The organism is Nocardioides kongjuensis, from assembly GCF_013409625.1.
Lineage (GTDB): Bacteria > Actinomycetota > Actinomycetes > Propionibacteriales > Nocardioidaceae > Nocardioides > Nocardioides kongjuensis.
Genome location: NZ_JACCBF010000001.1, coordinates 964936 through 1022606 on the forward strand (window position 1 = coordinate 964936; position 57671 = coordinate 1022606).

General features: G+C 66.8%; 47 protein-coding genes (1 of these 47 running past the window's edge). 7 read left to right on the forward strand and 40 right to left on the reverse strand.

The window, feature by feature from the left end; translation table 11 throughout:
* Positions 1 to 378 precede the first annotated feature (378 nt).
* From BJ958_RS04580 to BJ958_RS04650, 15 genes are all read right to left on the reverse strand, one after another.
* Positions 379 to 2034, reverse strand: coding sequence for a response regulator receiver domain (locus tag BJ958_RS04580; protein ID WP_179725751.1), 1656 nt, complete (start codon positions 2032 to 2034; stop codon positions 379 to 381).
* On the reverse strand, positions 2027 to 4966 hold the full coding sequence (locus BJ958_RS04585) for an ATP-binding protein (RefSeq protein ID WP_179725752.1): 2940 nt from the start codon (positions 4964 to 4966) through the stop codon (positions 2027 to 2029). Before BJ958_RS04585 ends, BJ958_RS04580 begins: the two co-directional genes overlap by 8 nt.
* Positions 4959 to 6134 (reverse strand): DNA cytosine methyltransferase, encoded by a 1176-nt coding sequence (locus tag BJ958_RS04590; protein WP_425489745.1) that lies wholly within the window; start codon positions 6132 to 6134, stop codon positions 4959 to 4961. Before BJ958_RS04590 ends, BJ958_RS04585 begins: the two co-directional genes overlap by 8 nt.
* Positions 6053 to 6286 carry a helix-turn-helix domain-containing protein gene (locus tag BJ958_RS29290; protein WP_425489746.1) on the reverse strand — a complete coding sequence of 78 codons (234 nt, stop codon included), beginning with the start codon at positions 6284 to 6286 and terminating at the stop codon, positions 6053 to 6055. Before BJ958_RS29290 ends, BJ958_RS04590 begins: the two co-directional genes overlap by 82 nt.
* A 212-nt stretch (positions 6287 to 6498) precedes the next feature.
* A complete protein-coding gene (locus tag BJ958_RS04600) occupies positions 6499 to 8214 on the reverse strand; it encodes a type IV secretory system conjugative DNA transfer family protein (protein WP_179725754.1) in 1716 nt (571 codons plus the stop codon).
* Entirely contained in the window at positions 8211 to 8672 is a 462-nt protein-coding gene (locus BJ958_RS04605; RefSeq protein WP_179725755.1) for a hypothetical protein, read from the reverse strand. Before BJ958_RS04605 ends, BJ958_RS04600 begins: the two co-directional genes overlap by 4 nt.
* A complete protein-coding gene (locus BJ958_RS04610; protein WP_179725756.1) occupies positions 8669 to 9748 on the reverse strand; it encodes an ArdC-like ssDNA-binding domain-containing protein in 1080 nt (359 codons plus the stop codon). The genes BJ958_RS04605 and BJ958_RS04610 overlap by 4 nt, the downstream gene beginning before the upstream one ends.
* Positions 9745 to 10992 carry an ATP-binding protein gene (locus BJ958_RS04615; RefSeq protein ID WP_425489747.1) on the reverse strand — a complete coding sequence of 416 codons (1248 nt, stop codon included), beginning with the start codon at positions 10990 to 10992 and terminating at the stop codon, positions 9745 to 9747. Before BJ958_RS04615 ends, BJ958_RS04610 begins: the two co-directional genes overlap by 4 nt.
* Positions 10993 to 11234: 242 nt before the next feature.
* Positions 11235 to 11642: a hypothetical protein gene (locus BJ958_RS04620; protein WP_179725757.1), complete on the reverse strand. Its 408-nt coding sequence runs from the start codon at positions 11640 to 11642 to the stop codon at positions 11235 to 11237.
* A gap of 642 nt (positions 11643 to 12284) precedes the next feature.
* Positions 12285 to 14099, reverse strand: coding sequence for a hypothetical protein (locus BJ958_RS04625; protein ID WP_179725758.1), 1815 nt, complete (start codon positions 14097 to 14099; stop codon positions 12285 to 12287).
* Positions 14100 to 14539: 440 nt separating this feature from the next.
* The gene (locus tag BJ958_RS04630) at positions 14540 to 15733 is read right to left on the reverse strand and encodes a TRAFAC clade GTPase domain-containing protein (protein WP_179725759.1); all 1194 of its coding nucleotides are present in this window, start codon (positions 15731 to 15733) and stop codon (positions 14540 to 14542) included.
* 134 nt (positions 15734 to 15867) lie between these two features.
* A complete protein-coding gene (locus BJ958_RS04635; protein ID WP_179725760.1) occupies positions 15868 to 17316 on the reverse strand; it encodes an SCO6880 family protein in 1449 nt (482 codons plus the stop codon).
* A gap of 6 nt (positions 17317 to 17322) precedes the next feature.
* The gene (locus tag BJ958_RS04640) at positions 17323 to 18615 is read right to left on the reverse strand and encodes a TrbL/VirB6 family protein (RefSeq protein WP_179725761.1); all 1293 of its coding nucleotides are present in this window, start codon (positions 18613 to 18615) and stop codon (positions 17323 to 17325) included.
* A gap of 10 nt (positions 18616 to 18625) precedes the next feature.
* The gene (locus tag BJ958_RS04645) at positions 18626 to 18931 is read right to left on the reverse strand and encodes a DUF6112 family protein (RefSeq protein ID WP_139624216.1); all 306 of its coding nucleotides are present in this window, start codon (positions 18929 to 18931) and stop codon (positions 18626 to 18628) included.
* Positions 18932 to 18965: 34 nt separating this feature from the next.
* Positions 18966 to 19259 carry a DUF6112 family protein gene (locus BJ958_RS04650; RefSeq protein WP_179725762.1) on the reverse strand — a complete coding sequence of 98 codons (294 nt, stop codon included), beginning with the start codon at positions 19257 to 19259 and terminating at the stop codon, positions 18966 to 18968.
* Between the two features lie 112 nt (positions 19260 to 19371).
* On the opposite strand from BJ958_RS04650, the gene BJ958_RS04655 reads away from it, so the two are divergent.
* Positions 19372 to 19626 (forward strand): hypothetical protein, encoded by a 255-nt coding sequence (locus BJ958_RS04655; RefSeq protein WP_179725763.1) that lies wholly within the window; start codon positions 19372 to 19374, stop codon positions 19624 to 19626.
* Between the two features lie 48 nt (positions 19627 to 19674).
* Here the strand turns inward: BJ958_RS04655 and BJ958_RS04660 are convergent, their stop codons facing one another.
* From BJ958_RS04660 to BJ958_RS04685, 6 genes are all read right to left on the reverse strand, one after another.
* Positions 19675 to 20793, reverse strand: a complete 1119-nt coding sequence (locus BJ958_RS04660) for a C40 family peptidase (RefSeq protein WP_179725764.1) — start codon at positions 20791 to 20793, stop codon at positions 19675 to 19677.
* A 7-nt stretch (positions 20794 to 20800) separates the two neighbouring features.
* Positions 20801 to 21466: a hypothetical protein gene (locus tag BJ958_RS04665; protein WP_179725765.1), complete on the reverse strand. Its 666-nt coding sequence runs from the start codon at positions 21464 to 21466 to the stop codon at positions 20801 to 20803.
* Positions 21467 to 21511: 45 nt separating this feature from the next.
* Complete coding sequence (locus BJ958_RS04670) at positions 21512 to 22489, reverse strand: ParB N-terminal domain-containing protein (RefSeq protein WP_179725766.1); 978 nt, start codon at positions 22487 to 22489, stop codon at positions 21512 to 21514.
* Positions 22482 to 23330: a serine/arginine repetitive matrix protein 2 gene (locus BJ958_RS04675; RefSeq protein WP_179725767.1), complete on the reverse strand. Its 849-nt coding sequence runs from the start codon at positions 23328 to 23330 to the stop codon at positions 22482 to 22484. Before BJ958_RS04675 ends, BJ958_RS04670 begins: the two co-directional genes overlap by 8 nt.
* A gap of 337 nt (positions 23331 to 23667) precedes the next feature.
* A complete protein-coding gene (locus BJ958_RS04680) occupies positions 23668 to 24576 on the reverse strand; it encodes a bifunctional DNA primase/polymerase (RefSeq protein ID WP_179725768.1) in 909 nt (302 codons plus the stop codon).
* A gap of 136 nt (positions 24577 to 24712) precedes the next feature.
* A complete protein-coding gene (locus tag BJ958_RS04685) occupies positions 24713 to 24901 on the reverse strand; it encodes a hypothetical protein (protein ID WP_179725769.1) in 189 nt (62 codons plus the stop codon).
* Between the two features lie 435 nt (positions 24902 to 25336).
* On the opposite strand from BJ958_RS04685, the gene BJ958_RS04690 reads away from it, so the two are divergent.
* Complete coding sequence (locus BJ958_RS04690; protein WP_179725770.1) at positions 25337 to 25693, forward strand: hypothetical protein; 357 nt, start codon at positions 25337 to 25339, stop codon at positions 25691 to 25693.
* Positions 25694 to 25737: 44 nt separating this feature from the next.
* Here the strand turns inward: BJ958_RS04690 and BJ958_RS04695 are convergent, their stop codons facing one another.
* From BJ958_RS04695 to BJ958_RS04755, 13 genes are read right to left on the reverse strand one after another with little or no spacing between them, the layout of a single operon-like run.
* Positions 25738 to 26376: a hypothetical protein gene (locus tag BJ958_RS04695; protein WP_179725771.1), complete on the reverse strand. Its 639-nt coding sequence runs from the start codon at positions 26374 to 26376 to the stop codon at positions 25738 to 25740.
* Between the two features lie 39 nt (positions 26377 to 26415).
* The gene (locus BJ958_RS04700) at positions 26416 to 29430 is read right to left on the reverse strand and encodes a LysM peptidoglycan-binding domain-containing protein (RefSeq protein WP_179725772.1); all 3015 of its coding nucleotides are present in this window, start codon (positions 29428 to 29430) and stop codon (positions 26416 to 26418) included.
* On the reverse strand, positions 29427 to 29846 hold the full coding sequence (locus tag BJ958_RS04705) for a TadE/TadG family type IV pilus assembly protein (protein WP_179725773.1): 420 nt from the start codon (positions 29844 to 29846) through the stop codon (positions 29427 to 29429). The genes BJ958_RS04700 and BJ958_RS04705 overlap by 4 nt, the downstream gene beginning before the upstream one ends.
* Positions 29843 to 30265, reverse strand: a complete 423-nt coding sequence (locus tag BJ958_RS04710; RefSeq protein ID WP_179725774.1) for a TadE/TadG family type IV pilus assembly protein — start codon at positions 30263 to 30265, stop codon at positions 29843 to 29845. Before BJ958_RS04710 ends, BJ958_RS04705 begins: the two co-directional genes overlap by 4 nt.
* On the reverse strand, positions 30262 to 30678 hold the full coding sequence (locus BJ958_RS04715) for a TadE/TadG family type IV pilus assembly protein (protein ID WP_179725775.1): 417 nt from the start codon (positions 30676 to 30678) through the stop codon (positions 30262 to 30264). The genes BJ958_RS04710 and BJ958_RS04715 overlap by 4 nt, the downstream gene beginning before the upstream one ends.
* Positions 30647 to 30841, reverse strand: a complete 195-nt coding sequence (locus BJ958_RS04720; protein WP_136562053.1) for a hypothetical protein — start codon at positions 30839 to 30841, stop codon at positions 30647 to 30649. Before BJ958_RS04720 ends, BJ958_RS04715 begins: the two co-directional genes overlap by 32 nt.
* Before the next feature lie 32 nt (positions 30842 to 30873).
* Positions 30874 to 31773 (reverse strand): type II secretion system F family protein, encoded by a 900-nt coding sequence (locus BJ958_RS04725; protein ID WP_179725776.1) that lies wholly within the window; start codon positions 31771 to 31773, stop codon positions 30874 to 30876.
* Complete coding sequence (locus BJ958_RS04730; protein WP_179725777.1) at positions 31770 to 32627, reverse strand: type II secretion system F family protein; 858 nt, start codon at positions 32625 to 32627, stop codon at positions 31770 to 31772. Before BJ958_RS04730 ends, BJ958_RS04725 begins: the two co-directional genes overlap by 4 nt.
* Complete coding sequence (locus BJ958_RS04735) at positions 32624 to 34099, reverse strand: TadA family conjugal transfer-associated ATPase (RefSeq protein ID WP_179725778.1); 1476 nt, start codon at positions 34097 to 34099, stop codon at positions 32624 to 32626. The genes BJ958_RS04730 and BJ958_RS04735 overlap by 4 nt, the downstream gene beginning before the upstream one ends.
* Positions 34096 to 34860: a CpaE/TadZ family protein gene (locus BJ958_RS04740; RefSeq protein WP_179725779.1), complete on the reverse strand. Its 765-nt coding sequence runs from the start codon at positions 34858 to 34860 to the stop codon at positions 34096 to 34098. The genes BJ958_RS04735 and BJ958_RS04740 overlap by 4 nt, the downstream gene beginning before the upstream one ends.
* Positions 34860 to 35537 carry an SAF domain-containing protein gene (locus BJ958_RS04745; RefSeq protein WP_343052567.1) on the reverse strand — a complete coding sequence of 226 codons (678 nt, stop codon included), beginning with the start codon at positions 35535 to 35537 and terminating at the stop codon, positions 34860 to 34862. Before BJ958_RS04745 ends, BJ958_RS04740 begins: the two co-directional genes overlap by 1 nt.
* Positions 35538 to 35562: 25 nt before the next feature.
* Positions 35563 to 36525 carry a hypothetical protein gene (locus BJ958_RS04750; RefSeq protein WP_179725780.1) on the reverse strand — a complete coding sequence of 321 codons (963 nt, stop codon included), beginning with the start codon at positions 36523 to 36525 and terminating at the stop codon, positions 35563 to 35565.
* Positions 36510 to 37118, reverse strand: coding sequence for a hypothetical protein (locus BJ958_RS04755; protein ID WP_246319007.1), 609 nt, complete (start codon positions 37116 to 37118; stop codon positions 36510 to 36512). The genes BJ958_RS04750 and BJ958_RS04755 overlap by 16 nt, the downstream gene beginning before the upstream one ends.
* Before the next feature lie 397 nt (positions 37119 to 37515).
* Between BJ958_RS04755 and mobF the strand changes: the two genes are divergently transcribed.
* From mobF to BJ958_RS04770, 3 genes are all read left to right on the forward strand, one after another.
* Complete coding sequence (gene mobF / locus BJ958_RS04760) at positions 37516 to 41037, forward strand: MobF family relaxase (protein ID WP_343052568.1); 3522 nt, start codon at positions 37516 to 37518, stop codon at positions 41035 to 41037.
* Between the two features lie 98 nt (positions 41038 to 41135).
* Positions 41136 to 41525, forward strand: coding sequence for a hypothetical protein (locus tag BJ958_RS04765; RefSeq protein WP_179725782.1), 390 nt, complete (start codon positions 41136 to 41138; stop codon positions 41523 to 41525).
* Positions 41522 to 42910: a DNA cytosine methyltransferase gene (locus BJ958_RS04770; protein ID WP_179725783.1), complete on the forward strand. Its 1389-nt coding sequence runs from the start codon at positions 41522 to 41524 to the stop codon at positions 42908 to 42910. The genes BJ958_RS04765 and BJ958_RS04770 overlap by 4 nt, the downstream gene beginning before the upstream one ends.
* Before the next feature lies 1 nt (position 42911).
* On the opposite strand, the gene BJ958_RS04775 is transcribed toward BJ958_RS04770, so the two are convergent.
* Entirely contained in the window at positions 42912 to 43850 is a 939-nt protein-coding gene (locus tag BJ958_RS04775) for a hypothetical protein (RefSeq protein ID WP_179725784.1), read from the reverse strand.
* 23 nt (positions 43851 to 43873) lie between these two features.
* Here BJ958_RS04775 and BJ958_RS04780 point away from each other — a divergent pair, with 23 nt between their 5' ends.
* Positions 43874 to 45229, forward strand: a complete 1356-nt coding sequence (locus BJ958_RS04780) for a hypothetical protein (protein WP_218865607.1) — start codon at positions 43874 to 43876, stop codon at positions 45227 to 45229.
* 78 nt (positions 45230 to 45307) lie between these two features.
* On the opposite strand, the gene BJ958_RS04785 is transcribed toward BJ958_RS04780, so the two are convergent.
* Both BJ958_RS04785 and BJ958_RS04790 read right to left on the reverse strand, forming a co-directional pair.
* Positions 45308 to 50473, reverse strand: coding sequence for a DEAD/DEAH box helicase (locus BJ958_RS04785; RefSeq protein WP_179725785.1), 5166 nt, complete (start codon positions 50471 to 50473; stop codon positions 45308 to 45310).
* 27 nt (positions 50474 to 50500) lie between these two features.
* The gene (locus BJ958_RS04790; protein ID WP_179725786.1) at positions 50501 to 53530 is read right to left on the reverse strand and encodes a hypothetical protein; all 3030 of its coding nucleotides are present in this window, start codon (positions 53528 to 53530) and stop codon (positions 50501 to 50503) included.
* A 95-nt stretch (positions 53531 to 53625) separates the two neighbouring features.
* Between BJ958_RS04790 and BJ958_RS04795 the strand changes: the two genes are divergently transcribed.
* Positions 53626 to 54048 carry a DNA mismatch endonuclease Vsr gene (locus BJ958_RS04795; protein ID WP_179725787.1) on the forward strand — a complete coding sequence of 141 codons (423 nt, stop codon included), beginning with the start codon at positions 53626 to 53628 and terminating at the stop codon, positions 54046 to 54048.
* Positions 54049 to 54099: 51 nt separating this feature from the next.
* On the opposite strand, the gene BJ958_RS04800 is transcribed toward BJ958_RS04795, so the two are convergent.
* The 3 genes from BJ958_RS04800 to BJ958_RS04810 all read right to left on the reverse strand — a co-directional run.
* Complete coding sequence (locus BJ958_RS04800) at positions 54100 to 55344, reverse strand: ScoMcrA-related endonuclease (protein ID WP_179725788.1); 1245 nt, start codon at positions 55342 to 55344, stop codon at positions 54100 to 54102.
* Between the two features lie 223 nt (positions 55345 to 55567).
* Positions 55568 to 56989, reverse strand: coding sequence for a type I glutamate--ammonia ligase (gene glnA / locus BJ958_RS04805; protein ID WP_179725789.1), 1422 nt, complete (start codon positions 56987 to 56989; stop codon positions 55568 to 55570).
* A 216-nt stretch (positions 56990 to 57205) separates the two neighbouring features.
* Positions 57206 to 57671, reverse strand: the final stretch of a protein-coding gene (locus BJ958_RS04810) for a glutamine synthetase III family protein (protein ID WP_179725790.1). The gene runs 1712 nt beyond the window's last position; only the last 466 of its 2178 coding nucleotides appear in the window; its start codon lies beyond the right edge, outside the window; it ends in the stop codon at positions 57206 to 57208.

Below are 57671 nucleotides of genomic sequence, written 5' to 3' on the forward strand. Positions count from 1 at the left end.
ACTGGCAGCGTCAGTGAAGGCGACAGCCGGGCGACTACGGCAACGGCCTCGGATGGTAATCTGATGAAGATCGGTCAAGCGTGACCGTATCCCAGCACTTGGCACAGCGAATCGACTTGCGCCGGGTTCTGCCCGTGGTGTCGCTCTCCACGGGGAGGAGCCCTTGTCCCGCGCCGGAAAGTTGATTCCCGTGACTGACCTCGCCCTAATCGCTGGTGCAGGAGCACTCGTCGTCCTCACCCTGAGCAAGCTTGTGTTTGCTCTGGTCGCGCTACTCCGTGTCCCCGCGAGCGAGCGAGTCGCCGCGATCAGGGCGATCGGTGATGCACTCGCTAAGTGGACTTGGCGGTGACAGTGGCAATGGGCGAAACGGACGTTCTAGAGCCCAAGGCGGAGCACCTCTGCCTCGTCGAGTCCGACGCGGGAGAACTGTGCGGACAGACGCTCGACAACGCGTTGAGCATGGTCTGGCTTGAGGTCTCCGACCCAACGCCATGACTTGTCACCTACCGGGCGAAAGCGGTTGATCCCCCTATTCAACTTCGCCTGCACGATGCCTGCGGGTGTCGCTTTGAACGTCTCCATCAGGATGTCGGTCGGCCTGGCGTGCAGGCGGAGGCGCACATAGCCGCCATCGACGCGCTGGTCAGGCACCGTCAACATCCCATCGCCCGGAAGCCGATCACCTTCCGCGGCGACCTCGAGTGGTAACAGCGGGAAGGCACGCGATCCGGTGATCCTCACGCTGTCGCACAGTGGCTGCACGCAGACCGCATACGCCCCGCCTCTCTCCAGGATGGAGCCGAGCTGCAATACCGGAGTCGGCTTTGCGTATCGGCTGCGAAGCGACATTCGAGAGGCTAGAAGGCGGTCAGACAGTGCACGTTCCTCCGAGGTAGTGGAAAAGAGAAGGGTCCCGCTATCCTTCTGCATCTTCTCTCCTCGAGTCTTGCTCGAACCAGCATTCTTCAGGTCCTCGAAGAATTCATCGCTGAACCCCTCTGAGAGCAATTTGAGTCGAAGAGCGGCCGTGATCTCTGTGAAGCTTGAGATGCCTCGCGCAGGGAGGGTCTTGTGGTGGGCGAGCCACTCCTTGATGCGCGGGAGACCGACGTGGCTACCGACCTCATGATCCTGGATAACCGCTTGAATCTCGGAGACGATGAGCCCCTCGACCTGGCGCTCCACATCCTCTGGATGAGGTAACGAGATCCTCTGGCCGAGGATCGCCGGGTCCAGTTCTGGACCCAGCGCAGCAAGTACCCGATGAGCATCGTTCCTGATGCCTGCAAGCGCCGATAAAGACGCACTCGTGACCAAGCCGGTGCTGTGCCGACTGAAGTCCTCGACCACAAGCGTGGGCAACTCTGCGATGCTCTTCCGTCGGCCCTCAAGGGCCGGGGCCAAGCTTTGGACGTGCTTCTTCGCGAAGACTGAGACCCTCACTGGACCACGACTAAACGCCACCTTGGCTTCGTCGTCCCAACTGATGTCTACGCCTTTCAGCGTTTCGCCAGTTGCGACGCTAAGGCGCTCCGCGATCTGCTGCAGATCTGGTTCCCCGGTATAGACCGTTATAAGGCGCAAACGTCGACGTGGAGATTTTACGTCTTCCTTGAGAACAGCGCGAACCAACTTCTCCGCGGTCTTTCCGTTGTCGCCGTTCATGTTCCAGTCGAGGATTAGGGCGTCTGCGCGCCTCGCTGTCTTGACGAACGCCGGCTTGAACTCGTCGTTTTCCTCGGTGGTTTGAGGAGACAAGATGGCACATGCCAGCCCCTTGCTGCCGAAGGAAATGGACACTTCCTGCACGTCGAGATCGTCGGGCGAGGGCTCAGCGGGCGGCGGACGCAACTCGAGCGGCGCGCCAAGATCGCCGCTCGCGGAACCACTCGACCAGTCGTCTGGCTCGTCGACTGGAGACAAGGGCGATGAGCGACGGTAGGCCTCGTCATCGATCATCAGCACAGTCTGCAGAAACTCCAGTACTTGCTTCTGGACATGTCGCTCGAACCTGGTTGCCATCTCACGCATCACTTCTAGTGGGCAGTAGGATTTCGAACCTCGCGCCACGGTCGGCGCTCGGCTCCGCCAGCCGGATGTCGGCACCATCGCGGCGAAGGACCTCGCGGGCCACAAAGAGTCCATAGCCCGATCCCGCAGGCTTTCTGGAGAAGCCCTGCTCAAAGATCGCCTCCTCATCCCCAAGGGTGATGCCCGGTCCAGAATCCGTGACGATGATGGCGTCCTCCACCCAATCTAGGGTGATCAACCGTTCCCCTGAATACTGTTGCAGCCAGTGGGCGGCATTGTCGACCAGGTTCACTATTACGGGGTATAGCGTTGACGGGTACATCTTGATTTGCATATTCTCAAACGCTGGCGTCGACCGAAGGTCGATATTGGCCTCACCGAGTTTCTTGTCGAAGACGTCGTGAAGGTACCGTTGGACGTCGGTCCCGCGAATAATCGCCGGCTCTCGATAGAGGCGTCGATGGAGTGGGGTAAACAGCTTGAGATAACCGTCTAGGTGATCAAATGATGCTCGGAGGTCCGAGTACAGCGGCCTCAGTCCCGTATTCTGTTGTGCCCAGGCGCGGAGTCTTCTCAAATTGTCGCGAACGGACCTGATGCTGTTCTCGAACTCATGGGTAACGATGTTTACGGCCATGCCGATCTGAACCAGCTCGAAGTCTTGAGCGGATCGATCCGTTAGCGCCTCCACTCTGGACTCGAGTTGCTCGACTTGATCCAGAAGGGACACTTGATCGCTGTCTGAGGTCTCTCCGACCCACGCGACTGATCGCAGTTGCTCCGCGATCGAGCGGAGTTCTTCAGACTTCTGCGACGCGATGGCTCGAACGCGAGATTCCAACGTCCTGCGGAGCAATGAGAATTCTTCGTCATTCAGGGCCGACACGTCTGTGGTGGCCGCGTCCTGCTGCGCGGCGACGGTGACCTCTTCGAGGGCCCTGTGAGCGTCCCGGACGGTCTCTCGGCCGCGCTCCGCGACATTCGCCACTTCACGGGAGAGGAGACTGCGTGCGTCATTCCCCAACGCGCGCGCCTCGCTGACCGCCAATTCGATTGCCCCGTCGAACCGAAGCCGCCGGCTGACGGCTGCGTCGAGAGCGAGCCCTGCCGCGTCGAAGGCCGTGGAGATCTCCTCCTCGGCAGGCTCGATCAGAGAGGAAACGATTTCTGACCGGGTGGCCTCGTAGGCCGTTGCGCGTCGAGTCAGCTCGGCACTCAGGGCTACGCCGCGGGGACGCTTGACTTGCAGGGTGGCCGCGAGTTCGCGAAGGTCCGAACGTGCGGCTAGCTCGGCCCGAACCAATCGATCGGCCGCCGCAGCCGGGTCGTCGTCCTGTTGGGCGCTCCGTATCGCAGCCTCGATGGATCCGCGGATCTCCTGGATGCGGGCCTCTGGAAGGTCTCCATCTACCGCGTCGAAGAAACGATCAAGGGCCGCGCTGTACTCGGACCGTCGGGCACGCACCTGCTTGCTGCGCGCTCTGCGAGCCTTCTCCATCCTCTCGTTCGCGAGCCGTCCCTCCTCATAGATCTCCGCTTGGGCACCCCCTTCGCGGAAGAACTCAGTTGCTACTTGGAGAAGGAAATTCTGAAGGATGGCTCGGAACTGACGGTATGCCTCGTTCGTGGCGAAGCCTTCGCGCCCAGCCTTCTCTCGCAATTGGTGATTATGCTCGCGAGATATCTCCACCGCTCCGAACATGCGGCGGTAGGAGAAGAAGTGATCAGACGCCGACTTCGTCCTCCGCAATTCGACGTCAAGCCAGTCGAATCGACTGTCTCCATATGGGAGAACACGGATCCCATCGCGATAGATATATAGTCCGCCGTATCGGTCAAGTTTCTCTGTGAGCAGGAAGTAGTCATTCGGTTCGAGTTTCGACTGTTTGGCACGTCCCTGCACGTAAGCGAGGTTCAATTTGAACGGTCCGCATTGTGTCTTGGTGCCGCGAGCTGGGGTCCATGCCAACGGAAATGGAATCGGTTGCCCGCCGAAGATCGAAACGGTTCCAACAAACTGCCCGTATTCGTCAAAAGCCCCCTGGAAATGGTGATCCGCGTTCACGAACTCGTCCACGGTGAAGAACTCTTGTTCCTCGATCAGATCTCGGACGTCGTCGGGCCGACGGTGATCCCGGAAGGAGGTCGTCAGTTCGGGTTCTCCGTGCCCGGGGGTCATGGTGTTAGCAAACCCGATCAGCGTCCTTAGCAACGGCGCTGCCTCCTTGGGGCCGGGCGGCTCCAAGTCTGCCTCGAGATCGGGGGAGGTCGGCAGGATTACGAACGCAGTACCGCGATCGAACGTCGCGAGGTCGAATCCAGCGAGGCGTGCTACGGAAGATGGATCTGTTTCGCGCCACTGGCTGAGATCACGCTCAATACGCTCAAGCAGGCCAGTGTCGTCAGGGGTGACCAGTTTGCGCAGATTGTCCAGGATTTGGCCTGCCATTGCCTGGACATCTGGGCCGCGCCCAGTGTCAAGTTCCACGACCGGAACGATCAGTTGCGACAGGTCAGCATGCGCCAACTCGAATACGCCCCAATGGATCAGGGCCGCGACGCGAGAGCTTCGCTCTGCTTTGGAGACTACGAGGGTCTGCGGCCCGATCGCTGCGATCGCAAGGCGACCAATCCCCTTCTCGCCCAGGATCGCCCGCGGTCGCCGTCCATGCGCCTGTGAGACAGCGCCTGGGACGGCCTTAGACGAGGTGCCGAGCGTCAGCCATCTCTGTTCGAAGTCTTGTCGGGACATGCCGTCACCGTCATCCCTGATGACGAATGCATTGTGGTACCGGATAAAATCGGCGTTGGCATTGTCCGCGTAGGCGTCGTGGGCGTTCTTGAACAGTTCGCTGATCGCGCTCGGAATTCCAGCAATCTGCTGGCGACCCAGCATATCGACTGCCCGTGCGCTGGTGCGGAACTCAGCCATGCCCGCGGTCCAGGGCCTGGAGATGCCGCACGATGTGGACGCCCATCGCTTCCGAAACAAGAACCGGTACGGCGTTTCCGATCTGTCTGGTGACTGACTTCAGGCTTCCGAGGAATTGAAAGTTGGGAGGAAAGGTTTGCAGCAACGCGGCTTCCCGTGCGCTGATCGCTCTATCTTGGGTCGGATGGCCATACCGCCCGTTGGTGATGTCGGTGCACTTGGTGGTCAGAACCGGCGCAGTGTCGTCGTATCGCATGCGCCCGTAGGCGTCCTGGTGTCCCTTCGACCGTCGGTGGCAGTCAAGCCAGAGATCTTCGGGCCATTCGGCCCGACTGCCCCCTTCGGACAGCGCCTGGATCCGACTGAGGTTTAAGGTCCCCAGTGCTCCTGACCGGTGGAGCGGGTCTTCGGCATGTGTTTCTCCTGCTGCGATTGGAGGTAGATCGCCGATCCAATCCCGGACCGTCGAGTATGCCCTGGCCCCGCCTCCATGCGTCGGAGCTGGAATGTCCAACTTCCCGTGTCGTGACGCGAGCAAGACCAGCCGCCTTCTCCGCTGCGGGACCCCGTAGTCTCGGCAGTCGATGACCTTCCAGGAGACCGCGTAGCCACTTCGGTCCAGGTACCGAAGGAAGCGGTTCCAGGTCGATCCGCCTGGAATTTTGTGCAGGCCTGGAACGTTCTCAACGATGAGTGCGTCCGGCTGTAGGCGGTCCATAAAGGGGATGAGTGTCAGCAGGAGGGACCGTTCTTGCCGACGGGGTTTCGAACCGGACGGTCTCATGGAGCTGTACGGCTGACACGGTGCGCACGCGGAGAAGACGAGCCGGCTTCCGGGGGTCACAAGGTGGTCGAAAACGTCAAGGCTGAGTTCACGGATGTCGGCTTCATGGAACTCCGCGTCCGGAAAATTCGCACGGTAGGTAGCCGCTGCAGCAGCATCGAAGTCGACCGCCGCCGCAATCCGCATTCCGGCTGCGCGGAGGCCAGCACTTGTTCCACCGCATCCGGCGAAGAAATCGATAACCGTGGGTGCGATGCTGGCCTGCGCGGCGCCAGCGAACATGTCGGGTTGGAGGGTGGAGGTCACTGGGGGCTCCCGCCGTCCCCGGACGCCCGATCCGCGCCCCGCACATACGCCAGGACATCGGCTCGCAAGAAGCGCCATGCCCGCCCGACCTTCTCGCCAGGCAATGCGCCCGACTTTGCGAGAGCGAGGACCGTTTTGGTGCTGACGCGCAACAGCGTCGCAGCCTCTTCGGCTGTGAGAACTTCGTGCTCGTCCGTCATCTTCCCGCATTCTCCCGCAACTGACCGCATCTTCACTCTAGTGCGATCAAGGGCGTCACCCCGGCAAATTGCTCGATCGGCCAGTCGGGAGGCACCCGGTGGGCATCCGACCGACGGCGCCCCAGGCGCGTGGCCCAGGAGCGCTAGTGACGGGGAGTGCCAGGGTGCTCCTAGCGAGCGGCCGACCAGACTCACCGGCACGCGGCGGTGGGGCGCCAGACAAAACGGAACACGCCTCGTGCTCACTTAGTCGCGAATCTGCGTAGACGGACGACGATGGGCGGGGCCGCGCGAAGCAACACGAGGCCGGTGCCGAACGGAAGGGTCCGGATCCGCTCCGGTGGCATGACCGCGACCCGCCGGCTCGACCGCTGAAGGGAGCGCTGGCCGTAGTCGCCGACGCTCACTGTGTCGGTGCGCTCGTCGCGCTCCCCGATCAGCACCGACAGCTCTTGCAGGTCCTTCGAGGCCGACGCACCGCCGAGTATGACCTTGACGATGCTCGCGTCCCAGATCGTGCTGGCGGCGTGGTCGCCCCACTTGTTGCGCGCCTGCGCCAGCGACTGAAGGACGGGCATCGTCGTGATGCCGGTGCCACCTCCCTCGGCCATCAGGACCGGAAGTGATGGGAGCGGTGCGAGGTTGCCGATCTCGTCGAGCGCCATGAGGACGGGAGGGTCCAGGCGTGAGCCCGGTGACGCGGCAGCGAGGTGACGGGCGACCTCGGTCAGGTCTTCCATGAACGCCGCGACGAGCGGCCACGAGGCTCCCGCGCCGGCTCCCGTGGCGAGAAGGTAGAGCGTGCCGTTCTGGGTGAGGAAGTCCCGCGGTTCGAACGCCTCGCCCGGCTCCGGGCTGACGGCCGTCAGCACGGCAGGGTCGGCGAGGCAGGAGAGGGCTTGGGCGACAGCCATCCAGATGGAGTCACGTGTGCGCGGGTCGGAGCTGATCATGCCTTCCAGCGAGTCCGACCATCCTGCAGCGGCTTGCGGGTGACTGGCGAGGATGCCGACGGCGTCAGTTGCAGCAGACGCAGACAGCGACCACTCGAAGAGGGCCCGCGTCGGTAGCTTCTCGAGCGCAGCTGCATGGAGGAGTGCCTGGAGGGCGGAGCGGGCCTTGCCTTCCCAGAAGCCGCCGGACTCTGTGCCGCCGGAGGAGAGTCCGGTTGACGATGCCAGCCCTGAAGCGCGGATCATCGCGGTCAGGGGCTGCTCGCAGCCGCGGATCGGCGACCACCGGACGCCGCTGCCGTCGACGGCAGGCAGCCCTGCCGTGAGGTGTTGAGGGTCGAAGACGGCGACCGGCCCGACGTCCTTCCGAGCGGCGATCGTGGCGGCGATGTTGTCCGGTCGGGTCGAGGTGGTGACGACGGCCCCAGGCGCGTCGAGGATGGCATTGATGACGAGGTGGAGTCCCTTGCCGGAACGCGGCGGACCGATCACGAGGATCGAGTCCTCGACCGAGGCCCAGATCTCGCGGCCGCAACTGCGTCCGATCAGGTATCCGACATCGTTCGCGCGGGGATGCCGGATCGACGGGCGGAGAGTGGCGGCGCGTCGTACGAGGGCCCTCTTCGATGCGGTCGTGTCGATGTCCCGCGCTGTTGAGGTGCCTGGGATGCGGTGGGGATCTCGAGCGGCCCGGTGCCGGAGTCGAGCGACGGCTCTCCACACGCACCACGCGACTGTCGCGAGGACTGCGAGGAAGAGCGTCACCACGCTCCAGTACGCGATCGTTGACAACCCGGGCGCCTCGAACGCCCGCGCCGGTCGGCTCGGGTCGGCGAGCACACGCAGTCCGCTCGCGATCCCGCCCTCGGGCGTGGCCGCGCCCGTTGCGACCGCAGCGGCCGTGGCGGCGGCGCGGAGCACTAGCGCCAGAGCGAACGCCGCCACCATCCCGATGACTGCCAGGTTCACGAGCTCGTCGTTCGCGCCACGTGCGGCGGGGTTCATGCCGGCGCCTCGAACGGAGTGACTGTCCGAGAGGTCATCCCGAGGAGCACGAGCCCGCCGCGGGTTGCGGCGATTAGCGCGGGTGGAAGGTTGAGTGACGCGTTGCCTTCGGCATCGGCGTTCTGGCGTACGACGACGTACGCCAGCGCGACCTCCTCGCCGGGCCGGAATCCGGCACCAGCGAGCGCAGGCCGTGGCGGGGTGGGTGGCTGCTCTGCGCCGGCTGGCGCCGGAGTCGGGGGAGTCACGACGTCGGTGAACGTCGAGCCGTCGGCCTCGCGCACCTCGACGCGCACAGGCGCGCCGAGGTCTGAGGTGATCTCGTCGATGACATGGCGAAGGTGGTCACGGGTCCTGGTCTGTTCGGAATCGAGCGGGACACCGTCGACGTCGACGGCGAGTACGCCGTCGGCGTCGATGGCGACGTGAACGACGCTCAGCACGATGGGGACCTTCATAGCCCGAGCACCGCCCCGTCGCGGCGAGCGTTGGTCGTGACAGGAGCTGCCCCGGTCCGGTGGCTGAGGGCTTCGCGGTCGAGCCCTGGCGGGTTGCCGTCGCCGACCTGCTGCGTGTCGACCTTGTCGAGGATGCGGAGCGCGGTCGCGCGGACGCGTTCGGCGGTCGCGTGGACGACCTCGACCGGGTTCTTGCCGGGGACGCTCGCTGCCCAGGTCGAGACGTACGGCACTGTGTAGGAAGAGGTGTCGAGCCCGTGTGCGGCTCCGACCATGAGCGCGACGGATTCGGCCTCCACCTCGGCGTTCCCACGGTGCAGGGTCGCGTCGGCGGCGGACTCGGTCGTCAGGGCTGTCTCCGGTGGCGCGTGGAGGAGAACGTGGCCGAGTTCGTGGGCGAGCGTCTTCACCTGGGCCGCATCGTCCATGTCCATGCGGACCGATACTTCGCGGGAAAGGAAGTCTGTCAGGCCGTTGGCGCCTCCGATCGCCGCCGCAGAGGAGACGAGCCGGAGCTCGAAGCCGGCGGCGGTGATCTGGTCGGCCAGCCCGTCCCAGAGTCCGGCTGGCGCTTGGCCCTGGAGCAGGGAGGGGCGGGGGAGTTCGGGTACACGGTCGCCTGTGGTCTGGGAGATGTCCCAGACGTAGGTCGGCTTGACGCCGATCATTCGGGTGCGGGTGTACTCGCCGGAGATCGGCTTATCGTTGCGCGCCAAGCGTCGCCAGGAGTTCGGGTCGTCGGGCGTGAACGAGGCGAACTGACCGGTGACGGGGGCGAGGATGCCGTAGCCGTGCTGGCCTCTCGCGACGCTGCGGCCCAGCGAGAGCCACTGGTGGAAACCGGCGACGTACGTCGGCGTCGGCTCGGGCACTCTGCCTTCCTTGTACGCCGCGAAGTGCTGCGCCGCGATCAGCATCGAGTTCCCGAAGCTGCGCCCGCGGAACTGCGCGGCGAAGGTCAGGGCGCGCTTCCAGTCCTCGCCGGTCACCAGCGCAGTGACGGACTCGGACAACTGCTCCTGGAGCGCTTCGAGCTTGGCTTCGCGCGCCGCTCGTCCCCGAACCTGAGTGGTCATGACGCTGCTCCTGTCATGCGTCCGGTGGTGTCGAATAGGTCGAGCTCGGCGGGGTGCATCTGGTGCTGGACGACGAAGGAGCGGTTCTTGATCCGCCAAAGTCCCTGGCCGGTGCCGAGCGTGGGGATCAGTGACTGCTCGGTGCGAGTGAGCCCTAGTGCCGCCGACGTTGCGCCGAGCTGGTCAGCTTCCTGGCGATAGACGATGCGGGTCTCGGCGTTGGCGAGGAGTGACGAGGCGAGCGCGCGCATGGCGGATCCGGAGTCGCCGACGTTGTCGAGGTCGGTGAGCTTGTGGAAGATCAGCATGTTCGCGATGCCGTAGTGCCGCGCGAGGCGCCAGTGGGCGTCCATTCGGCGTAGCAGTGCGGGGTGGGACATGAGGCGCCAGGCTTCGTCGTACACGACCCAGCGTTGGCCACCGTTCGGGTCGAGCAGTGCCGATTCCATCCACGCCGACGCGCAGGTCATCAGGACGGAGATGAGGGTGGCGTTCTCGGTGACGCGGGACAGGTCGAGGGAGATCATCGGGAGGCTCGGGTCGAACGCCACCGTCGAGGGGCCGTCGAAGAGCCCGGCGAGGTCGCCCGCGACGAGGCGCCGGAGTGCGTGACCGACCAGTCGTCCGTCTTCCGTGAGGCGTCCGTCGGGGTCGTCGGCCGGATCGGGTGTGAGCAGTCGGTCGACCACCATCGGGAGGACGGGTACGTCGGCGCCTCGGACGGTGCGGTCGATGGCTATGTCGACGGCCGTGTGCTCGAGTGGGGTGAGTCGGCGTTCGAGCACGGTCTCCGCCAGGGCGCCGACGAGATCGCGGCGACGGGATGCGACCTGGCTGGCCCATTGGACGTCGTCGTACCCGGACGGACGGTGGCCCTCGTCGAGGGGGTTCAGGCGGTTGGCCATGCCATGGCCCAGCGCAATGGCGCGCCCGCCGACGGCTTCTGCGACGGCGGTGTGCTCGCCCTTGGGGTCGCCGGGGACGTAGACGCGGCGGCCGAATGGGATCGACCTCGTGTAGAGGCTCTTGGCGAGGCAGGACTTGCCGGAGCCCACGATGCCGGCGAGCACGAGGTTCGGTGCGGTGATGAGCCCGCGTGCGTAGAGGATCCAGGGGTCGTAGACGAAGGAGCTTCCGGAGTAGAGGTCCTGGCCGACGAACACGCCGTCGCTGCCGAGGCCGCCTTCGGCGAGGAAGGGGTACGCGCCCGCCAGGGTCGCGGAGGTGTCTTGGTGGCGTGGCACGCGGAATCGTCCGGGCGTCCGCAGTGTGGCGGGGCCGTGTTCGCCGGCGCGGGGGAGCGTCACGGTCGCCCGCTTCTCGGCCGACAGTTCCTCGGCCTTGCGCTTGGCTTCCGCCCGCCGGGCTTCGCGGTCGGCGGAGAGGAGTTCTTGTGCGGCGGCCTTGCGGAGCCTGCGATCGTGCCGCCGTTCTCGTCCCGGTGAGATGAGTACGGCGGAGTGGAGGCGCCCGTCCTGCCACCCGGTCACAGCGACATCCCTGGCTGGTGCGCCGTCCGCTGAACCGGGGCGAAGGACGGGTAGTCGCCGATGTCGTAGGCGATCGTCGCCTCGATCTCGTGTGCCCGATCCACGCATTCGGCGATCTGGTGGATCATCTCGGCGGCGCGATGAAGCTCCCAGGACTCTCTGTACGACGCGGCGCGCCCGGCGTTGGCATCGCCGTTAATCCACGCCTGCTTGCGAGTCGGCCCGTCGTGGAACTCGCCGAGCTGGTGCAGTGACTGGCTCAGCGATGCGAGAGCGGAGCTGATGGACCCCAGAACCGCGTAAATCGCGGTCGGGTCGTCGATCGTGCGCGTCGCGTGAGCAAGGCCGCGGACTGCTTCCCGGAGTTCGTCGGCGTCGGCAACCGGGTCGTTGAAGGTAGGCATCGGTGGCTCCTCGGTCGATGGCTTCATCGATGAGGTGCACCGGGCGCTCCGCCGTGTCGCCGGGAGACGGAGCGGCGACCGGCCCAGCCCGTGGCCGTGGCCGTGGCCGTGGCCGATCTGACGGAGCCTTGCCCGAACTGCGACACCCTGATGCGGTGGGAGACCTCTCACGAGCGCTGCGACGGCTGCGGTTACATTTGGCCCTGCTGCGAGGGCGCTCCCTGCAGCTGATCCTGCCTACTCGTCGGCCGCGTCGCCGATATCCCGGCGGCGGACACGGCGGCGCTTGCCGGTCTTGCGAAGCACCGGCCAAGGCTCGCGGACTGCGCGGCCGTTGCGGCGGTTCTTGTGGGGCTTACAGAGCTGACAGCCCTTGTGCTGCCGGTGAGGCGAGTGCGCCATCGTGACGACTCCGATCCGTGAACAACACCCGCCACGGAGGGCGGGGTTGGTGCGGGATCGGGGCCATGGAAAGAGGTTACGCCGGACGCCCGACACGTTCCGGGGAACAGAAGACCCCGCAGGCGTCTCGGGTCACCTGCGGGGTCTGGCCAGATCATGGACCAGGTCGGCTCGCTCTGTCCCGGGAATCCGAAATCTCCGGGCTCGGATGCCTTGGGCTAGCCGGACTAGGGCTCCTCCTTAGATCTCGAAGTCGTCGTGTGTCGCGACACGGGCGAGTTCGATCTGGCCGGATGGAAGCACCCAGTAGTGGATGCGCCGGGCGGAGGGAGTGTTGACCTGGAGGCTTGCCCGCCACGCGATGGCGCCGTCATCCCGGACGCGCACCGGGTCGTCGCCTCCCGAGCCCGTGCGTAGGTGGTGGACCTCTCGGCTGGGGAGCTGCGGTGCCAATCCTGTGACGATCTCGAAGGCGACATCGGCCACCTTCTCTGGCTTGATTCCCTCGAGTCCTTCGAGCGATTCGAGGAATCTTGGACCAATGTGGAAGTCGGCGAGCGGGCGGTTTCGCTGTTCGCTGGGAAGGGTTCGAGTAGCCCACTGGGTGAGGACGAGGTACCGGAACCCCTGTTCGGGATCGGCGAACCGCGGGCCGTTTCCAGCCGGGCTCTCGGACTTGCTGGTGCTGGTTGCCTTCCGGAGCCGCGCACGGGTGGACTTCAGGTCGTTCTCCGCCTTGTTCGCCCGCCGTTCGGCCTGGTCCAGCAGGAATCGGAGCTGCTCACGCTCGTCGGCTCCCGCGAGCATTTGCGTCTGGAGGTTGAGGACCTCGCGCTTGAGCCCGGCAATCTCGGCCGTCAGCCCGTCGACCTTGAGCAGGAGGCCACGGGTCGATTCGGTCTGCCGGTGAGCGGCAGGGGGCGTCGATGCTGGCTGCGGGGTCGGTCCGGGGCGGCTCCTGTCGAGCATGGCCGGGCTCGGCCGCGGCGTCGCGGCGGCCGGGGGCCGCGTGGGCGACGGCGGTTCGATCACCTGCACAGGCGACGGAGCCGGCGGCGGCATCGCCAAGGAGGTGACTGCCTCAGGCTCGTCGACCTCGGAGTGCTCCGACTCTTCGCTGAGCCACGGCGGCCCTCCCGGTAGCAGCGAGGGAGCCGACACGATCGGCTCGGCATCATCGACATCGTGCAGGGCGAGTGCCCAATCCGGCCCTGTCGTCGTTACCCGGGCAGGGATGACCTCGCCGACGGTCATGAGCGTGCGGAGGTCGTCCTCATGGTTGGCGGTGACGTCAGCACGAAGGACCGTGACGACAACCGGGGGTGTGGTGGTCTGGGGATAGAGGACCAGTTCCGCGTTCCCGTTGCGCACCTTCGCGACCTTGCTGAGGACGACGTCACCGACGGCGTATTCCGCGAGGGCCTCACCACTTGCTCGGAGGCTCTGTCTGATGTCGACTCGGTTGCTTTCGGCGTCGTACCAGCCCTCGATCCGCAGGCCCGCTGCCACAATGCGTTCGATCGGGACGTCCTCGACAGTGAGCTCTTCTGCGATCGCGGCGGGAAAAAGATTGCCGACGTCCACGAGTGCTCGGCCGGCGACGACCATCTTCACCGTGGTGTCGACCTTGCGGAGTTCACGCGTGGGAACTGAGTGGAGGAGACCGGCCGCTGCCGCCATCCGGAGCATGTCGGAGATGAGCTTCTGTGTGGCGCGTTCCCCGTCGGCTTCGTTGAAGGCGAAGCGAAGCGGCGACTTCGAAAGGTCGGTGGCCCACTCATGCCCGACGGGGTAGACGCGGCCGGCGCCACCGTAGACCTGCGTTCCCTCCGCCATCCGATTGGAGAAGTCCCAGGTGAACGGTCCGGTGGGCATCAGATAGACATCGGCGAGGCTTCCGGCCTCACGTGCGATCTCCTCGACATCGATCCAGGGCTTCGTGCGTCCGGCCGGAATCGTCACCACGGCAACCGGCCGTCGGCGAGCGTTGCCGTTGAGCAAGTCCGCGAGGGCGCTTGCAGAACGCTCGTCGTCGATGAGTTGGACACTGGCCACGACCTGAGCCTAGGAAGGTGGCCCGACAGAAGGTGGGGAATCTCCAGACTCCCACCCTGGTAGCAGGGCGGTGGTCACGTCGGCTGCGGAGGGCGGACGCTCCGCATCCCAGAAGCGTGCATACGTATCGGCGACAACTGGCCAGACCTCGCGGATGCCCGCCTCGACTGAGTCGACGGCTGATCCAAGGTCGCCGATGAGGATGAACTCATGAGGGATGACGCGTCCCGAAGCATCTCTTCTTCCCATCGGATCCGGAAACCGGAGCGCTAGTCGCCCGGCTGCCCGACGCCAGGCGGACGGTCCGTCGCTGAGTTCGGCGAATGCACGCTCATACTCCGCTAGCGGGTCACCTAGACCCGCGTCTAGAAGAAACCGGAAGCCCCACGCACGTCCGCGGGTCGCCCAGATGAGGTGACCTGGAACTGCGTGCCGATCGATCACTTCTGGGTCCTGATGACGCGATCCGAAACCCCCTGTTCGAGGTCGAGCTTGAACTGGGTCAACATCGCGCGCAGATAGTGGTTCTGTGCTCGTGCCTGCTCGTTCATCTCCTTGAGCTTGGGTCCCGCCACCTTGATGGCTGCAGCGAGCGCCGGCAGTGCCTTGGCCACGAACTCGGCTCGCTTGTCGGACTTGGCAACCTTCTTGAGGAGCTTCTCAACGCCCGCGAACTTCGCCCCCGTCAGGGCAGCCGCGATCACATCGGCGCCGTCAGCGAGCGAGTCGACGACCTTTCGTGGCAGCGTCATCCGCTCTTCCCACAGAACGCGGCGCTCCAACGGCAGGAGGGAAGCGATGGGAAGGATGAGATCCAGTCCGATGCGCTGCGTCAGGTCGATTTCGGCCGGCTCGCTCGTGTCCGGCTTGAGCTCGAACTTGGCGGACGAGAGGAGCATGAAGTCCTCGCCAATAGACAGGGCATCCGGTGTGACGATGAGTTCCGCGATGCTCGAGCGGAGCCGGTCTAGATCCTCGGCGGCCTTGAGAATGACGAGCTCTCGGAAGGTATTGACATCCCAATCGGGGAACAGGTCGGCCTTCGACAGCGACAAGATCCAGATCCTGGGGAACTCGACGAGCGGGCCATCGTCGGCGAGTAGATCATCCTTGAGTCGCATGAGGTTCTGGCGGAAGTTGCCGAGCAACGACTTCAAGTAGCGCTCTTCTTCTCCGCGGTAATCGAGCAGCTTCTGGCCGTCGACCAAGAGCAGAGCGACGTCCGAGCTCAGCAGCGTCTTGAAGGTGTCAATGCGACGCATTCGCTCCTCGGCACTGGTGGGATCCTCCTCGAACCATTCGCCCGGGTAGTCGTGCCAGGCGAGGTGCAACTCGTCGAACGGCCGCTTCTTCGCCTCGTCGCCTTCGCCGCCCTTCAGCTTGACCGAGAAGTCGTAGGTCGTGTTGGCGAAGCGGGTGGGCATGGGCGCCGTTGCGCTGTCCCTCATGCCGAGGTAGTTCTGGTACAGACGATTTCCCTGGCCGGTCTTGTCTGCGACCAGGTCCCAGAGGTCGTTCTTGTAGGAGCCCTCCTGGGTGGGTCCGTAGAACGAGGAGACCAGGACGGTCTTGCCCGATCCGGACTCGCCAAAGACTGCAATGTTCTGTTGCCGGATGCGCGGGTACCTCGCCATGGCGCGAACGTATCCCACAGGCCCGACTGTTTGGGCGCCACTCCTTGACGCGGGACGTGCACGCCGGTGGCGGCTTCGCGCCGAGTGCGGTCACGCCCGGCGGGCACTCGACTCTCCAGCGCATGTCGGCGTCATTAAATGGAGCGTGAGAGTGGAAGTGCAGCCACTGCGAAGGATTGCGCCTGCTGACCCCAGACCCGCCGGGTCTCGCATGACGCCTGGATCGCGGCCTGCTCGATCGCCGCCACAGCGCGCTCGAGCTCGTCGGGGTCACTGGCGCTGACGGCGACGAATCCGGTCGCCCGCAGAACGCCGTGCCCGGCGGTCAGGTCGGCCTCCTGCTGGAGGACGTCCTGGTACTCCGCAGTGTGCTGGGCGTCCTCGATCTGCCCGATCTTCTGTCGCTGGGCGGCGTCGGAGATGTACTCGGTCTTCTTCTTGCGGATGTCGCGGGCAGCGCGGTCTGTGCGCATCGGCGTGTAGAGGAGCGTGAAGGTCCGCCGGATCCCTGAAGACAGCAGCAGGGGCGCGAGGAAGCCGGGGTACACGAGGGAGCGTGGCCACTCGCTGATCCAGAGCACGCAGTGGTGGGCGGAGTCGCTGCGCAACGAGCCCCACGACTCGGTGACCGCGACTGGGCCCGCGGTTGCGAGGTCGCGGCCGATGTCGCCCTGGCGCTCAAGTGCGCCCGCGACGGCCGGGTCGTATGCGGCCCGCAGGATCAGCGCAAGGTCGCCGGCCGTGAGCCACTCGCCGGGGGAGAGGTCGGCGGACCGGAGGGCGGCCAGCATGGTCGCCATCTCCTGCCGGAGCACGGCCGCCGCCCCTCGCATGCCTCCGCCGGCGGCCCGGATCGCTCGCCCGGTCACTTTCATGTCGAGTGAGATCGAGACGGTCGACGCATGGCGCTCGCCCGCGGGGCCAGCGCGGTCGACCAGCTCGCCGTACGTCGCCGACGCCCACGAGCCTGAGCGGTTGCCGTGTTGCTCCCACCAGTCCGCCAGGCCCTTGCCGGAGTCGGGCAGCGTCCGCTCCATCACCTGCACGGAGGCGATCCGCCCCGAGCGGCATGCCGTCGCGAGGACCCGGCCCCACGAGACGACACGGCGCTCCTGCTCAGCTGGGTCGAGGAGCACGAACGCGGGGTGGGAGACACCGACGATCACGGTCAGGGTCGAAGCGTGCGGGTCGTGGACCATGACGGCGTCCGTCTCTGGGTCGACCCACAGCCGCAGCCGAGCCGCGTCGCCGGGCAGCGCCAGCGTTCCGGCCGGCCGGGGCTTCAGGACTCGACGGCGATACAGCAGCTGCCCGCCCGCTGATCGCCAGAGCCAGCGCGCGCCGATCGGCGCCCATTCGATGAGCTTGCGCCCTCCGACACCGACGAATGCCAGCGTCACGAAGAACAGGATGATCGGGAACGTCATCACCACGGCGCCGACGTACAGACCGATGATCAACGTGCCCGACGCGAGGCTGGCCATGACGAGTTGGGGCCCGGAGAGGCCGAGCAGTATGCCGCGCCGCGTCAGGCGCGAGAACTTGATCGGGGTCAGCTCTCGCTCGCTGGTCGTGGTGGCCACGGCCAATCACTTCTTCCTAGCGGTGTCGACCAGCGTCGAGTCTGCGACCGGGGGTGGAACTTTCGATGGAGCGGCGGACTCATGTGCCTGGGCCTGCCCGGTCGCTTGGGCGGCGACGAAGTTGCCGAGCCGAGGTCCGGCCGCTGCCGCCTCCTTCGCGACCACGACTCCAGCGGCAACTGCACCGCCCGCCGCGGCAGCGCCTCCGGACGCGCCACCTGCTGCGGCGCCTCCGCCGCCGGTTCCACCTGACGGTCCGCCCGTGGATGGTCCGGTGGCCGCGGGCGAGGCGCCGGACGTCGTTCCGCCGCCACCGTCTGCGCCGCCCCCGCCCAGGACCTTTGCCGGCTCGCTGCCGGTGCGGCGCGACAGCGGGATCGGCATCGGCCGGTTGAGCGAGGACTTGGCCTCCTGTTCGGCCGACATCGCGTGGTACATGTCGAAGCCCATGAACGCGATGGCCTTGTAGGTCAGGTACGGCGCGAACCCGGCCATCAGCATCAGTACGACGCCCGCCATCGGCTGGCTGACGGACTCGAGGTCGGCATCGATCGGCGCCGAGACCTGGGCGGTGGCGAGCAGGAAGATCACCACGAGGACGACCTTCGACAGGATCATCGCGATCACGAAAGTCGCCCAGCGGCTCACCCACGTCCGTGTGTGGTCCCAGCTGGCACCCGCGAGCGCGATCGGTGCGAAGACGATCGCGATCAGAAGCAGGGCCTTGCGGATCAGCAGGCTGATCCACACCACCATCGCTCCAATGATGGCCAGGCTGGCGAGGAAGATCGTGAGGATCGCTCCGGCGCCGGGAGAGCTGAGGTTGATAGCGCCGAGTCCTGCGGCGAGTACGGCGACCTTGTCGCCCATCTCGTTCATGTTGGTGCCGGCTGCGTTGACGATGCCGATGCAGAGCTGGTCGGTGATCTCGAGCGCGGTTGCGAGCAGGGCGAGGGCGACGAAGGACCCGAGGATCGACTTGGCGAGTCCGAGTGCGGCTCTGGAGAGTGCGGCTGGTTCACGACGGATCATGCCGCCGATGACCTGGAGCATGAAGAAGCCGAGCATCACGAAGACGCCGACGCCGAACATGATGTTGTAGACCTTGGTGTACTCGCCGCTGGTCACGTCGACGTACGTCGTGGTGTCGATGACCTTCCAGACGGAGGTGAACATCCACTCGGCGGCGCCGCCCATGCCCTGAGCGAGCCAGTCGAACGGCGCGGTGATGACCGCGCCGGCCGCGTCGCCAGCGGCGTTGCAGACCTCGTGGATCACCGGTACGTCACAGACACCCATGATCGATCCCTCAGACCTGCTGGCCGACGTTCCAGAAGAAGTTCACGAGAGTCACCGACGCGCCGCAGACGATGGCGGCACCGAGGGCCACGAGTACGCCGAGCTTGCCCCGACCGGCCAGGTGGGGGTTCGACGAGTTGGCTCCGAGCGCCCAGACGATCGCCGAGATGATCAGCGCGAGGACGGCCAGCACGAGGCCAACCGTCATGGAGGCTCCGACGATCTTCTTGAGCTGGCCGATCCCGGGCAGGCCGTTGGAATTGGGATCGATCGAGATGTCGAGAGGGAGCAGGAGCGCTGCTGTGAGTAGGTCCATCGGAGGGACTCCTGACGTCGAACGGGTGGACGTCTTAGAGGTGTGGGCCGATGTCCAGCAGCCAGTTGGCCCACGTGAGTGCAGCGCCTGTGAGCGCCGCTCCGCCAATCGCGACGAAGCAGCCGAGCTTCGCCTTCTGAGCGGTGTGCCAACTTCCTGAGCTGGAAGCGATTGCCCAGGTCGTTGCCGAGACGATGAGCATGAGTACGGCGACGATCAGGCCGTACGTGAGCAAGGCGCCGACGATGGCGCGGAGGTCTCCCGAGCCGCCCACGGCCCCGAAGTTTGGTCCAACGTCACCTGCGGCGAGACGGAATGGAGTCGTCATGCCCCTAGGTACCAATCGATCTGCACCGTGCGATAGGAGCGGACTCGATGGCGGTGTCGGCTGGTGCAACGTTCAGGCCTCGGCCGGATGTCCGTGGCGCTAACCTCGCCTCATGCAGATGTACCTGCAGAGTCCGAACGCGCTCTCGAACAAGGAGATCGACGAGGTCTACTCGTTGGCTGAGCAGCACGATGTAGGCATCTGCCTCTATGGCGGCACGCAATCACCGTCCAGGGGCGCGGCGGAGTGGTCGGCCTCCGGCAGTGTCTTCGCTCTGCGGCGCTTCATGAAGGCGGTCGGATTCAGGGCGATCTCCAAGCCGTCGTATCCAGAGGTCCGATGGACCGACAAGAACAGGTGGGAGTGACGTCTGCTCTGCGTAGCACCGAGGCGGTGGAAGGCGTGCGTGAGCGGCCTACCCGAGTCGGCGGACCGTCATGAACTCGCCTGAGAACTCGCCGATCGTCCCGTAGCGCACGACGTCCCCGGTCCGAGGTGCATGGAGAATCCGGTCACCGCCGACGTAGATCGCGACGTGGTGCGGGCGGCCGGCACCGGGGTAGCTGAAGAAGATGAGGTCACCGGGCTGCCTATCGGACCAAGCGATGCCTTGGCCAGCGTGGATCTGGTCGCCGGAGTAGTGGGGGAGCCGGATGCGCCCGCCGGAGGCTTGGTACGCGGCGTACAGGACAAGACCGGAGCAGTCGAAGCCGCCGCCTGTCGGCCCCTCGAAGTTGCCGCCGCCCCAGACGTAGGGCTTTCCGAGCTGGGATGCGGCGGCCTTGATGAAGTCGCCGGCGAATCCCGGCGGGAGGTTCATCGGCACGTCGGCCGCCGGCTGAGCACACGCGAGGTCGCTAGTGAGCGATACGCCGCTCAGCGTCGCCAGGATCTTCTCCGCGACGGGCTGGTTGACGGCGTACCTGTCGGGATAGGCGGAGACCTGCACGGCCTGGGCGGCGGCGCCGGGCTCCATCGATGCCCATCCGTCGATGTCGAGCAGGCCCCGCGGTGAGCCGTGGTTCGGGCCGCTGGGTCCGCCGTAGAAGGCGCGGGATGACCAGACGGGGTCCATCAGGTTCTCGACCGTGCCCCATCCGGCGGCGGGGCGTTGCTGGAAGAGGCCGACGGAGTCGTGGTCGCTGCCGTCACCGTCGTTCGGGATGTTCCCGGAGTGGGGGTAGGCGCCGATGTTCGACAGGACCCGCAGCGACGACTCGGTCAGCGCGGTCATGAGCGCGATCATCTGACCGCGGGCCGGGATGTTCTCGCTCTGGCCTGTGGCGATGATCGCGGCGGCGCGGGTGAGCTGCTGCTGGTTGAGGGTGACGGTCTCGCCGTTGGTGTTCGCCGCGCTGAGCCTGTCCGGCACCGGGCCGCTGACGCCGAGGCTCTCGGTCGCCTGACCATCCCACATGCAGCTGCCCGATCCGGCCGCCGCGGGGCTGATCAGCGTCGCGACGCCCAGGACGGCTGCGCCGGGGGCGAGGAGTACGGCGGCCGCGGCTCCAACCGCGAGCATCCTGATGCCCATGGCGTCGTCACCTGAGTGGGTTGTCGAGCTGCGAGAGCCGCAGCACATGGCAGCGGTCGAACGAGGGCTCGCAGGCGACGAAGACGGTGAACGCGACGGGGTGCGACGACTCGGCGTTCTCGCCGTTCCACACGCCGCTTCGGTGCCGCGTGCCGGTGACCGTGACGGCCGTCGTGCCCGGTCGGAGATGGCCGTGGGCTTGCTGGACCGCGGCGGTCCAGGACTCGGGGACGTACGCGCCGTCGATTTCGATCGTCTGCCGTACCTCCATCGCCCCGAGGTCGAGCCATTGGTCGACGGTCGGCAGGTAGATCGCGACGTCGGCGATCAGCCCGGGCGTCTCCTCGCCCGAGGGGTCGGCATCGGCAAGGACAGCGGCGGTGTAGTCGGTGGGCGGGAAGCCAAGGCTGGTGTCCCAGTCGAACAGCGACGACGCGACGGCGCGTGAGTACGCGACCGGATCGTTCGTGTGGGGGAGCGCGCGATCATTGAGGGTGACCACAGGAGTCGCCTCCGCCGGGATCGCCTCGAACTCTCCGGACGGTGGAGGCCCCGAGGTGGATTCGGCGGACTGGGGTCCACGCACGAGTCCGTAGATGCCGACGGCGAGGGTCGCGACGGTTAGGACGCAGCCGAGGACGACGGCGATCTGGCGCCAGGTGAGGTTGCGCATCGAGGCTCCGAGGTCGAGGTGGCGGACACCCCGGAGGTACGCCGATCAGGCCGACGCGGCCGCCGTACGTGCTTCACGGAGCTGGTCGCGCAGCTCGATCGTCTCGGCGACGACGCGCTCGAAGCGCGCCCAGTCGTCGTCCTTGAGAGCAGCAGCGAGCTCCGCGACGTCGTAGAGCGCAGTCCACCCCTCGAGCTCGGACCACATCAGCACGAACGACCGCGGGCTGTGGTGCTTCGGTGCGCGCTTGGCCTTGCTCCGCAGAGCGCGGAGGCGCTGGGCGTTCTCTTCCTCCTGGACGCGCTTGAGCGCCTCGGCGGCGAGCCGGGCGACCTCGTCCTGCTCCTCCCGGGACGGGGAAGGCGGCTGGCTCGCCAGTTCGACGGCGGCCTTGACACGCTTGTACGCCGGAGCAACCGGCGCATCGTTGTCGATCTCGCGCAGCATATTGGCGGCGAATTCGCGGACGGACTCGCCGAGGCTGTCGTCCTCGGAGACAGATCTGATCCAGTTGATCCGCTCCAGGCGCTGAGATGCATTGGTGCCTGTCACGATGTGCGCGGCGATCGAGCGGGACTTCCCGCGCGGTGGTGATGACTCATCACCACCGGTGGCTTTGCCGTCACTGCCGGTGCGGCCGAACCACGTCGCTGCCTGTCGCCGCTGCGAGTCTTCTTTCTCCAAGACCTTGATCTCGTCGTACAGCCGTGCGGCCTCGACGGGCGAGAGCGGCTTGCGCTGCTCGTTCTCGTCCTGTTGAGCCAGCAGGTGCGACAGCTGATCGGAGATGCCGGAGCGGACCCACACGCTCAAGGTGCGCCGCCCGAGCCGACGCAGCGCCTCGAGGCGGCGCCAGCCGCATACGAGGACACCGTCGGGGGTGACGGTGACAGGCTGGAGGAGGCCGACCTCCTCGATCGACCGCATCAGGGCGCTCATGTCGCCGAGGTCGCGGCGGTGACGTACGCCGACGATGATCGAGTCGATCTGGCGCTCGAGCTCGATGTGGCCCTTGTCAGACATCGATCCTCCTGGCGACCTTTGGGGCAGAGTCTCGGATCTCCACGACGAGCCCGTCGTCGGCGAGCAGGTCGACGACCTTCCAGTCGCAGACGAGCATCGCGAGCACGCCGACGCCGGCCCGAGTCGCCGCGGCGGCCTTGTCGGGGTTGCCGAGCACGATCCGCAATACGGTGGCCCACGAGCCGCGGTCCAGGTCGAGTGCGGCTCGGCCGGCTTGGTCGCGCCGGAGGTAGGCGTGAGCGATGTTCCTATTGCCGGCCTCCATCAGCCGGGTGGCGATGTAGTCGAGAGTGCAGGTCGCGCTGTTCGCAGGCCAGCCCAGGGCGACGAACATGCTGATCACCAGGTTGAGCGCCTCGAACGCCGTCGTCGGGGCCGTCTCGCCGGGCTTCATCGGCGGCGTCGTCGGCGCAGGGTCGACCGTCGACGGCCCTCGACTCTCAGCGAGGAGTTCGAGGAATCCCGTCTCGTCTTCGCCGAAGCGGCGCGCGTCGTGGTGACGCATGACCTCCCGTCTGCGCGCCTGGGCGGTCGAGCAGAGCAACCCGGCCGCGCGCTCCTCGGCGATCAGGCTGACTTGGACGGCACGGGTGATGACGGCCCACGGGTCTTCCGCGCACCTCACCGCGCGTGTGCGCATGGCCTCGAAGGCGGCGTACGCCGAGTCCTCTGGCTCGCAGTTGTGAGTGCGCGCGAGGGATCGGTACTTGCGGATAGTGAACTCCATCAGCCGCTCCGTCTCGGGGTCCTGCCGCCAGGACCAGTAGCCGACGCTCTCCCGGTCGTGAAGCCGCTGCAGGAGTGCGCGGAGGCCTTCAGCGGTGGCGAACGACGTGCTCACAGTCCCAGTCCTTCCTGGTTCACGGCGGGTGCCGCCGATCGGTCTGGTCCTGGGTGGCGGAGGGTGCGGGTGGTCGTGGCCGGTGTACGGCGCGCTCGTCGTACGAGCTCCGTTTGGAGATCGATCCCGCGGCCGACCATGGGGCCGAGGTAGGAACCGAGCTCGGTGGGGCGTACCCACGCGATCCGTTTCTGTGTCAGCTCGCGTGCCGGCTGTTCGGGCCCGAGCGACGGATCACGGTGCCGCGCGAGCTCGCTGGGGGCGTGCTCGGCACTCCCTGCGGGAGTCGACCGCTCCGGCGGGCGGTAGCTGTGGCGGCGGTACTCGGCGTGCGTGTTCACAGGTGGATCCCTTCACTCGCTGGGGTGGGGCCCAGGCGGCTCCCCGGGCCCAGCCGGTTGGCGATGCGGAACGCGGAGTCGACGGTCGTTTGGATCTCGCGGTCCGGGAGCCCGGCGTACTGCGCGGCCGGCATCAGCCAGCCCATGACGTCGGCGTGGCTCAACCCGTTCTCGACCATCCGGCACGACGCCCAGAAGAGGGCACGGTTGCGGCCGCCCTCGGGCGTCAGCGCGACGGTTCGCGCCAGGGCCTCGGGGCGGCATCCGCTGGCGGGCATGCCGGGCGGCGGGGGAGTCCGCGCCGGTCGCGGGGGCTCGAGGAACCGCCGGAGCTCGACTGCGTCGACCGGCTTCGCTGGGTGCGCGGCGACCGCGATGACCTCGTACGACCGCTGGGCGCCCTCGACCGTGACGCGCGACGGGGGAGCAATGACGTAGCCGCCGTCGCCGCGGAAGTCGACGTGGGCCGCCGGGACCTGCCAGCTGCGCTCCTCCTGTCCGCGGACGTTCGGGTAGTAGGCGTGCAGACCGCCCGAAGGCGTGCGCACCAGCCACGCCCAGTCGTTTCCGAACCCCTGGCTCCGCGCTCGCTCGAAGGCGTCGAATCCGCTCGCGCCGGGATGGACGTCGACATCGACGACGAGGACGCCGGTCGGTGCGCCCGTGGGCAGTCCGATGTTCGCGTCAGGGGTGCGTTGCCACCAGGCATGGACGACGCGGGCGACGGAGGTCGCGTCGTGGAAGCCGTTGGGCGTGAGCGGCTGCTTGCCGCCCGGGACGCACGGGAAGACCGGAATGCCGAGGTTGGCATAGCGCAGAGCGGCGGCCGCGAGCGTGGGCTCGTCGGCGACTCGCTGCATCGTCGACACCGACCACGTCGGAACCGGGTTGTTGGGGTCGAACATGCCCTCGACGATGCGCCGTCAGGTATCCACGATTTCGGGATACCTGCCCGGATTCGGGAGGGGGATACCTGCGTTTGCGCAGGTCAGGAGGTATCCCTAAGTCATTGCCATCAACCCCGTTGACACTAACCCACGGTCACCCGATCGCCCAGTTGGGACCCCAGTCGTGGCCTAGGCCATTGGCATCTTCGTAGTCCCAGAGGGCCCACTCGTACCCGGCGACGTACGCGTTGTCGGCGTCACGGTGCTCCGCGAGCCAGAGACGTCCGGCATGGACCGAGCCGGTGGTCAGTGCGCTTCTCCGGCCGGCGTTGTAGCCCGCCATGTACCGCTGCTCGCCGCTCGTTGCCATATCCGAAGTCGAACATATGTGCGAACTCTGGGTCAAGGTCGGGCGCTGTGCGGCGCGGAGCGTCACCGTGTCCCGGACGGCACCCGAAGCCAGTGACGATCTGGCGGAACCGATGAGGTGAATCGCCGCCGCCGGCTCCTGCGATCGACTAGGTTTCCGTCGTTGGCCGAGCCGTGTCAGGAGGCAGTTCGATGGCGGACCTCGAAGACGTGCCGCACGGCCCATGCGTGGGCTGTGGTGCCAAGACGTACCTGTGGTGCCAGGAGGTCGACAACTGGCACTGCACGAGTTGCGACACCGACTGCCCGTAGCGGCGGCGGCGCGATCGAGAGTGAAGAGGGACAGACGTCGCGGCAGTCGAGTCGCTGCGTCTGCCAAGACGGCAAGTAGCGGGGAAAGGGCGGCCCAGTGTCATTCGAGAATCACTCGACCGGAGAGACGTTCGAGGACGAGGACGACTACCTGCGTTCCAAGAAGTTGGACGACTCGTACTCGTTCACGTACGACTACGAGTACGTCGCGGACCGATTCGGTGACGGTGACGACGTTAGGTTGGAGAACGCCAGGCTGAACGTCACGCTCTCTTGGGACGACTCGTCAGCTCCCGGATACGTCGTCGCGTACACAGTCGACTCCCCGACGCCGATCCCGAACGACTGGACGGGTGACACCGACCAGATCTTCAACGATCTATGGAGTGAAGTTGTGGCGGACTGCGAGTCCGTCGGCATTGGCTCGGAGTTGCACAAGGACTGGCCCATTTGAGGTGATGCTGCCCTCGACATCGGTCAACATCGACACCTAGCTAGTCACTGGACCTCCACGACGTAGGCGTCGTGGTCCGAAAGCTCGACGCCATCAGCGATCGCACTCACGCGTTCGACTGCGACCACGGACCAGAAGGCGGGGACGGCGACGTGGTTGATGCTGCGGGCGCCGACCAGGCGGTGGGGCGAGACGTCTGTCGGAGCCCTGAGGCCGAGGCGGTCGAGTGCCCCGAGAATCGACAACTGGCCGCCCCTGCTTCCCGCGTACAGGCGACCGGTCAGCTCGTGATTCCAGTCGCCACCCCAGACGATCGGCGCGGCCGCCTCGATAGCCGTGACGGCCGCAGCCGTTCGGGAGCCCTGGTCCTCGCCGGTCCATGGCGAAGCGCTACCGCTGTTTCGCCACGGCAGGATCGATGAGGCGATCCGAAGGCCGTCGACTTCGGCGAGAGCCGTGGCGCCGTGGGGATCAGGTAGTGGCCGAACGCGAGCGTTCGCGGCGACGGCAGCCCAGCGACGCCCTGGCTGCATTTCGGCTTCAGTGAAGTGAATGCTGAGCCCAGAGACCTCGACCCATTCGACGACCTCCGTCAGTAGGAGAAGGTCCGCTCGCAGCGAACGGACCAGCCAGTGGTGCCGTGGCGTCCACTTGCCTCCGAGGTTCCACGTTGCGATCCGCACCTGCAGAGTCTTGCCTACCCACCCGCCTCGTGTTGCGGATCAGCCTGTGCGTCGCCGGACGGCATCGGCAGCGCGCTTCCCCTCGACCACCTCGGTGGTTCGAGGAGGAAGCTGAATCGGCCCGTAGCCGTCATCGCTCCGATTCGAGACCCCATCGCGCATCCGTGCGTCAGCCTCGTCGATGTTCCCCATGGCTCGATCGACGGCGACGCGGTCGAGGTTCGCGATCTCGTCGTACGGCGACGCGGCGAGGGTGACGCTGGACGCGAAGTCGGCAAGACCGAGGTCGCCGAGGGCCAGTGCGTGGGTGGTGACGATGTGTCCGACGTCGACGATCGCGGCGGTCATGATGTGGTCGAGTCGGTCGCCTTCGAGAAGCCATCCCCAGCCGTCCTTGCGGAGGTCGGTGAACGGCTCGCCGCTGACGAGGTTCAGCGCTGCGATGAGGTCTGCCAACCCCTCGGCGCCGCGGCTCTGGCCGCGGGCACGGAGGCGCCTGAACAGGTCGAGATCGCAGAGGACCCCGTCGAGCGCGTAGGTCGCCGGGACGCCGTCCTGATGGGTCTGCTGCGCGCGGGGAAGGAACGGCTTGCCCGCCCGGCTCTGCCCGAGCCACTTCCGGATGATGCTCAGGTCGGACCGCGCCTTCTGAGGTCGGATGCAGAGGTCCTCTGCGAGCTTCTCGGCGGTGACTCCATTCGGGTGGAGCGCGAGGTAGGCGAGGAACTCGACGTAGTAGGGCCGACGGTGAGCCGTGGCTGTCGCGTCGCCCAGAGTCCTGACCGTGACCGGACCCAGCAAGGTCACCTTCGGGGCCACGGGAACCGGGGAGTCCCATCGGGCGAGGTCTTCGTCCAGGTCCGGATCGGAGGCATGGACGGCCCTTGCGGCCTCCGGAGAAGCGTTGGGCGCGAGAGTCTCGACATCGTCGACGGTCGTTGCCGCCCGGTCGGCGTAGACGTGGGCGTCGAGTGGCAGGAGTGACGAGGCGCCAGCCGGTTGCTCCTCCGGACGCGGGTCGGTGAGGTCGTCGACGAGCGCGCCCGCGCAGTCCGTCACGGTCTCCACGTCGGCGGCGCGGGGGACCGGCACGACCTGGGCCACCGAAGTCAGGTCGATCAGAGCGGCACACGCCTCGGCTTCGGTGGCCGTAAGCCCCGCGGATGCGAGATCCAGGTCAAGGGAAGGAACTCGCACACGGCCGTCGGTACTCAGGCGGAAGTCGACGTACGGCTGGGACGCCTCGCGTCCGACCGTCACCATGGCGATGCCGGAGCGTCCGGGGAAGCCGACGACGGCGCCGGCCAGCCGTGTCAGATCCGGACTCGTGTCGCCGCTCGCGATGATCACTGCGTGGAACTCGTCCGGCTCCCCGGTCGGGCTGGCGGCCGCGAGGTCGTCGGCAAGCGAGCTAAGGAACGCGTCGTCTCCGGGGTCGTGGACGTGGACGAAGTCGCGATTGATCGAGGCCAGTTCTCCGCCGATGCCCAGCGCTTCGACGTGTACCGGCGAGGCCCAAGGGTTGACGACCAACTCCGCCATGAGATGGCGAACCAGTGCGGCGCTACGGTCGGCGTCCCCTGACAAGGCCAGCGCACGAAGCTCCTCGAGGTTGAGCAGCACCAGCGCGCCTTCGTCGGCCTGACCGACGCTGACCAGCATCGGGTACGGCGGCAGCGCGTCCGGGGGTGGAGTCGGGACCGCCTCGACAGGGATGTGCCATGCAGCGCCTCCGCCGGTCCATGGCTTAGGGAGTTCAGCAGGCTCCGCAAGTGTCAGCACGATCCGGCTGGAAGAGAGCCTGACGGAGAGCAGGCGAGGTGAAGGGGGCAGGCCACGGAGGGCCGCATCAAGCTCCTCGATCGGATGGGCGGTGCCGGACCCCGACACCTGCACGGACTTCTCGACAGCGAGCAGCTCGGCCGGCGGTGGGGCGATGATCCTTCCGGGTCGGCGATAGCGGAGCTGGGTTCGCCGGTGTTGTCGAAGCACCATCCAGAGCGACCCGGCCAGGAGTGCTCCGGCGCCGGCCAGTCCCGGGAGCAGCCAGGTCGGGGTGGTCTCGTCCTCGGCGGAGTCTGCGAAAGCATGCTCGGGTTCGGCGTTGGATGCTTCGGGGGCGGGCGGAGTAGCTCCGTCGGTAGGTGGAGTCGCGTCCTGCCGAGGCGGCTCCTGGACGTGCTTCGGCTCCTTAGGCTCGACCGGTTCCGACTGTCCCGGGAGCGTGAGCTTCCAGCCGGGGAGGATGAGATCCGGGTCGGAGAGGTGGGCGCCGTTCGGCTGAACTGTGTCGCGCGATGCTCGGAAGATCGACGGGTAGGCGTCGGCGTCGCCCAGTTGGTCCTCGGCGATCTCGGAGAGGGTGTCACCGGGCTGGACGACGTACGAGCCGTCCGAAGAGTCGTCAGCGACGGGGACCTTGAGCACGGTCCCGGGCAGGAGGAAGTCGGGACGCCCGTCGAGGACGGCCTGATTGAGGGCAACGAGCTCGACGTACCGCGTGCCGTCGCCGAGTCGCTCTTCGGCGATCTTCCAGAGGCTGTCGCCGCGCTTCACCGTGTAGCGCTCGGTCTCCGGCTGCGCTGCCTGCACGTGGTCTTCCGCTCGGGGCGCTGCCGACACTTCTGCGACCGCTGCAACGTCGGGCTCGTCCGGCAACGGTGCCGCGACTGCAGCATGCGCGCGAGGCTGGGGCAACACGGCGCTGACGGTTGGGACTGCGACGAACAACAGGGCCGCGGCCGCGACCAGTCGGTCCGCAGCGAGCTGAGAAACCGCGAGACCGGGGAGTCGCGGTGTATGGATGCCGCGAGCCTGCGACACGATCGACGCGAGGAGCTGGCACGTGAAGACGGCCCACGCGATCCAGCAGACCGCGGTGATGACCTGCAGGGCGAGCGTGCCGTCGTCCTGAGCCGTCAGCCTCGACCACGTGAACGCGCTCGGGTCGGGGAGCGCGTCGATGGAGATGAGTACGACGGGCACCCCGACCACGAAGGCGACGAGCGTGAGGGTGGCCAGGAGGCCACGCAGCCTGGAGTCGGTCTTGTTCATTGCTCACTACCTCCGAGGGTGCGGACGAGTCGGGCGGTCGCGGTGCCGGTGACGTCGAGGCGGTTGATGCCGATGAGACCGAGGAACTGGGGCTCGTAGGAGTCCGTGACGGTCACGGTGATGGTGGTGCCGTCGTTGATCGCGACTGTTCCGGTGACTCCGGCTGCGTCGAGATAGCGCTGGGCGGCGGCACGCGCCGCGGCGGGGGAGATCGCGAGGTCGTGCCCCTGGATGGCGGAGCTTCCCTCGACCTCCTCGCCACCTGCCCGTGCGGCCTGCGCGGCGACGTCGTGGGCTCGCTCGTGGGCGTGGACCTGGCCTCCGAGGTCGACTGCCAGCCCGACGAGGAAGATCATCACGAAGCTGGCCAGGGCCAGCCACACGGTGATGGAGCCGCGCTCGTCCCGGCGGCTCATCGTTCCCGCCAGGTGTCGATCGGGCTCGACATCGTCGCCCGCAAGACCCGGGACCCGGGGACGCCCGGAACAGCGAGATCCGACAGGTCGAGTCGGCACGAGACGGTCACGTTCACCGAGCCAGGAACGCCAGGCTGCTTGTCGAAGTCGCTTGTGTCGACCGCGACGTCGATGTCCGAGCAGCCGATCTTCTGGCTGGTGATGCTCGAGGTCGCCGCCTCGCGTGCATCGGCTCGGGCGGCGTCCGGGTTGCGCGCGAGTGACGCTGACCGGGCGGCATCAGCGGCAGCGGACTGGAGCGCCTGATGAGTGGTCGCCGTACGGCCCCCGAAGATGACCAGGCCGATGAAGAGCGCGAAGGCGGGTACGCCGATCGCCGCCTCGATCGCTGCCGAACCGCGTTCGTCCCGGCGGATCACGGCGCCGTTACCTGCTCGACCGGCACGCTCGCGCTCTGGGTGATGCGGACCTTCCACCCGGGGATGACGCTCAGGGAGAAGCCGCTGACCGTCACCGTGGCGGTGGTGGCGGTCCGGTTCGCACTCGTCGAGGTCGCGGTGATGACGTCATCGCCACCGGCCTCGGCGAGGAAGGCGTTGGCGGCGCCGACACCGTCGGACTCCCTGCCCTGCTCGGCTCCAGCGGCTCTGGCGCCCTGCTGCGCAGCCGCGATGGCGACGGCCTTCGCGTGGTAGTAGAGCGCTGCCTGCATCCCGAGGAACATGACCGCGAAGAGTGCGGGCAGCAGGACGACGAGCTCGATCGAGACCGAGCCCCGTTCGCCGCGTCGCCGGCGGCGGCTACTTGATCTTGCCCGCTTCTGAGGTGACATAGTTCGTGACCGCGAGGACCACGATCCCGACGATGCCGATGACTGCGACGGCCCAGAGGACGTGCTCCATCGTCACCGACCCGCGTTCACTGCGGCGGGATGCACGCAGGTCGTCGTACTTGCTGAGTGCTGCGATCTGCAGCAGGACCAGAACCTTCAACATGGGGTTTCCTCCTGTGGGTGTGTCCTTCCGTGTCACGAGTTCGTGAACATGCGAAGCAATGAGGGCGCGACGAGCAGTGCCATGAAGATCACGCCCAGCAGTGAGCCGGGCATCGACATGCGCTCGCCAACGGCGTTGGCCTGGGCGAGTTCGTCGTTGAGCATCGCCGTGCGCATGGCGGCGGATCGAGCGCGCAGGGTGGCGTACACGCCGGCTCCTTCCTCGCCCGAGAGGCGCATGATGTCGGCGAAGTCGTCGAGCTCGGGCAGTCCGAGCTCCTCTGCCAAGGTGTGCAGCGCGTCCCAGGGCGGCAGTCCCGACCAGCGCGACCTGGTGAGCTCCTCGGAAAGCCGCGTGAACACCCACGAGTCGCCGACCTCTGCCGCAGCCTCCATAGCCTGCCGGTGGCCGATGCCGTTGTTCCGCTCCAATGCCACGAGGTCGATGTAGGCGCCGAGCGCGCGGGCGAACTCGGTCCGTGCCTTCTTGGCGTCGTCGAGGGCGTTGTAGTTCGGGATGAAGAACATGACCGCGGCCAGCGCGAGCGATGCGACGGCTGGGAGCTGGAACGGGATGCTCAGCCCGAATGCGTTGAAGAGCGTGACGAGGGCCGGCGGGATGACGAGGCCGAGCCCGGCGAACATGAGCTTCTCGCCGTAGAACTGCGCGACGGAAATCCGCAGCAGGGCGAGTTCGCGTGTCGGCGTACGAACCCAGAGGCCGGGCGGCAAGACGCGCAGGCCCCACAGTCCGAGCCGTTCCTTGCTCGACCGCGCGGCGTCGGTGGCGGTCGAGCGCGGGCGCGACGAGGAGACTCTCTCGAGTGCGTCGGCGAGGTCGGGCTCCGCCGGCAGGAGGCGGGCGACGAGAAGCACGAGCCCGAGGCCGACGAGGCCCCCGGCAAGGATCGCCAGTTGCAGCCCGGCGATCATCGCGGCGCCTCCGCGATGACCCGGGTCGCCAGGAACCGGGGGAGCGGCTTGCCTGCGGCCATCCGGCGCATCCAGACCAGGGTCGCGACGTACGCCGACAGGAGGAGCACGAGGAGCACCTGGCCGACCGGGGTGCGGTACGGCTCGACGTACGTCCCCGACAGTGCGAGTACGACGAGCACGCTGGCGCTGATCAACGTGACCCAGCGGGCTGTGGCTCGCGGCTTGGCCCGGTCTGCCTCGACCTGGCGGCGCGCGCGTACGTCCGCGCCGACCGACTCGGCGAGTCCTTCGAGGACGCTCGCGAGCCCGGCTCCGCGTCGGCGGGCGCCCAGGATCAGGTTGGCCGCGATGAGGTCGCCGGTCGCATCGTCGAGTTCGTCGGCGAACGCGCGGAGCGCCTTCTCGGTGTCCCACCGTGCCCGCAGCCGGGTCACCAGTCGGTGGACCTCGTCGGCGATCGGAGCAGGTGTCGACCGCAGAGTCGCGACCAATGCTTGCTCCAGCCCGATCCCGACGGTGAGGACTCCGGAGAGCGATCGAGTCCATTCCTCCATCGCCTCGAGGCGGGCGATCTGTGTGGCGGCCGGCGGCGCGCTGAGCAGGATGGGCAGCCCGATGACGGCGACCGGCGCGATGACCAACGCCAGAATCCAGCCCGTGATGAGCCATCCGACGAGGCCGAGCGCGCCACCGGCAAGAAGCAGGCCTCGGGTTCGTCGGCTGGGTGTGCGACGCCGCCTGGCTGCCATGGGCTCCCGCGGTGGGATCGCGGTCGGGCGCAGGCCGATGACCACCCCGAGGAGCCCCAAGGCGACGAGTCCACCCGCGAGTGCCGGAAGGATCGTGGTCATGACCGGGCTCCCAGCGGCTGGCTCGCGAGGTACGCCGCCAGGTCGAAGCCGTGCTGCGCGAGCCGTCGGTACTCGTCGGGGAGGACATCGGGGACCGCGACACCGGTCGCGTCGGCGCGGAACACGTGCGTGGTCGCGTAGCCGGGCTCCTTCTCGCCTGGCGCGAGCGCGATGACCTCCGCGACCCGTCTGGTCCGCTTAGCCCCGCCCGGCACGACCTTGGTCTCCAGGCTCAACTGGACGATCAGGTCGACGGTCGCCGCGAGCTTGCTGGTCGCGAGACCCTGCGTGACGTGCGGACCCGCCTCCATCGCGCAGGTCACGAGCTTGCGTACGGCGGCCACGGCGTCGGCCGCGTGGGTGGTGGAGATGGACCCGGTGCCGGACTCCATCGCCTTGATCATCGCCCAGATCTCCTTGCCGCGAACCTCGCCGACGATCTGCCGCGAGAGGTTGAAGCGAAAGGAGTCGACGAGGGCCTCGTCGAGCGTGAACTCACCCGACTGGCGCCCGTCAGGACCGCGTTCACCCGATCCGGGCCGGGCCTCCCAGGGGATGACGACCTTGTGCCGGCCGAGCTCGTGGAGGTGCAGCTCGTACTCGGTCTCGAAGGTGCCGATCGCCTCGAGCTCGTCGATCTCGGCGCAGAGCGCTCGAACCAGCGTGGTCTTCCCAGCTCCCTGCGCCCCGGCGACCACGATGGAGCACCGGGCGCGCACTGCAGCCCTCAGGAACGAGGCGACGACGGGCGTCATCATGTCGCGCTTGACGAGGTCGTCCAGCGTGACCCGCATCAGCCGGTGCCGACGGATCACGACTGACGGTCGGGTGGTCACCCACGCCACGGCCGCCAGCCGCGAGCCGCCGTCCAGCCTCATATGGAGGCTCGGCTGTGCCTCGGAGAACGAGCGCGCATTCACCTCGCTGCGCGAGGCAAGGAAGGCGAGGAAGTCGATCAACTCCTGATCGGAGTCGGCCACCGACGGTCCGGGAACGAGCGTCCCGTCGATCAGCTCGAGCTGCACGTTGTCGTGGCCGACGATGACGATGTTCTCGATCCGGTCGTCATCCACCAATGGCTGGAGGCGGCCGAGGCGGAAGAGGGAGTCGAACACGGCCTGAGCGGTCGCCTGCTGCTTCGAGGGACTCCACGACCCGTGACCGGCGTCGACAGCCTCTGCCATCGCGGACTCGATGAGGTCGAGCACGATCGATCGGCCGATCTCCTGTTGCGCCTCCTTGGCGAGTCGGGCGCGGCCGGACTGCACAGCCTGGCTGAGTTGCTCGGAGGCCTGGGCACGCAGTGTCGAGACGAGCGCCCAGTCGACATCGGAGGTGGAGGGGGGCGGCGACCCGACGGTCGCGTCGAGACCGCTCGGCACCTCGTGGGGGACGCCGTTGGTCGTCTGGCTGAAGAGTGGCAGGCGCGTCAGGTCGCCGTACTCGTTCGCGAATCGGTAGGTCTCGGTCATGGCCGCGCCTCCTCGACGAGCGCGAACCGACCACGGGCGATGTGCGCCTGGACCGACTGGACCGCGGCCTGGAGCGCGCGGATGTAGGGGCCGGTCTCGAAGTGCTTCGGAGGCGCTGCGCCGCGGTGATACACGGCCGCGGCTGCCGGATCGTCGGGCAGGTCGGCGACGACGGGCATGCCGAGAACCTTGGAGACCTCAGTGGCTCGATAAGGCTGGCCCTCGGCGACGAGAAGCAAGCCGGGGTGACGCCATCCGGTGGCGGGCTGCCGGACGGTCTCCGCCCAAGAACGAGCTGCCGAGATCGCCGGCAGGGTGGCCCTGGTGACCAGGAGCGCCGCGTCGGCGGCGTCCAGCATCGGGGTCGGCGAGCCCATGAGTCCGAGCCGGCCGGCGTCGACGATGACGTCCTGGCCGGTGTCATCCAGATCGCGGAGTGCCGCCGCCAACGGCTCCCAGATGTCACGCAGCGCGGTGGCCTGAGCGTGCGATCGGATGCCGGCGACCAGCGAGACGTTCGGGCTCAACGGCCGTACGACCTCCCGCAGCGCGTCCGCCGTGCCGAGGGGTGAGAGGGCGAGCTCGATCAACCCGGCATCGTACGGCGTCGTGCCGCGGAGGAACCCGGCGAGGACGCCAGATCCGCCGGTCGGGTCGGCCTCGACGAGAAGCACGGGCCGTGGCCAACTGAACGCCATGCCGACTGCGGTGGTGGTGACGCCCGGCGAACCGGAGGCCGAGGCCAGGCACACGATCGCCATCACTGGGCTCCCGAGTCGAGGATCAGCGCGACGTTCCCGGTCGCAGCGCGGGCCGCGAGGACGCTCGCCTCGGCGTATGGCACCAGGACGTTCACGACGGTGTTGCCAGTGGTCTCGTCGATCGCCGTGTCGACGACCTCGGCTGCCGTGAACTGTGGCGCGCCCGCCGGGGCATCCCCATTGGCGGCCGGGGTGACGATGATGCGGACCTTGTCGCCGCCGTGCATGGGGAGCGCTGGGACCTGGGCCGGGGTCAGCGAGATGCCGACGATCGAATGGCCCTCCGGCGGCAGCGGTGCATCGGTCGTCGACTCGGTCGTGATCAGTCCGCCGGCAGAGATGTCGAGCGCGGCGCGTTGGCCGACGATCTCGTCGTACGCCGACGCAGGGAGTGGCTCCAGAGCCGGATCGCCACTGATCCGGATGCGCCGGACGTCGTCGGCGGTGATGACCTCGCCTCGATGGATCGTCTTCGTCGCAGCGAGGACCTCCTCGGTGCTGGTCGTCGCGTTCCATGCCCAGGCGCCGAGAAGGCAGCCGAGGGCGGTGATGACGACGGCACCGACCACGAGTCCGGGCCGCCTGCGGAGCTTGGGCAGGGGAGTGATCGGCGGGCCGGCGTCGGGCGCGGTGCGGTGGGGGCCGGGCTTCCGGTCCTCTCGGGCAGTCGTGGTCACTTCGTCCCTCCCCGCGCAGTGCTCGTCAGTTCACGAGCACCTGCGCTTCGCCGATCCGGATCTGGGTCGAGCGATTGAGGCCGTCGAGGCGGATCGTCCCGGTCTGGCCCGCGCCCGACCAGGTGATGACCCAACTCGAGGTCGCGGTGACGGTGTACGCATCGTCCGTCTGCCCCGCGCTCGACTTCTTGTAGGTGTGGCCGCAGTCGGGGGAGTCCTTCCGCCCGAACTCCGGCTTGTACGGCGTGCCCGCCGTGTCGCAGACGACCTCGGTTCCGTCGCCCATGTCCCAAGTGACGTGCAGGACCTTCGCCGTCGCGGTGATCGTGATCCCGCCTGCCGACGCACTCTCGGTGATCGGGCCGAAGGTCTGGCTGCTCGGCGCCTTCGCCCACATCCACACGGGCATGCCGACGAGGCCGATGCTGTTGGGGCCCGGCTCGGGAGCGATGCCGATGTCGATCGCCCTGAGGTGCATGTTCTCGATGGCGATCTGGGCGACCTCTCTCGGCGTCGGCCCCGTGCCGGAGTTCGGCGGCGGATCCTGCGTCCAGATCGTGATGAGCAGTCCGGTCTGCGGCTGGTCGCAGTAGTAGACGGCGCCGTCCCCGGGCTCATGGCCCTGCCAGCTCGGATCACCGGCTGGAGGCTGAGGCTCGACCAGCGAGATGTAGCAGTGGTAGGCGTTCGACCAGTAGGCGCCGTTCTTCGTGCAGGGCACTGGCCCAGGCGGTGGCTTCGTGACGCCTTGGCTCGTGCCGTCCCAGTAGCAGGCAGCGCCGCTGCCGGTGTCCTCTGGCCCGTCGTCGCCCGGCGTCCCCGGGGTGCCGGGATTACCGGGGACGTGGATCCAGATCAGGCATTCGCCTGTCGCCGGGTCGGTCTGACCGCAGACCGTGCCGTCGGCGTACGACGTCCCGGACGCAAGGGCAGTGAGGCTGGCGGTGGCGAGGGCAGTCAGCAGGAGGCGAATCAGGAGGCCGCGCATGGCATCTGCTTGAGGTCCTGGCCAGTCGCCACGCGCCAGCCGCCGGTGGGGTCGGCGGCGTACTCGTAGTTCGCGACGGTGTAACGCGTCCACCCGGTGTCCGGGCGGTCGGGGGAGACGATCGACTTGCCGCTCTTGTCGAGCACGTCGACCTTGGTGACGTCCCAGCAGACATCGATGACGACCGTGGGCACCTTGCCGGCGTCCGGGTCGGAGTTGTCGAGGGTGACCGACTGGACCTTCAGCTCGCTGATGGCCGTGGTGCCGGTCTGGCGCTGGCCCTGATCGCGCTGCCGCTGTACGAGGGTCTGCACCGCGTTGAGCTGCGCGCCGATCGCGACGGTCTCGAGCTCCTTGAGGTCGCTTGAGGGATCGGCCCGGAGCCCATCGAGAACGGAGTAGTAGTCGGTCATCGCAGCCGTCGCATTCGCGGTCGCGGCGTCGTTGGGCGACGTCGGCGACGGGCTGGTCGTCGGCTCCGTGGACCCTGTCTGGGACGACGTGGCTGGCGTCGTCGGCGGAGGATCCCCATCGTTTTCGGCACACGCCGACACCGCGGCCAACAGAAGTGTGCCGGTCGCCAGGAAGGTCAACCCGAGTCGATTCTTCATGGGGGATCTTGCTTCCTCTCGCCCTACGGCGATGAGGCGCGACGACGTCCCACGGGCGGTGCGTGCATCGTCTGAACCTCATCGTAAGCCTGATTCACGGATCCGGACCCGACGTCTTTACCGGGTCGCTTCCAGGGGTCAGGTGCTCGTCTCTGTCCAAGCCCCGTCGTCCCACCTCAGCCCTCAGCCTTCTTCACTCGTTTCCTTCAGTCCCTCTCGCTCACCTCTTCCTCTCACCTGCACCTCACCTCCTGTCGCCCTCGCCCCGTCATGCTTTCCGCCCTTCCTCGGCTACCGCCTCCTTGCCTTCACACGGTGTGCAGATCGAGGGGGTTGTGGAGAAGGACGCGCACCTGAGCGCTGTGGGACGGAAACGGCCGTGACGGTCTCGATGCGCCGGATGTCCGCGGGCAGCGGCTACCAGTACCTGCTGCGCAGCGTTGCGGCCGGCGACGGCAACCGCGTCCTTTCGACGCCGCTGACCCGCTATTACTCCGATGTCGGTACGCCGCCCGGCCGCTGGCTCGGATCCGGTGTCGGCGCATTCGGCGCTGGCCAGCTCCGTACTGGCATGCAGGTGAGCGAGGAGCAGCTCGCGCTGCTGGTCGGCATGGGCCGCGACCCGATCACGGGAGACCAGCTCGGCCGGGCGTTTCCGTCTTACAAGAGGCTCTCGGATCGCATCGACGAACGCGTCGCCGCTCTCGATCAGGAGATGACTCAGGAGGACTGCGCCGCCGAGACGACTCGGATCGAGGCTGAGGAGACTGCGGCCGGGATGCGGCGAGCGGTGGCAGGGTTCGACCTCACGTTCAGCGTCCCGAAGTCGGTCTCCGTGCTCTGGGGTGTCGCCGACGCCGTCACCCAGGAGCGGATCGTCGCCGCCCATCATGCAGCGCTCGCAGACGTGATCGCGCTGTTCGAGCGAGAGGTCGCCGCTACCCGTGCGGGCATCTCCGACGCTGACGGCGCTGTCGCCCAGGTCGACGTGGCGGGTGTCGCGGCCGTCGCCTACGACCACTTTGACTCCCGCGCCGGGGACCCGCAGCTCCACACGCACGTCGTCGTGGCCAACAAGGTCCTCACCGTCATGGACGGCCGCTGGCGCAGTCTCGACGGTCGCCCGGTCTTCGCCTCGCGCACCGGCTTGTCTGCGCACTACGACGCACTTCTGGCGGACCGGCTGTCGCGCGACCTCGGCATCGAGTGGGAGCTGCGGCAGCGCGGACCCGACCGGAATCCCCGATGGGAGATCGCGGGCGTCACTGACGACCTGATCACAGAGTTCTCCAGCCGCACCCGCGAGATCGAGCTCAAGAAGGACGAGCTCATCGCGGAGTACGTCGCTCGCCACGGGCGGATGCCATCGGCGAGGACGATCGTCGAGCTCCGGGCCCAAGCCACGCTCGCCACGCGCCCGCCGAAGGAGGTCCGGTCTCTCGCCGACCTCACCGCGGGTTGGCGGCAACGGGCCGCCAAGCGGTTGGGCGCCGAGCCGACGGGGTGGTCGCAGTCGGTGATCGGCCGAGAGGGCTACTTCCTAACTGTGGAGGACGTGCCGCTGGCTGCCATCGAGGCGATCGGCGCCGAGGTGGTCGCGGCCGTCTCTGTGAAGCGGGCTGTGTGGACGCACTGGAACCTGATGGCCGAGGCGGCGAAGCAGACGATGGATCTGAGGTTCGCGACGACCGAGGACCGCGAGGCCGTCGTCGGCCTCATCGTGGACGCGGCCGAGGCGCACTCCGTTGTCCTGACGCCGCCAGAGCTCGCCCTCAGCCCGGCCCGCTTTCAGCGCGAGGACGGCACGAGCCGATTCCGCCCGCGGCATGGCGAGAAGTACTCCTCCATCGCAGTGCTCGAGGCCGAGGGACGGCTGTTGGCGCGCGCCGAGAAGGTGACCGCGCCAACGGTGTCCCTCGGCGTCGCTGGGCGTGCGGGCGGCCGTGGCACGATCTCGCTGACCGATCAGCAGCGGCGCGCGGTAGAGATCATCTGTCGCTCAGGGCGCCAAGTCGACCTCCTGGTCGGACCGGCGGGGGCTGGCAAGACCACGACCATGAGAGCGCTCCGCGCGGCCTGGATCGGTGAACACGGGCGGGGGAGTGTCGTCGGGCTGGCGCCATCCGCCGCGGCCGCCCAGGCGCTGGCCGACGACCTCGGTGTCGCCTGCGAGAACACGTCGAAGTGGCTGTACGAGTACGACCGCGGCCGCACCGAGCTGCGGCGCGGTCAACTGGTGATCGTCGACGAGGCGACTCTCGCCAGCACGGCGACACTCGATCGGCTCACGGGGATCGTGGTCGGCGCGGGCGCCAAGGTCCTGCTGGTCGGTGACCCCCACCAACTCCAGTCCGTCGATGCCGGCGGAGCCTTCGCGCTCCTCGTCGACCGGCGTGCGGACGCGCCCGCGCTGAACGAGATCCACCGGTTCGCCAACGAGTGGGAGAAGGAGGCCTCCCTCGCGCTGAGCCGTGGCGACGTCCAGGTCATCTCGACGTACGCCCGCCACAAGCGGATCTGCGAGGGCCTCACTGATGAGATGGTCGACGCCGCTTACGTCGGCTGGCGGGCCGATTGTGCCGCCGGACGCGCCAGCATCCTCGTGACGGAGTCTGCGCGGGACGTCCGCGCGCTCAACGAACGCGCCCGGGCCGAGCGCCTGCTCCTGGATGGTGCGGTCGACCACCGCGAGGTCGGCCTGGTCGACGGCTGCCGAGCTTCGGTGGGCGACATTGTCATCACGCGCCAGAACGACCGCCGGATTCGGACCATGCGCGGCGGGTGGGTGAAGAACGGCGACCGCTGGCTTGTCACCGACATTCGGCGTGACGGCTCTGTCCTGGTCAAGCGCCTCGACACTCGCGGTGGACGATCGGTCCTGCCGCCGGAGTACGTCGCCGAGCACGTCGACCTCGGCTACGCGGTCACCGCGCATCGCGCTCAGGGCGTCACCGTCGACACAGCGCACGTCGTCGTCACTGCATCCACGACCCGAGAGAACCTCTACGTCTCGATGACCCGCGGTCGCGAGTCCAACATCGCCTACGTCGCCCTCGACCGGCCCGACGACAGCCACTCCACGCCGGAGGCGGATGACGTGACGGCCAGGACCGTTCTGTACGGCGTCCTCCAGCACAGCGGCGCCGACCTATCGGCCACACAGACGATCGAGGCCGAGTACGAGCTCCACGGCGGCATCGACCGCCTGGCCGCCGAACTCGAGACGATCGCCGCCGAAGCTCAGCACGACCGCTTCGTCGACCTGCTCAGACATTCCGGTCTGACCGCCGAGCAGCACGCCGCGGTCGTCGAGTCGACAGCCTTCGGCCCGCTCGAAGCCGCACTACGACGCGCCGAGGCCTACCACCACGACCTCGAACGTCTTCTGCCTCGAGTCGTCGGGCGGCACGGACTCGACGACGCCGACGACATCGCGGCGGTGCTCCGATACCGAACCGAGAAGCTTGCATCGGCTCCGCCGCGCGACTGCCGGCTCCGTCCACGACTGATCGCCGGCCTGATCCCTGAGCCGCTCGGCCACATGTCAGCCGAGGACCGCCAGGCGATCGACCAGCGGAAGGAACTGATCGAGTCGCGCGCTCGTGCCCTTGCCGAGGACGCAGTTGCCAGCCGGCAGGCTTGGATTCGGCGTCTTGAACCAAGGCATGCTGGTGTCCGAGTTGACGAGGCCTGGCTCGACGCGGCGGCGACGGTCGCTGCATATCGCGATCGGTACAAGATCACCTCCGACCTTCCAGTTGGCGGCGAAGCGAGGAACGAAGCCCAGCGGACGGATCGTCATCGTGCTCTTGCTGTCATCCGAGCGACGAGGTCGGCGGTGCCCGCGTCCGAGGAGATGGCCACGTCGGCGATAGAGATCCGCACCATTTCGGCTCCATAGACGTCTGCGTGGCTCAACACTCCACAGGAACGAGCTGGCGCCACGCGCCGAGACACCGAGTCGGCGTAGGGAGGAAGTCTCAACTCCCGGAGGGACCCATGTTGATCTTCCTAACGCTTCCAGTCATCGCCTCCGTCGTGGCGGTCCGCAGTTATCTCCAGGTCTACGCGCCCACGAATCTCCTCGTTCGCCGCGTGCGCGCTCAGGAGCCGCGCTGGCGAACAGTTGCCGTTCTCTTCGTCATCTCTGCCGCTCTGCTCGTCGCCATGCACTCCGTGGAGGAGACGGTCGACAGCGGAGGCTCGAGCTTGCTGAACCTTGTCGTGCTCGTGCTCGCCTGGGACGCGATCAAGATCGCGTCCCAGGGGATCTTGGAGACGGCTCGCTGCGTCTGGCGGTCGGTCACTAACCATCGGATCGTCCGAACGGATGTTCGACGGCGCGCCGTCGCAGGGGACGACTCGTCGGCCCTTAGGCTGTGCGCATGACTTCGCCGGCGTTCCGATTCATCGACCTGTTCGCTGGCATCGGAGGCTTTCACGCCGCGCTGTCATCACTCGGCGGCAAGTGCGTCTATGCGGTCGAAGTCGACAGGCACGCCGCGGAGGTCTACCGCCGAAACTGGGGGATCGATCCTCTCGGGGACATCACCAAGGACGCCAACGAGGACGTCATGAACGTCCCGGCACACGAGGTGCTGGCCGCCGGCTTTCCGTGCCAGCCGTTCTCGAAGTCTGGTGCTCAGCGGGGCATGGACGAGACGCGCGGGACGCTTTACTGGAACATCCTTCGCATCATCCAGGAGCGCCGCCCCAAGGTCGTGCTTCTTGAGAACGTCCGTAACCTCGCTGGGCCTCGCCACATGCACGAGTGGCAGGTCATCATCGAGACCCTCCGTGACGAGGGTTACCGGGTCTCCGAGATCCCGGCTGTGTTCTCGCCCCACCTGCTTCCGCCGGAGCGAGGTGGTCGACCGCAGGTTCGGGAGCGCGTGTTCATCACCGCTACCTACGACCCGGACGGCCTGACCGATGGTCTCGACGTTGAGCCCCCGATCGTCACCGGCCAGCCGATCGACGGTTGGGAGCCGAGCACCTGGCATCTTGAGGAGCTGCTTGATGACGCCCACAGCGTCCCTGGCTGCAACCTCACCGAGTCGGAGCGCCACTGGATCGATGCGTGGGACGAATGGGTCCAAGCCTGGTTCGAGAAGACGGATGGGCGTCGCCCGCCGGGCATGCCTATCTGGGCAGACGCGTGGACTGACGTGTGGGGACCGCGTTCTGCTGCGCGTCGAGCGTTCGGGCCTGAACCGCATTATCGCGACCTCATGGAGGCGGACCCGTTGCTGCCGCAATGGAAGGCTGGACACCTCGCGAAGAACTACGCGCTGTTCATCGAGCACGAGGACTGGATCAAGCCGTGGACGAAGAAGTGGGGCATCTACACGGACAAGTTCCCCGCGTCCCGTCGCAAGCTGGAATGGCAGGCTCAGGACACCCCGCGACTGTGGGACACGGTGATGCAGCTGCGCCCCTCCGGCATCCGGGCGAAGCGACCGACGTACCTGCCGGCGCTCGTCGCGATCACCCAGACGTCGATCATCGGGCCGCGTGAGCGGCGGCTGTCGCCGCGGGAGACCGCTCGCATGCAGGGGCTCCCGGAGTGGTTCGACTTTGCAGGTCAGCCTGCGGCCGCGACGTATAAGCAGATGGGCAACGGCGTCAACGTCGGTGCTGTCTGGCACGTGCTCCGCGAGCACGTACTGCGCGACGAGGACCTCCTGAAGCGCAGCGCCTCCGGCCGCCGCATCCTCGATGCCGTGCTCTCCGCGCCGCTGTCGCCTGATGAGGTCCTCGCCGCGAAACACTGACTCATAGCGGCGGGTTGTTCTCTGTCCAGCACCAGCCGTTCCTCGAGGTCACGGCGACGGAAACGACCTCCCGCCGGTTCGCTGAATGAGGCCAACCCGGCGGCTGCCTCCCGGCCTGCCAGAGCGCAGAGAAGGGCTTGTAGCGGGTCGGGATCACGGCTGGCTTCCACCCGTATAACTCAGTGATGGCATCGAGGAGCGCCTGAACCGGGGCGTGTGCGAATGGCGCGGCCAGTCCGCCCACACTGCCCCTGGGCATCGACCACTGGTGCGTCCGGGACCAGCCGGACAGCACCCCGGACTTGCGCCGGAGGTATGACTCCGCCTGCCGGACGTGCTCGACCGCCGTGGCCGCGTCACCGCTCGCAATGGGCGCTAGCGAGGATCCCTGCATCTTGGTGATGGCCCAGTCGAGGCAGTTGGAGCGAAAGTTGCTCAGGCTGAAAGCACCGCCGTCCGGCATCCATGCGAGACCAGACGCGATCGCGTCGCCTGTCGAGGTGCCGAGGTCGTTGCCAACCAGCCATGCGACCCACTGGAACGTCCCGTAGGGATACTTGTCTGTGTAGCGGTCCAGTCGGTGACGGCCCACGAGTAGGTTCGCGTTCACGGACTCGGCAAACGCCGTGACGAGCTCCGCCTCGGCCGCGGTGTTGCTGACGACGTGCTGGCTGATCGACCGACTCCCTGGCACGCACATGTCGAGGTCGACCCACGTCGTCTCCCTGAGGTTGAGCGGCGTTGGCACCCGAGAGTCGATCCAACTGTGCGCGGTGTCGCTAAAGCCGATGATCGGCCAGTCGAACTCGTGATGGAGGAGCGCTCCAGTGAGCAGGCCATCGATGTCGGTGTTGACGACCTGATGCTTGATCTCGCTCCGCCATGCCCACCGTGCGAGCGCTGCTGTTCGCAAGGCTTCGCCCGCCAGGTCCGCTCCCATGGCCGAATTCAATCTCTAGTGCCGTGCCCTGTCAGCGATATGGCGACACCACCGTCATCGGCACGCAGAATGCCGGTCTTGTTCAAACGCAGCTACCGAAGCCACATGCGCCGATCCACGTCACGAGCGTGCTCGCCGCTGGTACTAATGACGCCATGGGATCCGAGATCGTCGACCAAATCGGGCCGGATGGCACGCTGATCCAGGACGTCGACACGACGCTGTCACCCAGTCGGAAGCGCGAGCTGCTCTTCGATGCTCTCCCCGGAGCCCAGATCGAGCCCTACGCCGGAAGGTCGGTCGTGCGCTTCCGAGACCAGGTAATCCTGACGAAGCAGATCACACACCTCGGCCGCCCTTGGGATGCCTTCAAGAAGCGAATCCAGATCCCGCGCTACTGGCTCGACATCGAGCAGCGGGGGCGTGCCGACGGCCTGACGGTCCGCTTCATCGGCGTCTACCACTACGGCGGCACGACGATCTTCGTCGACTTCGACCCTTCGACCTACATCAAGCGAAAGGCCAACAACTCGGCCGCACATGTCGCGACGAACGACCTGTTCCAGGCGCAGACCCTCGGACAGTTCTCGCGCGAGGACAAGAACGGAAATCGGCTGACCAGCGTGCGGTCCGACCAGTTCGCGACCTACCTGACTCGCGGCTATGAGGAGAAGAACCCACACATCGAGGTCTTCGACCGCTTCAGCGAGTCGTTCCTCGATGGTGCGCGGATTGACGGTCTGACTGCCGTGCAGGAGATGCACGCTGCCAAGTGGCCCGACAGGTTCCAGAACGAGTGGGCGGGCTTCTACGTGGAGTTCCGTCTAAGCCGGTTCCTCGAGCACAACGGCCTCCACGACCTCGTCGTGGTCCAGAAGGAGAAGCGAAAGGGTGAGTTCGATTACGACCTTCGCTTTCTCAACCACGGCGTACTTGAGCACTATGGCGACCTCAAGGCGTCCAACATCGCGGTCAATGACTCACCTGGCAACGACGCTGCTGACTTCTTCCGCTGCCTCTCGGAGACTGGTCGATTCTGGTACGTCATCTACGAGCATGAGACGTGGCACGGACGAGACAACGACAACGTGGCGACCATCGCGTGGAACGACTGGCGCAGATCGGTCGGGCACGTGGGACGCAGCACGATCTATGACCCGCTCTCCTACGCAGGGAGGTTCAAGGAGGCGGTGCGGTTCGTTCGGGTGAAGATACTCGAGGTGAATCAAGCGAACGTCGCCGTGGTCCTGGGGGACTTCCAGAAGGACTTCAAGCAGCCGGACGGCAAGCCCCGCAAGGGCAAGGTCATGATCAGGAAGAAGGACATCGACAACTTCCTGATCTATACCAAGTCGATTGAGGTGCCTGCGAGCGACTAGGGCCAACGTCTCGCGAGCCGAGTGCCCGACCCGCTGGGCGCGCGCTGTCGCGATTGGATCCTCGGCCTTGCAAAGCCTTCATGCCTGAAGTTCGCGGAAGATCCTTTCTGGGAAGGCCGCCGCCAAGCGGCCGTCCACGACGGTCGCGATCCGTCCGTTCCCGGTCATTGATGTCACGAACGCCTGGCGAGGGGCCGTGACTGACGTAGTGTCTGGGCGCCACAGAGGGTGCCCAAGGCCGATGACTCGTTGACCGTGAGCGACGAAGGGCACGCCCGCGTGCTCGCCAACCTCGATGTGCCCCAACGCGTCACTGAATGCATCAGCGAACCGCTCAGCGGTGCGGCGATTGACTGAAGCCCAACGGTCAGCAGAGGCTCGGCGACCGAGCGCGAGCTCTGCGATGTCGAGGGCGAGACGCCAGTCCAGCATGGGGTGGAGGTGACGGTTGTCGTAGGAACGAAGGCAGTCAGGGCACGACGAATCGCATCCCTGGTGTGAGGCAGCGGACCATATCGCGCCTAGGTCATCGGCGATCCGTGCGACCACACGCACGAGTCGATCGCCCCGTCCCAGTTCCGAGGCGTAGCCGGCTCCGTTCTCAAGCTGATCCGCCACGTAGATGCCAGCAGTGACCACATCGCCCGCTCGACGTGGCTGGAGACCGACGGTGACTTCACTCGGGTCGACATCGAGCTCCGCCTGAACTCCACGGCGGAGGGCCTCCGCGAACGAGTAAAGCGCGGCCCGGCCGCTGGTTGACTGCCTCTCAAGGATCGGCACGACGCCGCCCTCGATTTCGAGTCGGGCTGGGACGATCATGAGAGCATCGGTCACGCGAATGTCGCCGATTCCGAAGCCGCCTGGTTGGGTTGGATCGTCCCGAACAATGTGGCTGCCGTCAGACTGGCGTTCGGTCTGGAAGAGGCGGCCGCCGTTGGTGTTGATCGTCAGCAGCTTGCCTTGGTCCAGAATCCACGTGTCCATCGCAGCGATGGGTGTAGGCGTTGCCGGCTCCTCCGCCCAGCCGAGCACCGGTCGAGACGCGGCGCTCGAAACCTCCTCGTCAGGTCGGCGATCATCACGCTGTGCCTCGGTGCGGAATCCCAGAGGCTGATGCATCGTCGTCTGTTCGAGCACGGCGCCGCAGACGGGGCAGATGGAGGTGGGCTCGCCGTCCGAGCCGGCGATCGCGAACGTGCATTGCTGGCAGCGTCGGACGAAGGTCGACGGTCCGAGCGGATTGGCGTTGGTTCGGCCGGTCCGGGTGTAGGAAGCGAAGCCATTGGCCGTGTACACCCAGCCGTCCTTCGTGACGTGCGATCCGGGTGAGAACATAGACACGGCTTGTCCGAGTGGCCGGTCGGAGACCTCTTCGGGTCGCCGACCGGCGCCTGGTACGTAATAGAGGGTCCGAACGCGTGTAGGGAAGCCGAACATTGGAAGCACGCCCGCGTTGGCCAGCCTTTCAGACAGATCAGTCTGCGTAAGTAGAGGATCGCCGTACGCGGCATCGATCTCGCTGACGAGCTCGGTTCGAATCCAGTCGCTGATCGCGCTGACATCCGCGTCCGCCACCCCCGTGTAGGCAGCCAACCGCCCTACGACAGACGCGATGACCGGTGACGTTGTGAGATAGGTAGCGATCTCGTCTCGGATCGTCGGCCAGTCGTGGACTTGGCCGAAGGACCCGTGGACGGAGGAACGGCCGGTCGGAGGGGACGCCAGCGCCCCGAAGGCCTGACGAAGCACCTCGGCTGTGGCGACCCGGCGCAGGATGAGCGGACGACTGGTATCCAGGAATGGCTGGGGCGGTAGGTCGCCGGTCATTCGCCGCGATTCAACGAAGTAGTAGTCGTCGTGAGACCGATCACGACACAGGGTCAGGGCATACGAGAAGGGCTGGTTCGCACGGCCGGCACGGCCGACGCGCTGCTGATAGTTGAAACGCTGCGGGGGCATGTTGGCCATCACCGTCGAGCTGAGGCTGCCGATGTCGATGCCGACCTCCATGGTCGTTGTCACGCTGAGGACATCGAGGGGAGTCGTGCGCTCGTTCTCGCGCGGCTTCGGAAGCAGAGCACCGCGGAATCGACGTTGCCGGGTGCGCGCCTCCGATGCAGGACTCGTCTGTCCCGTCAGTTCGGCGACGGCCAGCCGGCTGGGCTCGAGGTGACTCAGGCGAACGTAGTAGTCCAACTCGGCGAGGACGTCGTGGGCGATCGCTTCGAGCTTCCCAGCGCATGACTCCCGAATGCACGTGCCCGCTGACTGGTGAAGGTGACGCGTGGAGCAACTCGAGCAGACCCAAACCTCGCCGCCGTGGCGACGGAGGATGACTGGAAGGTCGCCCTTCTCCAGGCCGAGTGACGAGCCGTCCATCGCGGGAAGCAGATGGGATGTGACGCGGGCGATCAACTCGTCGGCATCAACGGAGTTCGTCGCGGCCGCGCGACGCAGAAAGTCGATGACCCGCCGCGGCATGTTTGCTGCGTCAGACGTGTGGCCGGGAGTCCACCGGTTCGCGCGTCCATAGAGGCGGATGGTCGATGCCAGCACGGAGTCGAGCAGGTCGTCTCCGGTCGGCCGTGGTGCAAGGTGTGCGACGAGCGCGCTTTCGATGTCACGGCCGCGGCCGCCGAGGAGCGCATCGCCGAGTGCCATGGTCAAGTACCGGCGGAATCGCTGTTGGTACTGATCGCGAGTCGGCCCTGGCGGCAGTGGCGTCCACTCGCCAGGTACCGGGGGGTCAAATGCTCGGTACCACGGTTCGCCGTCGTCGAGCCTCATCAGCACAGCACGTTGACCGCCCGGCGGCACGCCGAGTGCGAGGAGCTCCCCAGTCAGACTGGCGATGAGGTCTGGCAGCGAGATGCGGCGCAGTGAGGCGTTCTCGGCTTCGAACGCGGCGATGGTGGCCAGTGCAGCATCGTCAGCCGCGCCTGCTGCTGCGAGCATGTACGCCCTCATGGCGTCGGGGAACTCCTGTCCCAAGGCACTCCAGCGGACGAGGTCGCTCGAACTCAGGGCCCCGGGCTTCGGTCCGTCCCGAAGGATTCGCACGGTGTCGTTCTCGGCGTTGAACGTCTTCTGGAGGAGTTGCCTCAGCAGATCGGCGAAACCGTTCTGCGCAAGTCCGATTGCAGTCTCGGCAGCGTCGTCGCGGCTGTCAGTGAAGACGATCGTCTTCTCGGGGCGCCTGTCGGCAGAGACGGCTCGCGTGGTCTCCGAAACCAGCAATTGAGCGGCCTGATCGGTGCCTTGGGTGTGCGCTCTAATTGGTGACCGAACAATGCCTTGACGGAAGCGCTGCTGGACGTCGTGGTGCCCGCACGAAGGACACCGAGACGGGAGTGCGGGCGGCGACCACTCTCCAGCGCCGGCGTGAACGAGCATCACCCCCGTCGCTTCGGCAGCGGGAGCCGGCCGGACGTACCCGAGCTTCGGGCTAAATTCCGCGCCGGCGAAATTGAACCTGACGTCGACGCTGCCGGGCCCGGCATGGTTCCAGTGCGCGGATGGGGGGAGGGGCCCCGGTCGGTACCAGAGGTACCTGCTTGCCGTGCGCCGGAAGATGACCTTGTCGCTGTCGGCCCCTTCGCTTGCGGGGGTTGACGCGAGAAATGCTCCGCCGTCCTCCTCGCCGACAATCCAGCCACCGAGGCTGACGTCGCCGCAGTGGTCGCAGTAGAGCAGCTCGAGTACCCGGGCGCCGCATTCACAGAATCCGGCTGGCCTGGGATGGAGCTTTCCAACTGCAGGACTGGCCCCAACGGCCTCCGGACACTGGGGATCAACGCACGCCCACAGGCCGCGCATCGTCCGAACCATCATGTGGCTGCGGAATGGGATCTGTCCTTTAGTCGGGGCGGAGCCCAGGCGGTCAAGGACTTGCGCGAGAAGACCTTGGTCGCCGGTATCGATCAAGCGACTGGCCACCTCGGCGAGAGGAGTGGCCCGGAGGGCCCGCGCGGGGTCGCCGTCACGGCATGCAACGGCGATCGCCTCGTCAATGCCCGTCAGATCGCCACGCTCGAGTCTCGTCGTCACTTCGCTGGCATTGAGCGGAAGGTCTGCCGAGACGCTCCGCGGGCGGCCGGGTACCGTTACGAATGCATCCCGGCTGGTCCCGAAGAACCGCTCGAGATACTCGGCGCGATCGTCGTCAAGCGATGCGCTGGTGGCGATGATCTTCAACTGGCTGGAGTCTGGTGCGAGGCCGAGACGATCACAGAGCGCCCGCACGATCATCGAGACCTCGGCGCCCTGAGTCCCACGGTAGAGATGCAGCTCATCGACGACCAGAGAGATGGACCGGGTTCCGTCGGCGCGCAACCAGTCGCGAGTCTTCGAGAAGATCGGCTGCTCGAGGTCGCGCATGAGCATGACGTTCAGCATCGAGTAGTTGGTGATCAGGATGTCCGGCGGGGTTTGGATCATGTCCCACCGCGTGACGAGTTCGTTGTGTCGCGGATCGCTCATCTGCGATGTGAGATCCTCGCCGAGGTCCTTCACGCCGTCGATCTCGGTGACCATCGCTCGGAGTTCGGCCGCGACCTGACTGAGATCGCGGTGCCGACCACGATCCGGCATCGCAGTGCCGCCCAGCGTCGCGCCTGTGTATCGGCCGAACCACAGATTCGGTCCGCCGAGGGCCACAATCCGTCGCAGCGACCTGCGAAGGCGCGAGACTTGGTCCTCGACGAGCGCGTTCATGGGATAGAGGACGATGGCGCGGATTGCTGCGTCGCGCGGTTCGGTCCGGGTCGGCGACCATCGTTCGGGCCGCGAATCCCACCATGCGTTCGGCTGGTTGATGCCTTGCCAAGAGCGGGCCTCGAGCAGGAGCCTCGCGAGCACCGGGAGCAGGAAGCTCTCGGTCTTGCCGGATCCAGTGCCGGACGTCACGACCGGGTACTTGTCGCTCATGGAGAGGGTCAGGGCGTCGGCCTGATGCTCACGGAGGAGCATGTCGGGCCCGGCCCACTCGCCGAAGACGCCCTTCAGCAGGACGTCCGCCTCGACCTCGTCGAGGCCGACCGAACGGCAAACGTCGAGGGCGGGGCGAACGTTCGGGTAGGGGAGTACCGGCTCGATGAGCGGATCCTGAAACAGGATTCCTGGTGTTGAGAGCAGCGCGCGACGCTCTGCTGCCAGGCCTCTGTCGCGCAGCCAGTAGGCAGTGTCGATATAAGAGAGAACGGCCTCTTCGATGGCAGTGGCCACGGTTGCGGGGGCTGGCATGCCGGTTCCTGATGGCACTGACGGGTCCTATCGGGTGAGTAGGTCGAAGACGCGTGTGGCGAGCTCTTCCGGGACGTCCCGGTACGCAACCGCCCCTGAGCCGTGAACGAGTGCAGCTGGCAGGCATGAGGCTGCCGTCAGGGCCCGTCCGTAGAGCCCAGGCAGCTCTGCGCCGACGGGCACCATGAACAGTTTCTGGTTCGGGTCGTAGGCGGCCAGCGGCCTGCCGTCCATGAGCGCGGCGAGATGCTTGCTGAGTTGTACCGGGCACCGGGCGTAGGTTCCTCGCTCCAGGTCCTCTGCGGAACGGACGACATCGAGGGTGGCGAACTTGCGGATGCGGTATGCGCCCTGTGCTTCGTAGCTGTCGACGCGCTTCCATGAGGCGTCGACGACATCGAACCATGAGATGTCACCGCTGGCAGACGCGCTCTGACGCGGTAACTGCTCCAGGATCGTGCTCATCGGAGGCAGGGCATCAGCAAGCGCCCGCCAGGCGTCAGGGAGGACGGCGACCTCGCATTCATCGGCGACTGAATGCGTCTTGCTCCCGAGGTGGGTGCCGAAGTATTGAGACGGCTCCTTGCCCTCGACTGTGGTGTCCGCCCCGTCTGCCTCGATGGCGTCGACGACCTCGTTGTAGAGCCCAGTCGGCCAGTAGCCATTGAAGGCAAACCGGCCTGTCGCGCAGCCGGTCAGCTGCGTGGGACTGATCTCCCATGCCGCCGGGCGGAGCGTCTTCTCGTCGCGGCGGATGGAGATGTGCCCGAGGGACTCGAGGGTGCGCGCGAACTGGTCGACGAAGAGCCCGGTTGGCTCGATTTGCAGGGCGACCTTCTCCAGCGAGGCCCACGCTCCTCCGCCGAGGTGCTGCAGCGTGTCGAATGCGACGGTCCAGTCTCGGTCCTGGCTCGATGTGGCTGCAGGGCTCAGCGTCGTGAGGTCGTGCACGGGGTGCACCTCTTGACCCTCTGCGGGTTCAGCGCTCTGCCGACGCGTTCTGATCCGGGTCGGATACCGCTTCACGAGGCCGCAGGTCTTGCAGCGGCCGTATACCCAAGAGGTCGTCGGACGACCTTTGGAGTCCAACTCCACGGTCTCGATCTCCTGGCGATGTCGCCCCGTTCGGATGCATGAGTCTGAGTCGGGAACGGTGATGCGCATGGGCTGGGCTTCGCGCCGCCTTGTTCCGACATCCTTGGACCAGGAAGGGGCTCGCGGCGGAGTGCCGCGAAGAGTGGGTGGCGGCTCTGGTGAGCCGAACACGGCGTGGCCCTGGATCGACATCGAATCCGTGTCGGTGGCGACGCCGAGTGCACCGATCCCCGGCCCATAGCTGATGGACTCGGCGAGATGCCACTGCCGCTCGTCGCGAGTGTCGCCCGACCGCAGGTAGAGCATCGCGCTGCTCGACGGGTCGCTCTGGCCGCTCGGAACAAGCTCGATCCGGTAGTCCCCGTCGGGGAGGTTCAGGCCAGCGAGCGGCTCGATGATGACGCCTGCGCCGTCGTCGGACCACTCAGCGATGTGGCGCTCTTCGAGGTCATCCGACGAACGGTCCAGTTGGACGAGGCGAACGATGAAGCCGCCGGGCGCATCGTTGACCGCTCGAATCTCGGGAGGAAGGGCTGCGTGCCACTTGCCACGAACACTTCCCGGAATTGCGAATCCACCGGACACCTTCAGGGTGGACGCGGTCAGTGGAATGAGCGCAGACAGGTCGTCCATCTTGTTGGCGGGAATCAGCGACCCGGGGTGGTTCAGGACCTCCACGCCGGTGAACAGTGTCCACCCCTCAGGCTGCCCCGAGTACGGCGTCGCCGCCTCCCACCCCGGCCGGGCGACAACTGCCAGAATTTCGGCTACCCGGGGCGCTAGGCCGTCCTCGACGAGGAGGCGTAGGTCGTCACCGAGCATGATCTGCTGCACTTCCACCCAACGTCGCGAGAGCTCGTCCTCCCTGAAAGCGACGAGCCGCCTCGGGCGACGCTCCAGCGTCACGCCCGAATAGTCGTCGCGCACTCGGAGCACGCCGGCGAGAACGTCGTCTGGGTGAAGGGACGATCCCGGTGCCAGGCCGAGAGCACCGGGGACGTCGGGGACGAGGTCGATTGCTGTGCTCGGCTCCGCGGTGAGCAGTTGCATGGCCCGGCCCAGTTGGGCCTGAGGGACATAGAAGAGGGCCGAGATTGAGAACCGCTTCCGTGGGAAGCCGCCCAACTCGAGCGTGAGGTGAAGCCGGCCCGTCGCGGAGGATTGACCTGTGCCGCGGTCGACCACGGAGCCGTCCCAGGAGGCAAGCGTGACTGCGGCTGCCTCGGCGATTCGAGACCGCGCCTGACCGTTGGACCACAGTCGCTCGAGACTTGCACTGACGGGGCAGTGGGCCTGCTTGATCCAGCTGTCGAGCAGAGGCACTAGGTCGGCCGGGGCGACTTGGCTGCCCGGGGCGAATCCGAAGACTTGGAAGAAGTCCTTCAGCTTCTCTCGGTCATTGCTTCTGACCAGAGCTTGGGAGACCGAGAGGCCGACGTACCGGTGAGCCAAGGAGAACGCCGTTGGGATCCCACGCTCGCCCTCCTCCTGAATGAGCCAGCGGTTGAGCTCACTCCAGTAGCGCTCCGCGACGCGTCGGTACGCCATGCTGAGAGAGGGGTCGTGCGAGCGCCACTGCAGCACCTGGCCGAGGCGGCCAAAGTAGTTGTTGGCCGCCATGCCGTCGCCGCCGGCCATCTGCTCGGCGGCTAGAGAGAAGCAAGCAAGGACGCCGAGGATCGGCGGAGGCGTGCTGCGCCCGCCGCGGATCCAACTGCGTAGTCGCGCATCATGGCGGGCGAATACCCGGGCAGGGCCCTCCGAGCGATCCAACGTGGCGCTGACGACGTCACAGAGCGCGTCAACGGCAGCAACGCTAGCGACATCGATCTTGGCAGCGAGGTCGTTGACGAGATCCTCCTCGAGGTCGAGGTAGACAGGACGTACTTCCTCGGAGCGCGCAAAGATGACCTCAGCGATCGCGTCGTTCCAGCGGTCGTACTCGCTCCAGGTGTCCGGCACGGATTCCTACCTCCCAAGGTCAGTCTGGAACGTACATAAGACCGCCGACAGATTTGCGTGGATTGGTAAAGAAGGAGTGCGAGGAGAGGAGCGAGGTGGGCAGAGAGTACGAGCCGTGGGCCTCGTCGCCGGCCGCTCGCGCGGTGATGGTGAGCAACCGGCGACGTGACACCAGGCCGGAGCTGGCTGTTCGTCGGGCCGTGCATGCCCTCGGCTTGCGCTATCGCGTTGACGTCAGGCCACTGCCGACGGTCAATCGGCGGGCCGACCTAGTCTTTAGCCGGCGTCGGGTGGCCGTGTTCGTCGACGGCTGCTACTGGCACGGATGTCCGGACCACGGCACGACCCCGAAGACCAACGCGATCTACTGGGGCGGCAAGATCGCGCGAAACTCTGAGCGCGACAGGGATACCGACTCCCGTTTACGCGAGGCCGGTTGGGTCGTACTCCGGTTTTGGGAGCATCAGGATCCGCTGGCGGCCGCCGAAGAGATTGCGGCCGTCGTTCGTTCCCGATGAACCGCGGCGAGATCTGCTCGAGCGCCTGGCCCAGGTTCAAGCCACTCCGGGTCAGGCGCCGTGCCGGGTCCGGTGGGCCTTGAAGTAGACGGCACGATCAGCGGACCAGCCAGGTGCCCTAGTTCCTAGCAGCGGCTCCATGAGATCCGCGACTGCAGGGGGGATGGCGGCGGCAGGGTGCAGCGCGACTATTCGTCCCACGTCGTCCACCCCGACGTAACCCTGTTCGAACAGCGCGTCGCAGCCGGCGACGCATAGCGCCCACCCGACGTGAGGCAGGTCGAGTCGTTCCGCGTCGGAGCACATGTGCCGGGGCTTGATGTGCGCTGCAATCAAGAACGCATGTGGGAACGTGCGTCCGCACATTCCGCAGGCGGCGACGGCGTTCGGATCGCCGGTGGCGATGCCCAGCGCCCCGCGCAGGTATCGCTGCTCCCGCCTTCCCATCCGTTTGACCGCGACATCGGTGCCGCCGAGTCTCTCTGCCAGACCGACATAGGTCTGCGGGTCTGGGCCGAGCGGGCCTTCGGACGGCCGCTCGACGTCCTCCACCGCGAATCCGAGTCGCCGCAATGGGGTGGCTACGTTCTCGCGGTCGCCTCGCCAAGCGCCTTCGATCGCGAGTCCAGCGAGGGCGCGAGCGCCCAGGATGAGCGCCATCGCGTCCATCTCGTCGTCGCCGTCGACGACGACATACCTGCGAGCCGCCGTGGCTTGGTACTTCGCGAGGAAGTCCTCCCTTCCCATTCGCCGCCAGTCGGCGATCGCCGCTTCAAGATGGGCGGTCGACAGCCCAGCGGCGATCCCGCTCCGACGATCCCGTCCGCGGGGGTCGCGTGCTTGGAGCGACTCGATGAGGTCCGAGCGCGTCCTGGGAGTCGATGCCTTGAAAACCAAGGTCGCTCGCTTGCGCTGGTTTCCGCCACCAACGGACCTGGAACTGCCAATGTCGCCCTGAGGTCGGGTGAGACCGCGGCGGAGTGCAGCGAAGTCCTCATCCGGAGCCAGCCTGATCGGAAAGGGCCGGCCGTCGACGTTGATCCTGCGCTCGGCCTCGGGGAGGTGTGCGACGCGCCGGCTGTCGACGAAGGCGTCCATCAGGTAGACATCGAGGGAACTAAGCCGGCGAAGCACCTCTTCGATGAGAAGGGGATACTCCGGGTTGCGAACGTTGCCAGAGCCTGTCGCCCCACCAGAGCTTTCAACAGTGAGGGTGAAGAGGGGCCCGTCGCCGAGGCTGATCTCGAAATCGGCGTCGATCTCGTCATTCGAATCCTCGGCCCTACGCAGTCGCACAGCGTTGAACGTAGCAACGGCCGCATTCCTCTGCCGGCGAACGGGCGACTACACACACGCCGTGGCAGGCGGTGCGGTGCTGGTCAATGTCATCAGGCCGTGGGGTGCACTGGGTACGCACAGCAACGAAAAACGGCGCCTGACGCTGGAAGACGTCGGAAGACGTTTTCGCAGGTCAGGCGCCGTTTCAGGCACCTATCCGCAGGTCAGCGAGACCCAGGGATCAGATGTCGTAGTAGAGCTCGAACTCGTGCGGGTGCGGGCGCAGCTGCACCGGAGCGATCTCGTTCTCCCGCTTGTACGACGTCCACGTCTCGATCAGGTCGGGCGTGAACACGTTGCCGACGGTGAGGAAGTCGTGGTCGGCCTCGAGCGCGTCGAGCACGGCGCCGAGCGAGGTGGGCACCTGGGCGATCTCGGCCATCTCGTCCGGCGGGAGCTCGTAGATGTCCTTGTCGATCGGCGCGGCCGGCTCGGTCTTGTTCTGGATGCCGTCGAGGCCGGCGAGCATCAGGGCGGAGAACGCGAGGTACGGGTTCGCCGACGGGTCGGGGAAGCGGGTCTCGATGCGCTTGGCCTTCGGGTTGCTGCCGGTGATCGGGATCCGGACCGAGGCGGAGCGGTTGCGCGAGGAGTAGACCAGCGAGATCGGGGCCTCGTAGCCCGGCACCAGGCGGTGGTAGGAGTTCACCGTCGGGTTGGTGAAGGCGAGCAGCGCCGGGGCGTGCTCGAGGATGCCGCCGATGTACCAGCGGGCCATGTCCGAGAGGCCGCCGTACCCGGTCTCGTCGTAGAACAGCGGCGAGCCGTCCTTCCACAGCGACTGGTGCACGTGCATGCCCGAGCCGTTGTCGCCGAAGATCGGCTTCGGCATGAAGGTGACCGACTTGCCCTGCTCCCAGGCGGTGTTCTTGATGAGGTACTTGAACTTCATCACGTCGTCCGCGGCCTTGAGCAGCGTGTCGAAGCGGTAGTTGATCTCCGCCTGGCCGGCGGTGCCGACCTCGTGGTGGGCACGCTCGACCTGGAGGCCGCAGGCCTCGAGGTTCTTGACCATGTCGGCACGCAGGTCGCTGTAGTGGTCGTAGGGCTCGACCGGGAAGTAGCCGCCCTTGAGGCGGGTCTTGTAGCCGCGGTTGGTCTCGTCGGCCTTGCCGGAGTTCCACCAGCCCTCGACGGAGTCGATGTGGTAGTAGCCCTCGTTGACGCCCGTGGAGTAGCGCACGTTGTCGAAGATGTAGAACTCGGCCTCGGGCGCGAAGAACGCGGTGTCCGCGATGCCGGTGGAGGAGAGGTACGCCAGCGCCTTCTTCGCGATGTTGCGCGGGTCGCGGGAGTACGCCTCGCCCGTGATCGGGTCGTGGATGAAGAAGTTGACGTTGAGGGTCTTCGACTTCCGGAAGGGGTCGATGTACGCCGTCGTCGGGTCGGGGAAGAGCGACATGTCCGACTCGTTGATCGCCTGGAAGCCGCGGATCGAGGAGCCGTCGAAGCCCAGGCCGTCGTCGAACACGGACTGGTCGAAGGACGAGGCCGGCACGGTGAAGTGCTGCATCACACCGGGCAGGTCGCAGAAGCGGACGTCGATCATCTCGACGCCCTCGTCCTTGATGAACTTGAGCAGCTCTTCGCTGTTGTTGAACATTCGGTCCTCCTCGGCTGCGGCGCCGCGGCCCAGCCATCGGTTCAGCCTGTGGCGATCGGGGGCACCGGTACGGCGATGGGCCGGAACCCTCCCCGGCAACCTACCGAATGACCTGTTGCCGCCGCAGCACCGGTTTGTTTCGTCCGTGTTAACAACCCGCGCATGCCGAACTGCCCCGACCCTCACCGGGGCCGGGGCAGCTCGGGGAGCGCTGGATCAGCGGATGAAGAGCATCTCCTGGTAGGTCGGCAGCGACCACAGGTCGTCGGCCACGACGGCCTCGAGTGCGTCGGCGGCCTCGCGGACGGCGAGCATCGCGGGCAGGACGGCGTCGCGGTAGTACGCCGCCTCCTCGAGCCCGTGGTGCTCCTCGGCGCCGGCCTGGGCGGCCACGAGCGCGCCGATACCGGTGCGGAGCGAGGTGACCAGCTCGGTGACGGCGAGCAGGTCGGTGGTGTCGGCGTCGACGCCGGCCGCCTTGAGCGAGGCGACGTTGGTGGCGAGCTCGGTCTGGTAGCGGACCGCCGCCGGGAGGATCGTCGTACGCGCGATCTCCTCGGTCAGGTTCGCCTCGACGTTGATCGTCATGACGTACTGCTCGACGCCGACCTCGAAGCGGGACTCGAGCTCGGCCTCGCTGAAGACGCCGTACGTCGAGAACAGCTTCTTGGCCTCCGGGGTC

Coding starts and splice junctions, on each gene's coding strand:
- BJ958_RS04580 (WP_179725751.1), bottom strand. CDS start 2,034: ATGCGTGAGATGGCAACCAGGTTCGAGCGACATGTCCAGAAGCAAGTA.
- BJ958_RS04585 (WP_179725752.1), bottom strand. CDS start 4,966: ATGGCTGAGTTCCGCACCAGCGCACGGGCAGTCGATATGCTGGGTCGC.
- BJ958_RS04590 (WP_425489745.1), bottom strand. CDS start 6,134: ATGGCGCTTCTTGCGAGCCGATGTCCTGGCGTATGTGCGGGGCGCGGA.
- BJ958_RS29290 (WP_425489746.1), bottom strand. CDS start 6,286: ATGCGGTCAGTTGCGGGAGAATGCGGGAAGATGACGGACGAGCACGAA.
- BJ958_RS04600 (WP_179725754.1), bottom strand. CDS start 8,214: ATGAACCCCGCCGCACGTGGCGCGAACGACGAGCTCGTGAACCTGGCA.
- BJ958_RS04605 (WP_179725755.1), bottom strand. CDS start 8,672: ATGAAGGTCCCCATCGTGCTGAGCGTCGTTCACGTCGCCATCGACGCC.
- BJ958_RS04610 (WP_179725756.1), bottom strand. CDS start 9,748: ATGACCACTCAGGTTCGGGGACGAGCGGCGCGCGAAGCCAAGCTCGAA.
- BJ958_RS04620 (WP_179725757.1), bottom strand. CDS start 11,642: ATGCCTACCTTCAACGACCCGGTTGCCGACGCCGACGAACTCCGGGAA.
- BJ958_RS04630 (WP_179725759.1), bottom strand. CDS start 15,733: ATGGCGAGGTACCCGCGCATCCGGCAACAGAACATTGCAGTCTTTGGC.
- BJ958_RS04640 (WP_179725761.1), bottom strand. CDS start 18,615: ATGGGTGTCTGTGACGTACCGGTGATCCACGAGGTCTGCAACGCCGCT.
- BJ958_RS04645 (WP_139624216.1), bottom strand. CDS start 18,931: ATGGACCTACTCACAGCAGCGCTCCTGCTCCCTCTCGACATCTCGATC.
- BJ958_RS04650 (WP_179725762.1), bottom strand. CDS start 19,259: ATGACGACTCCATTCCGTCTCGCCGCAGGTGACGTTGGACCAAACTTC.
- BJ958_RS04655 (WP_179725763.1), top strand. CDS start 19,372: ATGCAGATGTACCTGCAGAGTCCGAACGCGCTCTCGAACAAGGAGATC.
- BJ958_RS04660 (WP_179725764.1), bottom strand. CDS start 20,793: ATGGGCATCAGGATGCTCGCGGTTGGAGCCGCGGCCGCCGTACTCCTC.
- BJ958_RS04665 (WP_179725765.1), bottom strand. CDS start 21,466: ATGCGCAACCTCACCTGGCGCCAGATCGCCGTCGTCCTCGGCTGCGTC.
- BJ958_RS04670 (WP_179725766.1), bottom strand. CDS start 22,489: ATGTCTGACAAGGGCCACATCGAGCTCGAGCGCCAGATCGACTCGATC.
- BJ958_RS04680 (WP_179725768.1), bottom strand. CDS start 24,576: ATGTTCGACCCCAACAACCCGGTTCCGACGTGGTCGGTGTCGACGATG.
- BJ958_RS04685 (WP_179725769.1), bottom strand. CDS start 24,901: ATGGCGGGCTACAACGCCGGCCGGAGAAGCGCACTGACCACCGGCTCG.
- BJ958_RS04700 (WP_179725772.1), bottom strand. CDS start 29,430: ATGAACAAGACCGACTCCAGGCTGCGTGGCCTCCTGGCCACCCTCACG.
- BJ958_RS04705 (WP_179725773.1), bottom strand. CDS start 29,846: ATGAGCCGCCGGGACGAGCGCGGCTCCATCACCGTGTGGCTGGCCCTG.
- BJ958_RS04715 (WP_179725775.1), bottom strand. CDS start 30,678: ATGTCACCTCAGAAGCGGGCAAGATCAAGTAGCCGCCGCCGGCGACGC.
- BJ958_RS04720 (WP_136562053.1), bottom strand. CDS start 30,841: ATGTTGAAGGTTCTGGTCCTGCTGCAGATCGCAGCACTCAGCAAGTAC.
- BJ958_RS04725 (WP_179725776.1), bottom strand. CDS start 31,773: ATGATCGCCGGGCTGCAACTGGCGATCCTTGCCGGGGGCCTCGTCGGC.
- BJ958_RS04730 (WP_179725777.1), bottom strand. CDS start 32,627: ATGACCACGATCCTTCCGGCACTCGCGGGTGGACTCGTCGCCTTGGGG.
- BJ958_RS04735 (WP_179725778.1), bottom strand. CDS start 34,099: ATGACCGAGACCTACCGATTCGCGAACGAGTACGGCGACCTGACGCGC.
- BJ958_RS04740 (WP_179725779.1), bottom strand. CDS start 34,860: ATGGCGATCGTGTGCCTGGCCTCGGCCTCCGGTTCGCCGGGCGTCACC.
- BJ958_RS04750 (WP_179725780.1), bottom strand. CDS start 36,525: ATGCGCGGCCTCCTGATTCGCCTCCTGCTGACTGCCCTCGCCACCGCC.
- BJ958_RS04765 (WP_179725782.1), top strand. CDS start 41,136: ATGTTGATCTTCCTAACGCTTCCAGTCATCGCCTCCGTCGTGGCGGTC.
- BJ958_RS04770 (WP_179725783.1), top strand. CDS start 41,522: ATGACTTCGCCGGCGTTCCGATTCATCGACCTGTTCGCTGGCATCGGA.
- BJ958_RS04775 (WP_179725784.1), bottom strand. CDS start 43,850: ATGGGAGCGGACCTGGCGGGCGAAGCCTTGCGAACAGCAGCGCTCGCA.
- BJ958_RS04785 (WP_179725785.1), bottom strand. CDS start 50,473: ATGCCAGCCCCCGCAACCGTGGCCACTGCCATCGAAGAGGCCGTTCTC.
- glnA (WP_179725789.1), bottom strand. CDS start 56,989: ATGTTCAACAACAGCGAAGAGCTGCTCAAGTTCATCAAGGACGAGGGC.